This window comes from Desulfosarcina sp. (genome assembly GCF_033791525.1).
In the GTDB taxonomy this organism is placed as follows: Bacteria; Desulfobacterota; Desulfobacteria; order Desulfobacterales; family Desulfosarcinaceae; genus Desulfosarcina.
Window position 1 is genome coordinate 1 of record NZ_JASJGN010000121.1, and the last position, 42,839, is coordinate 42,839.

A 42,839-nucleotide genomic window follows, 5' to 3' on the forward strand; every position below is an offset into this window, starting at 1 on the left:
CAAGGGTATCCCTGTCAAGAAGGAATCAGAGGCAGAAAGCCTGGTGAACAAGTCCAATTGGTTGATTCATGATCCAATGGATGATTGCGGATCCATAATTTACTGAATTACTTTAGTCCGCAATCGACGGATCCTTGCCAACTTCTCAAATTATTACAATGGAGTCACCTGTCGATGGTCACGATACCCAGGTAGGCGTCCACGGTGAGCCGGTCGCCGCTGTGAATCAGGGCGCTGGCGTCGGCTACGCCGGTGATACACGGCAGGCCGTATTCACGGGCGATGATGGCCCTGTGCACCAGCATGCCGCCGCGTCGCTCCACGATGGCCGTGGCCAGGAGTACCACGAAGGTTATTTTGGGATCGATGGAATCGCAGACATCGGATTCCTACCAAACAGCTAAACCTCCAACGCGATGAGGTCCGCATAGGTTTCCCGCCGGCGGGCCAGCGTCGCCTGATCACCATCGACGATTACCTCGGCGGCCCGGGGTCGAGAGTTGTATTGGGAAGACATGGTGAATCCGTAGGCGCCGGCGGAGAAGACGGCCAGATATTCACCAGGTTCAATCGTGGGAAGCCGGCGGTCCTGGGCCAGGAAATCCGAGCTTTCGCAGATGGGGCCCACCACGTCCACGACGATCTCTTCACGATCCTTGGGGGCTACTTCTCCGATGCGGTGATAGGCGCCGTAAAGAGAGGGGCGCACCAGGTCGTTCATGGCGGCATCCACGATAACGAAGTTCTTGGCGCTGGTTTTTTTGGTATACAGGACGCGGGTGGCCAGAATTCCGGCATTGCCGGCGATGGCCCGGCCCGGTTCCAGGATGACGGTGAGCGTTCGGCCTGCGATGGTATCGGCAACGGCCCGGCCCAGTTCCGCAGGAAGGGGTGGCGCCTCTTCGTTGTATGTGATGCCCAGCCCCCCACCTAGATCGAGGTAGCGGATATCAACGCCCGACAACTTAAGCCGGTCCGCAAAAGAGAGCAGTTTCTTAAGGGCTTCCACAAAAGGACCAATCTGGGTGAGCTGGGACCCGATATGGCAATCCATGCCCACCGGTTCTACAAAAGGCGTCTCTTTTGCCAGCAGATAGGCACCGGCAGCCTCGAGCAAATCCAGACCGAACTTGTTTTTCTTGAGCCCGGTGGAGATGTATGGATGGGTCTTGGCATCCACATCGGGGTTGATGCGGATGCTGATCCGCGCCGGCGTGTTCACCGCTGCGGCGATGCGCCCGATGCGTTTGAGCTCCTGGGCGGACTCTACATTGAACATGAGAATGTCGGCCTTCAGGGCTTCTCGGATCTCGTGTTCCTGTTTGCCCACGCCGGAGAAGACGATCTTTTGGGGATCGATGCCGGCCGTCAGAGCCCGGTGTAATTCTCCCCCCGAGACGATATCCACGCCGGCCCCGAGGCCACCCAGCAGGCGAAGGAGACTGACATTGCTGTTGGCCTTGACCGAAAAGCAGATCAGGTGATCCAGTTCCTCCAGGGCCGTGTCGAAGGCGTTGTAATGGCGCGCGAGCGTTCTTTTTGAATATACATACAGCGGGGTACCGAAGCGCTCGGCCAATTCCTTGACGCGAACCCCTTCCGCCCAGAGTTCTCCGTCGCGGTACTCGAAATAATCCATGGCTTTCACCTTATGCTATGGGAGCCCATTGATTCGGGTGATGGCCCATATAATACCACAGCGTTCACCGGGAAAACAGAGGGAAACGGCCGGGAAGGTCAGTCCTGGGGTGAGACGGTTGTTTGAGGAATCGATATGATACCCTCTACGGTTACACCCGCGGCAGGTCGCAGCACCCTTTCTCCGGCAGGTCGGTCCGGCCCATGAGAAACATGTCTACGGCCCGGGCTGCCTCGCGGCCTTCGGAGATGGCCCAGACGATCAGAGACTGTCCACGGCGGGCGTCTCCGGCGGCAAAGACGCCAGGCCGTGAGGTCATGAAGTCGATGCCGGTACTGAGATTGCCCCGTGCGTCCAGGGCCAGCCCGAGCTGGGCAACAAGGGTGTCCGGATCCGGGCCGACAAATCCCATTGCCAGGAGCACCAGGTCCGCCGGCCAGGTTTTTTGCGATCCGGGAATCTCTTCGAAGCGATCCTGCCGGCCGGCCTCACCGGTCCATTGCACTCGTACCGTCTCCAGTGCCCGCACCCGGTTGGTGTCGCCGATGAATCGTTTGGTGAGTATATTCCAATTGCGGCTTCCGCCCTCCTCGTGGCTGCTGCTGGTGCGCAGGCGCATGGGCCAGTAAGGCCAGGGCTGGGATTCCGGACGGTCCTTCGACGGCTGGGGAAGCAGCTCGAAATTTAGCACCGACGCGGCACCCTGGCGGTGGCTGGTGCCGATACAGTCACTGCCCGTATCGCCTCCGCCGATAACGATTACCTGCTGGCCGCCGGCGTTCAGGGAAATCGTATCGGCTTCGCCGGAAACAACGTGGTTCTGGCCGGTGAGAAAATTCATGGCAAAGTGGATGCCGTCGAGCTCGCGGCCGGGGATAGGCAAGTCCCGGGGGCGGGTGGCTCCGCAGCAGACGACTATTGCATCGAAGTCGGTGCTGAGGGTCTCCCCAGTAATGTCTACACCGGCTTGTATGCCGGTCCTAAACACGATGCCTTCTCTTTCCATCAGGTCCAGTCGTCGATCCACCACCGGTTTTTCCAGCTTGAAGTCGGGAATGCCGTAGCGAAGGAGTCCGCCGGGCTTGGCGTCCCGTTCGAATACGACCACCGTGTGACCGGCTGTGTTGAGCTGCTGGGCGCAGGCCAGGCCGGCAGGACCGGAGCCGACCACCACCACCGTTTTGCCCGTGCGCCGCAAAGGTGGTTGCGGACGAACCCACCCCATTTCGAAGGCGTGTTCGATGATGGTCTTTTCAATCTGTTCGATGGTCACCGCCGGTGCGTTGATGGCCAGTACGCAGGCCTCCTCGCAGGGGGCCGGGCAGAGGCGACCGGTAAATTCAGGAAAGTTGTTGGTGGCCATGAGCTGTTTGAAGGCCGCTTCCCAGCGGCCCTGGTATACTTCGTCATTCCAGTCCGGGATGCGGTTTCCCAGGGGGCAGCCGGCGTGGCAGGTCGGCACCCCGCAGTCCATGCAGCGGGCGGCTTGGGCGTACAGTGTCGCTTCAGGAAAGGGCAGGTAGATTTCCTTAAAATCCCCCAGCCGCTCTTTCACCGGGCGCCTGTCGGGCAGCTGCCGGTCGTGTTCCATGAATCCCGTGGGCTTTCCCATGGCGTTAATTCTCCTCTTTGGTCAGCCGGATAATGGCCTGTTTGTACTCCCTGGGCATCACCTTGATGAATCGCCCCTTAATGCGCTCTCGAGATTCAAGTACCCGTGAAGCCACCACGCTGCCGGTGAAGGTGAAGTGGGCTTCGATGAGGCCGACCAACTCGGCTTCGTCATCCCCTGTCAAAGGCTCCAGGTCCACCGATTCACGGTTGCAGCGGTGTTTCCTGAAGCGCCCGTCTGCGTCGTCCAGGACATAGGCGACACCACCACTCATGCCGGCGGCGAAGTTGCGCCCCGTCGGGCCCAGCACCACCACCCGACCGCCGGTCATGTACTCGCAGCCGTGGTCGCCCACCCCCTCCACCACGGCCATGGCTCCGCTGTTTCTCACACAGAAACGTTCCCCGGCCCGGCCCCGGATATAGGCCCGACCAGCGGTAGCACCATAAAGGGCCACATTGCCGATGATGATGTTCTCCTCGGCGGCAAAAGCGGCTTTTTCCGGCGGCCGGATGGCCAGTACCGCACCGGAAAGGCCCTTACCGAAGTAGTCGTTGGCATCCCCTTCGACATGGACGGTGATGCCCGGGGCGCCGAAGGCGAAAAAGCTCTGGCCGGCGCTGCCGGCGGCGTTGATCACAATGGTGTCGTTTGGCAGTCCTTTTTCGCCGTATCGTTTGACAATGGCATGGCTGAGGCGGGTGCCTAACGTACGCTGGATGTTGGTAATGGGCATATCGATCTGCGTGGCCAATCCATCTTGCAGGGCCGGCAGGGCCCGCCGGATCAGGTCGTCATCCGGCGGTGTTTGCGTATCGTTTATCAGCTCTTTGGGGATGCACAACCGTAGGATGTGTTCCGGCGGCGCAGGCTGGTGCAGGATGGGGTTCAGATCCAGGCCGCGGGACTTCCAGTGGCCCAGGGCGGGGTTGATGTTCAGCCGGTCAACTTGACCGGACATCTGGTCGATGGTGCGAAAACCCAGCCGGGCCATTATGGCCCGCAGGTCTTCGGCGATAAAGCGCATCAGCCGGATCAGGTGCTCGGGTTTGCCGGTGAACTTTTTTCTCAGCGCCGGATCCTGGGTGGCGATACCCACCGGGCAGGTGTTCAGGTGGCATACTCGCATCATGACGCACCCCAGCGCCACCAGGGAAATGGTGCCGAAGCCGAACTCCTGGGCGCCCAGCAGGCAGGCCACGGCCACGTCATGGGCGGTTTTGAGCTGGCCGTCGCACTCCAGCACCACCCGGTCACGCAGGCCGTTTTGTATCAAGGTCTGCTGGGTTTCGCTCAGTCCCAGCTCCCAGGGCAGGCCGCCATAGCGGATGGATGTGAGCCCCGAGGCGCCGGTGCCGCCCACCTCACCGCTGATCAGGATGACGTCGGCACCGGCTTTGGCCACACCGGCGGCCACCGTGCCCACCCCCACCTCGGAGACCAGCTTGACATTGATGCGGGCATTGGGGTTGGCGCATTTCAAATCGTAGATCAACTGGGCCAGATCCTCGATGGAGTAAATGTCGTGGTGGGGCGGAGGCGAGATTAGCCCCACGTAAGGGGTGCTGTGGCGTGTGGCGGCGATCCAGGGGTATACTTTCTCACCGGGCAGCTGGCCGCCTTCGCCGGGTTTGGCTCCCTGGGCCATCTTGATCTGGAGTTCCACGGCGCTTGACAGGTATCCGATGGTCACGCCGAAGCGGCCCGAGGCGATCTGCTTGATGGCGCTGTTGCGCCAGTCGCCGTTGGCATCGGGTGAGAAGCGGTCGGCATCCTCACCGCCCTCGCCGCTGTTGCTTTTTCCGCCGATGCGGTTCATGGCAATGGCCTGGGTCTCGTGGGCCTCCTTGCTGATGGAACCGTATGACATGGCGCCTGTCTTGAAGCGTTTGACGATCTCGGTCCAGGGTTCCACCTCTTCTATGGGCACGGGTGTAACGGCGGGCTTTAATTCAAACCGGCCGCGGATCAGCCCTTCTTCCCGGTTAATCTCGTGCACCGCTTCCCGGTAGTTCCGCCACGCCTCTTCATCGTCCTGTCGCACGGCCTGCTGGAGCAGGGGGACCGTGGCGGGATTGTACTGGTGGGCTTCGCCGTCCCGTCGCCATTTGTATCGGCCGCCGGCGGGCAGGAGCGTGTCGGTGACTGCATGTCGATCCATCCCGGTGCAGCGCATCTTGATTTCCCGGGCGATTGTTTGCATGTCTGCTCCGCCGATGCGCGAGACCGTTCCGCTGAACCAGCGATCCGTGACCGATGGGTCCAGGCCCACACATTCAAATATCTGGGCTCCCCGGTAGCTTTGCAGGGTGGAAATGCCCATTTTGGACAGGACTTTGAGTATCCCCTTCTTAACGGCGCCGATATAGTTTGTGCGCGCCGCCTGCGGCTCGGTTTGGTCCAGCCGGCCCGTATCGGCCAGCCTGTCGATGGTGGCCAAGGCCAGCCAGGGAACGACGGCCCCGGCGCCGTAACCCAGCAGGCAGCAGAAGTGGTGAATCTCCCGCGCTTCGCCGGTCTCGACGATAAGGCCGCATTTGGCGCGCATGCCGGCGGCAATGAGACCGTGGTGCACGGCGGCGGTGGCCAACAGGGCAGGTATGGGGGCATGGCCGTCGGGGATGTCCCGGTCGGTCAGTATCAGCAGGTGGGCTCCCGCTTCCACCTGCCGAACGGCAAGGCGGCACAAGGCTTCCAGGGCGCGGGTCAATCCCGGCCCACCGTCGGCCTGGGGCCAGGAGATGGACAGGTCTGCCGACTTCAGAATATCGTGGTCCGATGCGCGGATGGCGGCCAGATCCGCCGGTGTGAGGATGGGATGCGGCAGGTGCAGCTGGCGGCAGTGCACGGGCGTTTCGGCAAAGAGGTTGTGTTCGCGCCCGATGGTTGTGGAAAGGGCCGTGACCAATTTCTCCCGGATGGCGTCAAGGGGTGGGTTGGTCACCTGGGCGAACAGCTGGCGGAAATAGTCGTAGAGCAGGCGGGGTCGTTTGGATAGAATGGCCAAGGGGATATCGTCGCCCATGGAGCCGGTGGGTTCCAGGCCTCTTTCGGCCATGGGGCCTATGATCAGCTTGAGGTCTTCGGCTGTGTAACCGAAGCGATGCTGTTCGACCCCCAGATTTTTACCGGCCGGTTCCGGCTCCGGCTGCCCCGGGGGCAGGTCCGCCAGACGTAGCTGGTTTTCTTTCAGCCATCGGCCGTAAGGCTGCCTTGCGGCCATACTCTCCTTGATTTCGTCGTCATGGATGATGCGGCCCTGCTCCAGATCCACCAGGAACATGCGGCCGGGCTCCAGGCGCCCCTTAGTGGCCACGTTGGCAGGATCTACCGGCAGCACGCCGGTTTCCGAGGCCATGATCACCCGGCCGTCCCGGGTGACCGTATAACGGCTGGGCCGCAGGCCGTTTCTATCCAGCACGGCGCCCACGCTGACGCCGTCGGTGAAGGGGATGGCTGCCGGGCCGTCCCAGGGTTCCATGAGACAGGCGTGGTAGGCGTAAAAATCCCGCTTTGTCCGGCTCATGGTGTCGTGGTGCTGCCAGGCCTCGGGAACCAGCATCATTATGCACTGGGCCAGGGGGCGTCCCGTGTGCAAGAGCAGCTCCAAGGCGTTGTCCAGGGTGGCCGAATCGCTGCCACCGGGGGTGGAGACCGGGATCAGGTCCGCGATGTCGTCACCGAAAATACCGGAGCCGAAGAGAGGCTCCCTGGCGCGCATCCAGTTTTTGTTGCCCTTCACGGTGTTGATCTCGCCGTTATGGCACAGGTAGCGGAAGGGCTGGGCCAGGTCCCAGGAGGGAAAGGTGTTGGTGCTGTATCGCTGGTGGACCAAGGCCAGGGCGCTGGCCATGGCCGGGTCGCAGAGGTCAGGGTAAAATGCAGTCATCTGGTCCGCCAGCAGCATGCCCTTGTAAACCAGTGTTCGCGAAGAGAGGCTGGCGATGTGAAACAGGGTCTCCCCCGGATCGAACATATTGCGGACTCGGTTTTCAGCGGCTTTGCGCGTGAGATAAAGCCTGCGTTCGAAGGTTAAGGCATCCCCGCCGGCGTCACCCCTGCCCACGAAAGCCATTTGGATCACCGGCATCACCCGTCGAGCCAGTTCGCCGGCCGCATCCGGATTGACCGGCACGCTTCGCCATCCTAAAAAGTTCAGTCCCTTCTCTTCAGCAGCAGCCGACAGCGCTGCTCGGGCTGCCTTGCGCAGACCCTTGTCCGACGGCAGAAACACCAGGCCGGCGGCATAATCCATTTCGGTCGGAAGGTGAATGGTCGCCTCCCGGGCCGCCTGCTGCAAAAAGAGGTGGGGCTTCTGGATGAGGATTCCGGCGCCGTCACCGGTGGTTTCGTCGCAGCCGCAGGCGCCCCGGTGGGTGAGGTTCTCCAGGATCTTCAGGGCGTCCTGGACCATTGCGTGGCTTTTACGGTTGCTCAGGTCGCAGATCATGCCCACACCGCAGGCGTCATGCTCGAATGATGAGCGGTAAAGGCCTTTATAAGGTGGATCATTCAACATTCCGGCTCCTGTGATCATCTCCGAAGGGCTATAGTACCCGGGACCATTGTTGCAATGCACATACCAAATATGTCCATGCGCGGGGTGCTTGGCAAGGCCCTTGATAGGCCTGGTGCGCATGCGGGTTGATCGGCTCACACAACGCGGCAACATACTACAAAAAAGTAATAAATTTCGATACCGAAGCGCATTTTTGTCGTAATTCTTGATGTCTATTCCATTCTAACCGGATTCAGACCTGATACTGGACCCGGTACAGGACATGCATTATATTATCCACTCAAACCGAACATTCCAGGAGATGAAAGGCCCGAGATGCCTATGAGCGGCAAACGGCAGGACCTGCTGAACATGCTCTGTGATCTGAGCGATCTGTCCGCGCTGGTCACCGGCAGTGCAAACATCGAAAATTTCCTCCAACGAACCGTGGCGCTGGTTTCCGGGCACCTGGGAACGCCGGTCTGCTCCATTTATCTATACGATGAGACGGCCGACGAGCTGGTGCTCAAGGCCACGGTTGGATTGAATCCGGAAGCGGTGGGCCGGGTGCGCATGGGCTCCGGCCATGGACTGGTGGGCACGGTGATGGCGACCCGCCAGGCGGTGTGTGAGGGGCACGCCAGCAACAACCCGCATTTTCGCTATTTTCCGGAAACCGATGAGCTGGCATACGAATCCTTTCTGGCCGTTCCCATTCAAAAGGGGGTGGTCAAGATCGGCGTGCTGGTGGTCCAACACACCGAATCGGACTATTTCGAGACCAGCGATGTGATGGCTCTGAAAGCCACCGGTGCCCAACTGGCCGCGGTCCTGGAAAATGCCCGACTGCTGATGGATCTGCAGCGCATGTGCAGCATTCCCGAGCGCCCGGTGTGTAACCTGGGATTCATCAAGGGGCAGTCTGCCTCCGGTGGTGTCGCTTTTGCCCGGGCGACCGTCTGGGGTAGGAGTCACGGTAGCCTGGTGGCCGAATCAGCTGTGGTCGACAGTGGAACGATGGCTGATTTTCGACGGGCGGTGAAAAATACCGGTGAACAATTGAGCGCCTTACAGCAGCGATGTGCCGAACGGTTGCCGGAGAGCGCAGCCTTGATTTTCGCCGCCCATTTCATGATGCTCAAGGATCCTAAATTCATCGACCGCATGGCTGAGCAGATCGAAAAGGGGGATCCGGCGAGCCGGGCGGTGCGCGAGGTGGCCCGCCATTACCTGGACCTGTTTGCCGACAGCCCCCATCCCTACATCCGTGAAAAGATCAGCGACATCGAAGACCTGGCCGGCCGGTTGCTGAACAATCTGGCGCCGCCATTACCGGATGGCAACGGGGACACCAGCAACAGGGTGGTCATCGCCCAGGCGCTTTACCCATCGGAGCTGCTTAAACTGGCCGCCGAATCGGTGGCGGGCATCGTGCTGGCCAACGGCGGGGTCACCTCCCATGTGGCTATCATCGCCCGTTCCCTGAAAATTCCCATGGTGGTGGTCCAGTGCCCGGAATTGATGCACCTGCCCGAGGTGACGCCGGTATTGGTGGACGGCGAGGTGGGCAATGTCTACGTGGATCCATCGGCGGACATCATTGCCCGTTTCGATGCCAGCCATCAGGCCATACAGAAGGTGACAGGGCTAAAGACCTCAGTTCGGGCGGGCACTGCCCACACCAGGGACGATACACGGGTCGATCTGCTGGCCAATATCAATCTACTGGGCGAGTTGCCCCTGGCCCGGGAGATGGGGGCGGCGGGCATCGGCCTCTACCGCACCGAATTTCCCTTTCTCATCCGGCCGTCGTTTCCCTCGGAAACCGAGCAGTACCTGGTCTATCGTCAGGTGGTGGCGGCCATGGACGGCAAACCGGTGGTGTTTCGCACCTTGGACATCGGCGGCGAAAAGACGCTGGCCTATACGGACTCGGTCAACGAACCGAATCCGGAGCTGGGCCTGCGGTCCATCCGTTTCACCCTGGCATACCGGGATATTTTCGAGCAGCAGGTTCGGGCGATCCTGCGAGCCGCCGCCGGAAGCGATTCGGTGGGGATCATGTTTCCCCTGATCTCTTCGGTGGACGATTTTCTGCTGGCCCGCCAGGTGGTGCGCGACTGCCAGGATCGGCTCAAGGCGGATGGGCTGGACCATAACGATCACCCGGCCATCGGCATGATGATCGAGTTGCCCTCGGTGGTGGAAACCATGGCGGAGTTTGCCGCTGAGGCCGATTTTTTTGCCATCGGCACCAATGACTTTGTGCAATACATGCTGGGTGTGGACCGTAGCAACAAACGGGTAGCCGACTACTACCGCCCCGAACACCCCTCGGTGCTGCGGGCGTTGGAGCGGGTGGTAAGGGTCGCAGGCGATCGTGAAAAACCGATCAGCATCTGTGGAGAAATGGCACACGACGAGTCGATGATTCCCTTTCTGCTTGGCATCGGCATCCGACGGCTGAGCATCGATCCGCAGTTCATGCCCGCCGTGCACCAGCGCATCGAAGGCCTGACCATCGGCCCATGTAGGGATCACGCACGGACACTGCTGTCCGCAGGCAGCATTGCCTCGGTTCACAAAGCCCTGGGTAATATTTGAGACCAGTTTAAATCAATCCCTGTTTCGGGCATTGATTCAATCTGGCTGGTTGGTATAGAATCCGATCATAAACGGAAAAAAGCACACTGTCCCGCTTCCTTGCCAAGGCCCTGGTGCCGGAAAGCGAATAGCCCATGACCCCAACCATCGACCTGCTCAAATCCCACCGCTCGATCCGCAAATTCAAGGACCGGAAGGTGGACGACCAGACCCTGACCGCAATCATCGCGGCAGCCCAGTGTGCGGCCACGTCTCATTTTGTCCAGGCATACACGGTTCTCCGGGTGCGGGATATGGCCAAGCGGCAGGCCATATCCGAGCTGGCAGGGCCCCAGGTCTGGGTGGCCCGGGCGCCAGTTTTCCTGGTTTTCTGCGCCGATCTCAACCGGCTGGAAGCCGCCTGCGGCATGCAGGATACGGCCATGGAAAAGGGCTGGGCCGAGCAGTTTGTCACCGCCACCGTCGATGCGGCGCTGCTGGCCCAGAATGTGCTGATTGCCGCCGAATCGCTGGGTATGGGAGGCGTCTACATCGGCGGCATCCGCAACGATCCCCAGACGGTGTGCGACCTGCTTGAAATCCCCGATCAGGCCTACCCGGTGTTTGGCATGTGTCTGGGCTGGCCGGCCCAGGATCCGCCACCCAAACCCCGGCTGCCGGTCGATGCCGTGCTGTTCACGGACCGTTATCCACAACAGCATGACACCGACATGCTCACGGCCTATGATCGGACCACCAACCACTACTTCCTCAACCGCAACAGCAACCTGAAGGACGAGACCTGGACCCACCAGATGGCCGACCTCATGGGCCGGGTGATCCGACCCCATATGAAGGCATTTTTAGAGAAGAAGGGATTCTTCTTAAAATAAGGCTGAAGGTTTTACAGAATAAGGAGAAAATACCACCATGATGAACCTCAAAGATAAAAATCTGTTCCGCCAACAGATCTGGATCAACGGTCAATGGGCCGCAGCCCGATCCGGCAAGACCATCCCGGTAACCAATCCAGCCAACGGCAGCACGCTAGGCAGTGTGCCTTCCGTTTCCGATGCGGAAGTCCGCGAGGCCATCGACGCGGCTGACGCTGCATTGCCGGCCTGGCGCCGTCGAACAGCCAAAGAACGTGCAGAAGTGCTCCAGCGCTGGTATCTTCTGATGATGGAACACCAGGATGACCTGGCGGTGATTCTCACCAGCGAGCAGGGCAAACCCCTGGCCGAAGCCAAAGGGGAGATCTCCTACGCCGCCTCTTTCGTCCAGTGGTTTGCCGAGGAGGCCAAACGGGTATACGGCGACACGATCCCTGCGGCCGGCTCCGGCCAGCGCATCATCGTAATCCGTCAGCCCGTGGGGGTGTGCGCGGCCATCACGCCATGGAATTTTCCGGCGGCCATGATTACCCGCAAGGCGGCGCCGGCCCTGGCCGCTGGCTGCACCATGGTGGTCAAGCCGGCCAGCCAAACCCCACTCACGGCCCTGGTCCTGGCCGAGCTGTCCGACCGGGCTGGTATTCCTGCCGGGGTTTTCAACGTGATCACCGGGTCAGCCGGCGTGATCGGCGGTGAAATTACCGCCAGCCCCGTAGTGAGAAAACTCAGCTTCACCGGTTCCACCGAGGTGGGGAAAACGCTCATGGCTCAGTGCTCCGGCACGGTTAAGAAGGTGTCCCTGGAGCTGGGCGGCAATGCCCCTTTTATCGTTTTCGACGATGCGGACGTGGATCAGGCGGTACAGGGGGCCATGATTTCCAAGTACCGCAATTCCGGGCAGACTTGTGTGTGCGCCAACCGGCTTTTCGTTCAGGCAGGCGTCTACGCGGAATTTTCAGAAAAATTGGTGGCGGCGGTGGAAACACTCAAGGTGGGCAGCGGTTTGGATCCTGATGTACAGCAAGGGCCGCTCATCGACGCGGCGGCCCTTGCCAAGGTGTCCCACCACATCGAGGACGCCATTTCCAAGGGTGCCAAACTGCTGGTTGGTGGAAAGCCCCACGCCCTGGGCGGCACCTATTTCCAGCCCACCGTGCTTGGAGACGTGGCTGCCGACATGACGGTGGCTGCCGACGAAACCTTCGGTCCGGTGGCGCCGCTGATCCGTTTTTCATCGGAAGCAGATGCCATCCGCATGGCCAACGACACAATCTACGGCCTGGCGGCCTACTTTTACGCCCGGGACGTGGGCCGGATCTTCCGGGTGTCCGAAGCCCTGGAGTTCGGCATGGTGGGTGTCAATACCGGATTGATCTCTACCGAGGTAGCACCGTTTGGCGGGGTGAAACAGTCGGGTATCGGCCGGGAGGGGTCGCGATACGGGATAGATGAATACCTGGAGATGAAATATATTTGCCTGGCCGGCATCGATGATTGACGATTCCCTATCCTGATTGAAAACCGATCAGAATTAGGCTATACCGATTCGTAATATTCGCAGGCGCTCATTAAAAAAGACCGCAACGAATGTCTCAAGACACAGATGCCGATCCAACTCGATCTTATCGATTTCGTCAAACGACAGCAGAGAACTGATCCCCCCGACGCAGAACCGCCGGCTGGGGCACCGTCTTCCGCGTCGATCACCGCTTCGGATCCCGGTTTCCAATCGGACGTGAACCGGGCGGTTTACTCCGCCTCCATCATGCGCCCCATCTTCGAGTTGGAGGCCCGTCGGCTCCGGCAGGGTGACACCGATGACACCAGCGCCATCTGGGATGGTGTGGACCTGTTTGGATTGTGGGTGGCCATCCGCAAAGGGGACAAAAAGATCGAGATCGACCACACGGCATACAACCTGCTGGAGATCGCCGAACTACACGTGGAGAAAACCGATGGGCCCGTCCTGGCGTGATGCCGTGCTGCCCGTGCTTGGCGCCAGCCGACGCCGGGGGGTGGCGGTGGAGAAGATCGCGGCAGCCGTCCGCCATCTGACCACCGGGCACCGGTTCGATTTGGAATTCCAGGATTGGCTGCTGGAAACCCTGAGGGTATTGGAAGGGGACGGACACCGGCGCCTGCCCAGGGCACGGCATATCTGGGATGGCCGGACCGGCTTGCCCCAATACGTCACGGCCGTGCGCGCCGACAAGAACGAGAAAAAGCAGGCCCACCGGCAGACCCTGGCCGACCGACCGGTACCCTACGCCCGCTCCCAAAAAAGCGATCACGACCCGACCCAGGCGCGCCAATGGCTCGGCAGGGACCTGGCAAGGATATATCTGGAAAGCGCCGACAGTGTGCGGTGGCCCCAGGAAGGTCTGACCACCGGGGACATTGTAGCTGTATTGGGAAAATTGAATACTCATGCGTAAGCCTTTTCGACTCCGCCCCTATCAAAAAAAGGCCGTTGCCGCCGTCGTCTCACGTTATAAGGAAAAGCACCAGCGACGCATGCTTCTCTATCTTCCCACCGGTGCCGGAAAAACCGTGATCGCGATCCACATCATTAAGGCGTTGAGAAACACGAAAGGGTTCGGCAAGGTGCTTTTTGTGGCCCATCGCCGGGAGATTCTCAACCAGACCGTCCGCACCATTCGGCGACTTCTGCCGGGGCTTAATGTGCAGATTGAGCAGGGCGCGCGCACCGCCCACGGAAATGGGGCAATCGTCTTGGCATCGGTCCAAACGCTGGTGCGGCGCAAGGAAAAATTCGATCCCAAGGCGTATGCCCTGATCATTTGCGATGAATGCCACCGAGCCCTGGCGCCGAGCTGGGGGGAGGTCATCGACTACTTTCACAGCCAAGCGGATCGGAATACCCTGCTGCTGGGGATGACGGCCACCCCTCAACGGACGGACGGCAAGTCCGCCCTGGAAGTCTTCGGCCGTACCGCATTCGAAATTTCCCGTCCCGATCTGGAGGATCTGGGCTATCTGGTGCCCATGCGATATTTCACCATAAGGGGGAAGCTGGACCTGAACAGGGTAAAACTGTCGGCCGGCGATTTCCAGGTGGGCGCGCTTTCCCGGGTGATGAACTCACCCGCCACCAGGGCGTTGACCCTCAAGGCGTGGATGGAGCAGGGCAGGGGTAAAAAGACCATCGCCTTTTGCGCCGGGGTCGACCACGCGTCAGATTTGGCAGCGGATTTTTCCTTATTGGGGGTCCGGGCGGAGAAAATCGACGGCAAGAGCAAGAATCGCAGCGAGATCTTGAAGCGCTTCGCCAATGGCGAAATCCAGGTGTTGACCAACTACGGTGTGCTCACCGAGGGGTTCGACGATCCCAGGGTGGCGTGCATCCTGATGGCCAGGCCCACCACCTCTCCGCTGGTGTACACCCAGTGTATCGGTCGAGGACTGCGGACGGCTCCCGGTAAAAACGCCTGCATCGTCATTGACATCGTCGACCGGAGCACCCATCAATTGCAATATGGGGCCACTCAGATGGCGGGTCTTCCCAAAAAGTGGCGCAGTCATGGTGCGGATCCGTTCCGCCAGGCTCAGTCGGTCTCCGGAATCAAGGTCACCCGCCCCGATGCGTTCCTGCGCCTGCGGGAGGCGACCTCCATGGAAGCGGTTCAGTCGATTTTAATGAGCCTTCCGCCGGAGGTGGTTACCGCCGGCCTGGACGGCGAGCCGGTGCTGCACTATGAGGCGCTGGAGGGAACGTGCGCCGTTGAAACGGCCCGGAAATCGGCCCGGGGGCTCTTGAATCAGGCCGGGGTTTTCGGCGCCAGGCTGCATATCGATGCAACGATAGTGAGAATTACCTTCCGCGAATCCGATACGGAAAACGAGCGCTATGCTTACCTGAAGTGGCACATGGAAAGGGTCACCGGTCGTACGGTGATCTATGAAATACCCAAACGCAAAAAACAAACGCTACGCCCCCGAACGCTGCTGCGCTCGATGCTACCTGACGGTTGCCGCATCCATAACCTGGCCGCAGACGCACAGGACCATACGATCACCGCCAGCGTGGCCGGCCTCACGCCCCGTGAGATCCAGGGGATACAAGCGGACTTTGAAGACGAATCCGGTATGACATTGGATTTGAAAGGACAGATGTCGCTTTTTTAAAAAAAACAAACTGCAAATGACGTTCAATCACCAGCAAAACGAAATGAAACGTAATGAGAATGCACCCCTGAAAGAATCGGCTGTGCTTTCTATTTTAATTCTCATTCAATTTGGCATATACTTTTTTCATCATCAATTCTTTTACTATCCCCCCGAAAGACTGGTCTTCCAATATTTTTTCAAATATCTTCTGATTTTGATCCATCCGCTCGATCAGTTTGTCGATAGACATCTCTTCAAATGCGTATTTAAAGGTATCAAGCTATTGACTTTGGCTTGTTGCCGCAAGGTTGCATCCTCCACCAATTCCGCTTCTATTTGTTCAAAAAACAACCTGTCGGCTTCCTCGAACTCCGTTCCGAAGCGTTCATTTAATACATCAATAATTTCCGATAAGGGGGCCTTTTCCTCTTTTGCCCGCTTTATACCCGCTTCCGACATGCCATTCAACTCACCGGCTTCGCCCGTTATCAGGTCAATGGAACCTTCCTTGATTTTTTGCAGGCGGTAATATTCCATGGCCACTTCGTCAACCAGTTTTAAGCTTTCCGAGATGTCTCGCTTGGGCAATTTGGTTAACAACAACTTGGCGTAGACATAGAACTTTTCGAATTCTGGTTCCTGGAACGGCATGATCTGGGCCAGAAATGAATACAGATTCGTCCAGGTGCGCAGGCTTTTTTTGAATTCCTCTTTTTCCTGTTCGGGCTCCTTCGCCTTATAGCGATCAACGGCAGGGTCGATGAAGCTGTATAGCCTGGATTGCGTCCTGGCGGTCATCCGGGTGGTTGGATTGAAATAAATTTTGGCCAGCCCGTCTATTTCCGATTTTAAATAAACCTGGCGCTCATCCAGTTTGGCCTTCAAATCGTAGAGGTGATTGGGTTCAGGTTCTTCGCTGACCGTTGTGAATTCATAGTAAGGCTGAAACGACTCCAATATGGCCTCCCGGTCATTCACGAAATCCAGGACAAACGTATCCTCCTTGCCCGGCGCGGTTCGATTCAGCCTGGAAAGTGTCTGGACGGCTTTTACGCCGGACAGGGGTTTATCCACATACAAAGTTTGCAATAAAGGCTGATCAAAACCGGTCTGGTATTTATCCGCGACAATCAGTATTTTGTACTCTTCTTGATTGAACACCCTGGGCAGTTCCCTTTATCCAATCCATTCAACCCGGCTGTCCTTATATTTTTCGTCCCGTTTCATTATCTGCCCTGCTCTATTTTATTTCCCAGCCGCTTCAGTTCTTCCATATCTTCTTTATCCGCCTGTCCGGCTTCGTAGATTTTTCGTTTATTATCGAACAACTGGTATATTTCCCTCACCTTCTCCTTCATTATCGCATTGCTGATTTTTCTTTTTCTCTTCAACAGAGGTTTCTCATTGAATTCCAGTATTCTGTCCACATTTTCACGCCAGAACTTCATCGTAATATCGATCCGGTTTTTTGCTCTTAATTCAGCTGTTTCCAAAAAGATAACAACCAAACGGTTCAACGTGTCGATTTCATCCTTACCCAGATAATTTTTGGCAATAAAAATATCCTGTTTTCTGACCACGCTGCCTTCCCAGGAAGTAAGCGCCATATTGGGCTTATCCGCATCGACACGGCTCAGTATGATTTCCGCGGCGGTTTGCCCGGTTACTGCAAAGAGCAGTTTGTTTTGGGTTTCGGCAAAAAACATCTGTGTAGCTTTGTCGGTTTTGTCATAGTCACTGCTTAGTGCAAACAGATCCCGCACTTTCTGATAAAAGCGTTTTTCAGACGCCCGAATTTCGCGGATACGTTCCAGTAATTCATCAAAATAATCGGGCCGGCCTTCGGGATTTTTAAGGCGCTCGTCATCCATGACAAACCCTTTGATCATATATTCTTTCAGATTGCGGTTTGCCCATATTCTGAACTGGGTTCCTCTTTTGCTGCGGACTCTGAAACCGACAGCCAGAATCATATCCAGTGCGTAAAAGGTCACATTATATTTTTTTCCATCGGGGGCAGTTGTAAAGTAATTCTTTACAACTGAATTTTTATCTAATTCGCCTTCTTTCAGTACGTTAGCAATATGCTGCCCGATATTTTGCTTGGAGGTGTCAAAAAGTTCAGCCAACTGACTCTGGTTCATCCAGATCATTCCATCCTGGGCGAAAAGGGATACGGAAGCCTTGCCATCTACTGTGTTATAAATGACAATATTTTGCTCGTCTTGATCCATTATCAATCCTCCAGCACCGTCCTTTCCAGTTCCTGGGAACTCTTTTCCAACGCCAGAATATCCGCCTTGATTTCCGTCAGGGGCCGCAGGGGTTTAAACTCGTAAAAATACTTGGTGAAGTTAATTTCGTACCCGGTTTTGGTCTTTTTATCATCAACCCAGGCATCGGGCAGGTGGGGTTTGACCTCGCGTTCGATATACTCCTCAATGGTCTGCGGGATCAGTTTCCCGTCATGATCGTTCGGATCTTTTCTCAGGAAGGGGATGTTTTCATAGTCCCGTAATGCGGTATCCGGTTTGGGTTTGTCCCCGCGGGCGGTGATCATATGGCCGTTTTCATCCTTTTGCGGCTGCTCCACGGTTACCCGCCAGTAACCAAAGAATTCATTGGGCATGATTTTGACAAATTCGTTCTCTTCAAAGTGGCCATAGTGTTTGGTGATAAATCCGATCCCCTTGGCTTCCCCATTTTCGGCAATTTGTTTGCGCTTGTTGCCCAAAGATCGGGGCATCTTTTCCCAGAATCGGTTAGCGTCAATCTTGCCATCTTTGATCAATTCCTCATCCTTGCCGCCGGTGGCGTTGATCAACTGAATTTTCCCCTTGCGCCGTTTACTCTTATTATTGTTCAGTATCCAGATATAGGTTGAAATACCGGTGTTGTAGAATAACTGACCCGGCAGGGCGATGATTGCTTCCAGCCAATCGTTTTCAATGATCCATTGGCGGATGTTGCTCTCACCGCTGCCTGCCTGGCCGGTAAATAACGGCGATCCGTTAAAGACAATACCGATACGGCTGCCTCCGTCTTCCGGCGGTTTCATCTTGGAAATCATGTGCTGCAAAAACAGGAGCGAGCCGTCATTGATCCGCGGTAGGCCCGCGCCGAAACGACCGGCAAATCCTAGTTTTTTATGTTCGTCCTTGATGGTTTTTGTCGCTTTTTTCCAATCCACGCCAAAGGGCGGGTTGGAAAGCATGTAATCAAATTTTTCTTCCCGCAATCCATCCACGGTAAAGGTGTTGCCGAACTTGATGTTCGTGGGGTTCTGCCCCTTGATGAGCATATCGGATTTTCAGATGGCGTAGGATTCAGGGTTAATTTCCTGCCCGAACAATTCCAACTTGGCGTCGGGATTCATGCCGCTATCCTTACCGCATAAATGCTGTTCCGCAATGGAGAGCATGCCGCCTGTGCCGCAGGCCGGATCATATAGTGCTTTGACAATCCCCGGCTGGGTCAGGGCTTGATTATCTTCATTGAACAGCACGTTAACCATCAGTTTGATTACTTCCCTGGGGGTAAAATGCTCTCTCGCGGTTTCATTGGATTGTTCTGCAAAACGACGGATCAGATCCTCGAACACTTAGCCCATTTGCATGGTGTCCATGTCGTAAAGATCGATCTCGGCAATCTTTTTAACTACTTGAAACAGAATATCCGCCTTGGGATCATCCATGCGCTCGATCTGATCATCAAAGTTGAAATACTCGATAATTTCCCGGGCGGAAGCGGAATATCCGTTGATATGATTGCGCAGGTTCGCGGGAATATGATTGGGATCGGCAATCAACTTGGCGAAATCGAATTTGCTGCGGTTATGAAAATTGGCCCCTGCAATTTTATTTAAGGTAAGATCCTTAGAACTGTCGGAAAGTTTTTCAACTTTTGGAAGACAGTCCAGCACCTTTTGTTTTTTGGGCGCCAAAACGCAATCTTGACGGCGCAGCACCGTCATTGGAAGGATGACCTTTCCATAGTCCGATTGTTTGTAATCACCCCGCAAAAGGTCTGCTACTCCCCAAATCAAATTGGCTTTGTCTTTGAAGTCCGTCATTTATTCTCCAATTAATCTATTGATCTGCTGGACATTTGCTTAAAAGCAGGATTAATTGCAAGATGTCAACGGGAAAAGCGCATTGATCGTTTATCCGGCAGCCAATTTCGTTGTTGGAAACGTCTTTTTACTCCTCGACATATTTCAAGTATGCACCCCAAGGGCACTTCCTTCGGGGCGCCTGCGGGTTAAAAGACGTTTCCGCCTTGAACTTGGAACAAAATCCTGTTTATGAGATCAACTTCTGGGAGGTATTCGTCTAAAAAAGCGGAATCTCTTGGCCCTCGGTGGATTCCTGCTCGGGACTTTCCGGGAGCCGAAATGTACCATTTCTATATGGACACGGGAAGGACGTCAAATGCATGATCGAGCGCACCATGGACTAGGGGGCCGAATCCATCCGGCAATTGTGCGAACTAGCCGCGGACCGCGGGCTGATGGTGGACATGCACTGTGACGAGAGCGACGATCCCTGGTACAGTTTCGGCTCCCATGACATGCTGGAGGTGGCCCACATGGGGCTGCATGTGGCCCAGATGACCGGCACCGGCCAGATCCGGCAGATGTTCGATGCGGGGACTGTCAACGGCGCCAAGGCGTTAGGGCTGAAGGATTACGGACTGGAACGCGGCTGCCGGGCCAACCTGGTGATCCCCCATGCCAAAGATGTCCACGAGGCCCTGCGTCTCAAGCCCGCACGGTTGGTTTGTGATCCTTGGGAGAAGGATCATCGCCAGCACGGCGCCGGTGGTCAGCCGGGTTGAACTGGAAGACGGCGTGGTTGAGGTGGATTTTCTGCACAAAGGCAGACCATGAATGCCAAAGGCCAAATGAAAAATGTCAAATGAAGGCATCTTGACGATTTTGCAATAGAATCGGGTTCTCTTCCTTCAAGGGAAATTCATTTGTTTTCCCGTTCTTCGGTCACGCAATAGATCCCCTTGCCGGTCATGCCGGGCCGAAAGCACAGGTTGTCCGACAGGCAGCGCGCCCGAGTTCGGTCGCCGGATTGCCAGCGTTTGATCAGGCCCGGTTCGCGGATTAGCGGACGGGACATGGAGAAGTAGTCGGCTGTTCCAGCGTCTATCAGCTTTTCAGCGACTTCAAGGGTGCGGATGCCGCCCACCAGGATCAATGGAACGTCCAGTGACCGTTTGAAGGCCTGGGCCGCCGCCTTGAAATAGGCTTCTTTCTCCTTTTTATTGATGTTGGGCCGGCTGGGAGATAGCTTGCCGCCGGTGAGCAGGCCGCCGCTCAACTCGACGGCGTCCAGACCCGCCGCCACCATCTGCCCCGCCGCCGAAATGCTATCTGCCACGTTCAGGCCACCCTCCGCGAAATCCTCGCAGTTCATTTTTACCAGCAGGGGCCAGTCACTGCCCACCGCTTTTCGAATTGCCCGGATGGTCTCCACATGAATGCGCACGCGGTTGTCGAGCGTTCCGCCGTAGTCGTCGGTTCGCCGGTTGAACCAGGGCGAAAGAAACTGGCTGAACAGGTAGCCATGGGCACTGTGCAGCTGGATGCCGTCGAAGCCGGCGGTTTGGGCCCGTCGGGCGGCCTCAGTATAGACATTTTTTAAACGCTGGATGTCGTCCACGGACAGTTCGGTCCGAGGCGTCTGGGCCAGTCCTTCGAAATTCGATGCGACCACGGGCGGTGTGCCGATGGCCTTTTCCAGGGCAAAGTGGCCGGCGTGGGCCAACTGGGCCACGATTTTGCCGCCAGCCGCATGGACGGCATCGGTCATGGATCGCAGGCCGTCGATTAGGCTGTCGTCATAGAGGCCCAACTGCCAGGGGCTGGCCTGGCCTGATTGGGTCACATAAGCATGGCCGGAGATGATCAGGCCAACGCCGCCGGTGGCCAGTTCCACCATGGTGTCAATCAGCCTGGGGGTCACGCGGCCGTCTTCGGTGGCCATGCCTTCCCAGGTGGCAGACCGGACGAATCGGTTGGCCAGGTTCATGCCGTTGATGGTGCTGGATTCAAACAAAAGGCTTGTGGTCATCTTGATCTCCTGAAAATATTTCCCCTCACCCTGTCCCTCTCCCCAAAGGGGCGAGGGGACGTTTACATCGCCTTGGTTCACCTAAGGGATGGTTCAACATTACACGTCTCCCTCTCCCATCGAGGGGAGAGGGCCGGGGTGAGGGGTGTTTACGGTTCAGTTGTCGTTGAAAAAACGGACATCCCTAATTGGATAGTGCAATGACAAGCGTTTCGCCATCCTGGACCACCGGATAGGCCTTGACTGGCTTTTTCGCCGCACCGCCCACCGGCTTCCCGTCGTAGGTGAAGGTTGATTTGGAGACGCTGCAGCACTCGATCGTGTTGCTGCCGGCGATGGTGTCGATGCGCCGGCCCATGTGGGTGCAGCGATTGGCGATGGCGTGGTATTTTCCGTCGTCGCCGTGTAAGACCAGCAGTCGTGGGTCGAGCCCCCGGCCCTCTAAACGCACGCCGCTGCCGGAGGTTTTTAGTTCCGGCATCCGGGTCAGGTCGATTCGAATGGATCCGTTCTGTACAGACCATGCCTGCGGGTTGCCGGGCAGCGGGGTTTCACAGATGCCGAAAATTCGTTTCAGAAATTTCATTTTTTGCCTCTTTATAGGTAATTCTTCTCAAAGTGAGCCTTTCATTTGAAACAGTGTCTGTTCAGAACGGGTATATTTGGGTTCCCCGCAATGCGGGGTCTACGTCACGCCAAGGCCCGAGTGAGGTTGAACCCGCAGGCGTAGCAGCGCTACGTCGAGGACTTCAGCAGAGCGAGAACGCCGGCCTGGGCCGAAAGATGCCTGTTCTGTACGGACACTAAGCGGTCTCCACCCGACATGGAACATACCGGTGAAGCGGCGTGCCAGCCAGCGGGTCCCGGTGAGTATTTTGGGTCAGCCGGTTAACATTGGCCCCGGTAACCATGCCCTGGTAGTCGAGCCCGAAACCATGGGGCATGACCACATGGCCGACCCTGGCCCTGGAAGAGACTTCCAATTCGATGGTTTCCCGGCCGGCGGCGGTGGTAACCGTCACCTGCTGGCCATCGGCAAGCTTTAACGCCGCTGCGTCATCGGCATGCATGGCCAGGGTGCAGGCACGGCGACCCCGGTTCCATTCGGGATTGCGCATCAGGGTGTTGGCGTTGGTGCGGACATGGCGACCGGCCATGAGAATCAGCGGAAAGTCGGGATCGGGGGTCAGTGCCGTTGCCTCCTTTTCGGGACTGAGGTCAGCCATCCAGGCGTCCATTTCAGGGATGAAAAGGTCAATCTTGCCGCTGGGTGTCCGGATGGCAGACATGTTGGCCGCTTCATCCGATTTGCCCAGCCACAAGCCCTCAGGGTGGTCCATGACGGCCTGGAACAGTTTTTCTCCGAATCCGGCGCGGGGATGCAGGCCGGCCAGGGGAACCAGGCTGCGGTTTCTGACCATGGACTTCACAATGGTCGGCAGTTTGCCCGGAGCCGTGCGTATCGATTCTCCCCAGCCGTCCACGGCGAACCCGGCCCGCAGGGCGTCTTTTCTCAACCTTTCCGGTGCGGTGAGAAGCAGTCCCCACAGGGCTGCCAGGTTGCCGGATCCCAGCGCCCTGCCGAGGGTTTTGGACAGGATAAACGGGATAGCCTTCATAAGGCCGGGATTGGATCGGGCCAGGGTCATCAATTCGACGGCAAAGGCGAAACGATCCTTGTGGGCAACCTGGTAAAGGGCCTCGGGACGCGTGGGAATCAACCCCATGGCGTCGGCGATGCGCGTGAAGATCTCTCCGCACTCAAGCGGTTCGCCTTCGGGTTCGATGAGCGGCTGACGCATCTGGAAGTAGACCTCCGGCCAGGTCCAGGTGAAGAAGGTGCCGTCCCAGGACTCGTAGCCGGAGCGTGCCGGCAATACGTAGTGAGAAAGCTGAGCTGTTTCGGTCATGGCCAGTTCGATGGTGACGAGCAGGTCCAGGCTGTTGAACGCCTTTTCATAGGCGGTTGTGTCCGCATAGGACCGTAGGGGGTTGCTGGCGCAGACGATCACCGAGCGGATGTGGTCCGGGTGGTCGCTTAAAATTTCCTCGGGCAGCACGTTGGGCGGGGAGTAGCCCATGAGGATGGGGAAATCGGTGCTCACCGTGCGCCAGTGTTTTGGGTCCCGCTCGTCGGTGTGGGATCCGATGGGTATGAACTTGCACGGGATGACATTGCCGCCGGGCACGCACAGGCGACCGCACACGGCCAGCAGTACGTTGTACAGACAGGATGTCAGGGTGCTGTGGCGGTTCATATAGATGCCCAGGTCGGTGTGCAGGCACCAGCAGCGCCGTCCCAGCTCACGGCACAGGTCGACCACCGGCTCGACCTCGAGGCCGCACACGGCCAGCGCGTCGTGCACCGAGACGTTTTCGAACCAGGGGCGGATCCGGTCGAAACCGGTGGTGTAGGTATCGATGTAAGCCCGGTCTTCCCAGCTGTTTTCGAATATGATGGCGATCATGGCCCGTACCATTAGGGCGTCGGTGCCCGGCCTGACAGGCAGGTGAATGTCGGCAAGGCGCGCTGTTTTGGACTGTCGGGGATCGATCACCACCAGCAGCTTTTCAGGGTTGTTGGAAAATTCCTTTAACACCAGGGGCGCTCGGGGCATCTGGTGGCTCTCCATGCCGTTCCAGCCCACGGCCAGCAGCATGTCGGCGTTTGCCTCATCGGGGATGTGAAAATCGCTCTGCCGGCCGGTGTGGCGGCCGCAGGCCCAAAACGCTCCGGTAAGCTCCTGAGCCACGGCGTTGTAGTGATACTGGGAACCCAGCAGCTTCATCAGTGTGCGGCCGAAAGCTGCTTCGAAGTGGCACCCCTGGCCGCCCCCGCCCATGTAGGCATAGGACCGCGGCCCGTGTTCTTCGACCACACGGCCGAGCTTCTCGGCAATCTCTGCAATGGCCTGATCCCAGGAGATTCGCTCGAACCCGGTGGCGGTGCGTTTCAGCGGGTGGGTCAGCCGGTCGGCGTGGTGCTGGTGGTGGGCCACGTTGAGCCCTTTGCGGCAGGCGTAGCCCCGGCTTCTGGGATTGGATTTGTCCGGCCGCACCTTGGCCATGCGGTTGTTCGCCACTTTGACTTCCAACCCGCAGTTCTGGGCACACAACACGCAGCCGGTTTTATGCCATTGGGCCATGATCGTCTCCCTACATCAGCCCGCGTTCCTGGGCGATGTTCATGTAGGTTTCGAAGACATTCTTCGGCGGCAGATAGCGGCTGTCTTCGGCTTTCTGCTCGAGGGTGATGGCCTCGGTGGGGCAGTCGGTGACGCACAGGCCGCAGCCGATGCAGCGGTCCAGGTCGACCAGAGCGGCTTCATCGATGGTGATGGCGTCCATCTGGCAGCGTTCCACGCAGGCTTCACAGGCCGTGCACAGATCCTCGTCCACCTGGGCGTAGTAGTTGGTATGGATCACCTCGGCCGGTTTGTCCAAGGTTTTCAGGTTCTTAAGAACACCGCAGCAACAGCCGCAGCACATGCAGATGTTCATTGATTTTTGTTGATTGCCCGGCTGGAGCACCAGGCCGGCGTCCACCCCGGCTTTGAGGATGTCTAACGCCTCCGCCTTGTCGATTTCGCGCCCCAGGCCGTTCTTCTCATAGTAGTAGGCACCGGCGCCAAAGATCAGGCATGCCTCCGAGGGCTTGTCACAGCCCTTGCCGATCATTTTCTGTTCTTTGCGGCAAATGCAGGGCGAGACAATGATCTTGGATTGTTTGTTAATGATTGCTTCGGCCGCTTCGAAGGGCATGACCGCCATCTCGGCCGATACGCTCTTGGCGACGGGCACCACCCGCAACTGCTGGGTCTTGGCGCTCAACAAGCCTTTTTTCATCAAGATGGGCATGTATTCGTTGACATCCCGGATCAGATCTTCGTCCAAGCTGTTGACGTGATATTCCCAGATGCCGATGATGAATTGAGCGGCGCTGTACAGGGTTTTGTCACCTTTGGATATCCTAAAAATCAGACCCTTTCGGGACATCTCCGCCAGCGTCTCGGCCAAGGCTGCCGGATCCCTGCCGGTGCGTTCAGCGATCCCCGCTACCGGTTCGGGCATCATGGTGAGGGTTGTGGCTATTTCCGCCTCTTCGGGGGTAAACAGGCGCTTTAAAATCCGCAGTTCAACACCGGAGTCGGTGCTGGGGTAGCCGGTCGGCAGGTTGTCCAGGTGCTCGGCCAATTTCTTGTAAACATCGGTCATGATCGTCTCCTTGAATCCATTTTTTTATCTTATACCGATTGGTATGTCCTGCCAACTACACGGTATGCCGCATGTCGGTGATTATCTTTTCTGCGGTGTCGATGGCGTTGAGTATGTATGATTCCTCGCCGGTGACTTTGGAAAGAACGCTGCCGCCCTCCATGATGGCGATGAGGATTTCCGCCATGTTTTTTGCATTGGTGGCCATATCGATGACCCCTTCGGTTTTTCCCTCTTCGACCAGGGAAATGATGCTTTTTTTCCATTTCGCCAGCACATCCACGGCCATTTTTCGCAGAACGGCGTGGGTGTCGTCGGCCTCCACGGCGGTGTTGAGGATGGGGCAGCCGCCGTAGGAGAGTATCATGCGGTAGATCTTGCGAAAACCACGGGGATAGGCCAGCAGCTTGTCCATGGTCGGCCCTGCTGCCTTGAGTTCCTTGGAGAAGAAATCGAAGATCAGATCGATGTTGTGCTGAAAGGCATGCACGGCCACGTCATCCTTGTCCTTGAAGTTGCCGTAAATGCTGCCCTTGGTCAGACCCGTGGCCGTGGTCAGGTCGGACATGGAGGTGCCGGCATAGCCCTTTTTGTTGAAGATGGGCGCAGCGGATTCGATGATCAATTGCCGGGTGCGTCCGGATCTGGGGAGAGTTGTTGATTTCATGGAACGGCTAATATACCAATCGGTATATCAAGTCAACCGTGATTTTGCAGTGGGTTGAAAGCCTCTCTTTCTGGATGGTGCTATGTATAACTGCTGCCGTCCCAGCAATGCGTGCACAGCCGGTCTTTGGGCAGGCCGATGGCAGCCACCATGTCGTCCATGCGCTGGTATTTCAAGGTGGTCAGATGCAGCTGCTCCCGTATGCGGTTGATCATGGCCAGATTTTTCTCCGATCCGTAGTGGGCGTATTCGCCCAGATGCCGGTCCTCGGCACCTTCTAACTTTTTGATCGCCGTGCGGCCCGCCAGGTCAAGGGTGGAGCGCGAAGTGGAGAAGTTGAGAAACTCGCAGGGGTGGATCAGGCAGGGACAGGCCGGCCGCATGTGCACTTCCCTGGCGCCGTATTCGAACAGCACCTGCACATTGTCGCGCAACTGGGTGCCCCGTACAATTGAATCTTCACAAAAGAGAATGCGCTGACCATCGATGAGCTGGCGAACGGGGATCAGCTTCATCCGGGCCACCAAATCGCGCATCTTCTGGTTTTGGGGCATGAAGCTGCGCGGCCAGGTGGGGGTGTATTTGACGAAGGGTCGCCGGTAGGGCAGACCGCGTTGGTTGGCGTAACCGATGCCGTGGCCGATGCCCGAATCCGGGATGCCGCCCACGAAATCAACGGGCGTGTCGTCATTGTTGGCCAGGGCCGCGCCGCAGCGGTTGCGCACCTCCTCCACGTTGATGCCCTCGTATTCCGACGCCGGATAGCCGTAGTAGATCCACAGGAAAGCGCAAACCTGCATGGATTCCCCGGGGGGTGCCTGCTGCTCCCAGCCGTCCGGGCTCATCTGGATCACTTCGCCGGGGCCCAGGCAGTGATCCACGTCGTAGCCCAGGTTGGGAAAGGCGCAGGTCTCGGAGCTGACGGCAAAGGCGCCGTCGCGGCATCCGATGGTCAGCGGCGTGCGACCCAGTCGATCGCGGGCGGCAAAAATGCCCTGATCGGTGAGCAGCAGCATCGAGCAGGAACCTTGGATGGCGTCCTGGGCATTTTTAATGCCCTCCACGTAGCTGTCGGCCTCGCAAATCAGCATGGCTACCACTTCGGTGGGATGTACCTCCCCGGCCGTGGTGTCGGAAAAGTAGCTCCTGCGCTTAAAGGCCCGCTGGACCAGCGCTTCCTGGTTGTTGATCTTGCCCACGGTCACGATGCCGAAGGTGCCCATGTGGGAACTGACGATCAGGGGCTGGGGGTCGGTGTCGCTGATCACACCGATGCCGAAATGGCCGTGAAAACGGTTCAGCTCTTCTTCGAACTTGGTGCGAAAATAGCTGTTTTCGATATTGTGGATGGCCCGTTGGATGCTCGTTTGATTGCACACGGCCATGCCACCGCGGCGGGTGCCCAGGTGTGAATGGTAGTCGGTTCCGTAGTAAAGATCGGCAACGCAGTCCGAGGTTGAAACAACGCCAAACAATCCGCCCATGTGGCTCTCCCTTCCGGTGGCTTTGGTTAATACGAAACAGTGGTTTTTCGAACGCAGAAACAACAAACGGCCGAAATCAAGAAATGAATGGTTGGAGGTAAATTAAGCAGGACTGAAAATCAAGGTAAATATGCCCTGAAGAAAAAGTAGTGCCATCGGTTTAACTGGTGGATGTGGTCCGTTTCTGCATGGCAACTGCCGCAGCAAAAGCGATCAGGCCCAATCCATCGGCCCAGTACTGGGGCCAGAAAAGGCCGGCGGCGGCGATCCAGAACAATAGTGTCTCCGGCCAGGTGGCCCGGCGGATGAAATAGCGCTCGATGGCCGAGGCGAAGGAGATGAGCCCTATCATGGTGGTGGCCATGGTCAGCCCCACCTGCCAGTGAAGCAGTTCATAGTCGGTACCCATACCCAGCAGGGGGCGATAGGCCATGATGATGGGAATGATGTAAAGCCCCTTGGCCAGCTTCCACGAGGTGAAGGCCGTGCGCATGGGATTGGCGCCGGCTATCCCGGCACCGGCAAAGCTGGCCAGGCTCACCGGAGGGGTCACGTTGGCGTCCTGGGAATACCAGAAAACGATCATGTGGCTGACCATGATGGGAACGCCCATGTCCAGCAGGGCCGGTCCGGCCAAGGTGGCCAGAACGATGTAGCTGGCGGTGACCGGCAGCCCCATACCCAGCACCAGGGACGCCGCGCCGATGAGCAGAATGGCCAGGGCCTTGATCCCGTAGCTCAGATCCAGCACCAGGCTGGAAAATTTCAATCCCATGCCGGTCAGTGTGACCATTCCCACGATAATGCCGGCGGCGGCGCAGGCCACCGACACCATGATGGCGTTTTTGGCCCCCTTTTCAAGCGCCTTCACAATGCTCTTCAATTCATCCAGGCAAAAGGCCACGGCCGTGGGGCGTTTTTTTCCCATGTCGATCATTTGCGGTGCTACCGCCCAGCGAACGGCATTGGCGGTAAGACTGGCGGCCGCGGTGCTGACGACAGCCACGAAACCGGCCATCATGGGCGAGTAATTGTTCACCAGCACGTAGACCAGAATCAATACGGGAATGATGAAATGCAACCCTTCTTTGACAACTTTGCCCACCCGCGGCAGACTCTCTTTGGGTTGGCCGACGAGCCCATATTTTTTAGCCTCATAGTGAACGAAGAAAAGCACGGTCACGTAGTACATGATCGCAGGAACCAGGGCCACCTTGATAATGGTCAGGTAGCTGGTGTTGGTGAATTCGGCCATGAGAAACGCGCCGGCACCCATGATCGGGGGCATGAGTTGTCCGCCAGTGGAGGCGGCTGCCTCGATGGCCCCGGCCACATGGGGCCGGTAGCCGACTTTTTTCATCATCGGAATGGTAAAGGACCCCGTGGCCACCACGTTGCCGACGGCAGACCCGGACACCGATCCCATGAAGCCGGAGGCCACCACCGAGGTCTTGGCTGGGCCGCCGGAAAAGCGGCCGGTAAGGGCGTAGGCCAGTTCGATGAAAAAATTGCCGCCGCCGGTGGATTCCAGAAAAGCGCCGAAGAGGACGAATACGAATACAAAGGTGGCGGCCACGCCGATGGGCAGGCCGAATATGCCCTCGGTGGTCAGCCACAGGGTGGTGGTGATTCGTTCGATGGAGTAGCCTTTGTGGATGATCAGCTCAGGCATCCAGGGTCCGAAATAGGCATACAGCATGGCGGTCACGCAGATGCCGGTCATGATTCCACCGATGACCCGCCGGCAGGCTTCGAGTACCAGCAGGGTGCCGACGATGCCCACCATCAGGTCTGCCGGCAGCCAGTCCCCCTGGCGTTCGAAAATTTCGGTCAGGTTGATGCAGATATAGGCCGTGCAGTAAATCGATGCGGCCACCAGCAGCCAATCGATCATCACCCAACCATTCAACCGGTCTTTGCGGGCAGATGCAAAGGCGGGTTTTAGCAGAAAGGTCAGCACCAGAATGGCTCCCAGGTGAATGGATCGCTGGACCAGAGCCGTCAAGGCAGCGATGCCTGCGGTGTACAGCTGGTAGAGGCTCAGGCTGACTGCCACAACCAGGACGATCTGCGCAGTTGTGGTGACGAGCAACGGGATGCCAGTGCTGGTGGGGGCTGGATCGGTGGCTGCCATGGATACCTGTACTTTCTTTGGTGGCTTGGTAGGAAGCCCGATATCGGCGTTGGTCGTTACGAACGTTTGGTTTATTCAGACTATTGGTGAACCGTGAACGGTTAATCGGTTTTTCCAGTTCACTGTTTTTCTGCCTGCGGCGTAGCACGGTGGGGAAACAACCGCCGCCAGGCACGATAAAGCCAGGAGACAGGCACTGCCGAGAATTGAACCGCCACATGAGGTGCAATTGAACTCAGGTTCGTGCGGGAACCGCGCCAGATGACGGTGTGGTCCACGCCGGGGCTGCCGATTCGCAACACGAAATCGCCGGCAAGCATGTGCATCTCTTTGATGACCTCGTAGGGGCCGCGTTTGACCATGCGACCGACACCGGGCATTTTGCCCATACCGGCACCGAATTTCAGGTATTGTTCCTCTTCAATGAAAATACGCCCCGACGGGTCCAGGCTGTGTACTTCCCAGATCGGGGCGTTTTCCACCGAATGATAGTAATGAATCGTAAAGGGCTCACCGGCCTCCAGGGGCAGCACCAGTAACGGTGCACCTCCCTGGACCGGCGTGATTGTCAATTCCAGCCCTCCGGGAAACTGCAGGGTGCAGGTGACGACCGCCAGGGTCAGCAATATACCGGCAGCGGTGCTGCGTCCAAACCGGGCGACAGTCATTCGGGCCTACGGACGCAGCTTGTCCGGCACGGCGATGTTCTTTTCCTCCAAGTACTTGATCGTTCCCGGATGCAGGGGGATTGGTGAGTATTTCACGGCATTTTCCGGCGTGGTGTAGCCTGCTACTGAATGAATCTTCTGCAGGTAGTCGTTGTTCTCGAAAAGGGCCTTGGCCAGTTTGTAGACCATGTCGGTATCCAGGGATGCCTGGCAGATCATCACGTTCCAGACCCCGATGGTGGGGACCGGCTGATCGATGCCGCGATAGAAACCGTCGGCCAGGTCGACGGCCGAATAGGTTTTGTTGGCTGCCAGGACCTTCTCGGTCTGCTCGGGTGTAAAGCCTATAATATGGATCTCGTGGGTCGTGGCCAGGTCCAGAATGGAACTGGTGCCGGGTCCCACCGACCAGAATCCGACATCGATGGTGCCGTCGCGCAGGGCGTTGGCACTTTCGGTGAAGGAAAGCCGACTGTCCTTGTAGCTGGATTTTTCGATACCCACGGCATTTAATACCACTTCAGCCATGAAGTTGGTACCGCTTCCCGGACTGCCCGTGCTAATGTTGCGACCCTTTAACTGTGTGATGTCGGTGATCCCGCTGCTTTTCAAGGTCACCACCTGAAGCAGGTTGGGGTACATGATGGCCATGGAGAGGATGTCATGCTTTTTTCCATTGAACTTACTCAAGCCATTGAAGCCGGCCACGGCCACATCACCCATGACCTCGCCGATAACCGTTTCGCCCTTGTGGGCCAGCTTGACGTTCTCCACGCTGGCGCCAGTGACCTCGGCCACGGCCTTGACCCCTTTGACATGCTTGGACCAGATTTCAGCCACACCGCCGCCATAGGGGTAATAAACCCCGCCGGTTCCCCCGGTGCCGATGCTGATGAAAGTGGTTTTGGCCAGGGCCGGTGAAGCCATCAGGCCGACAACGAAAATGAACAATACTGCGATGCTGATGCGTTTCATATCAGAGACCTCCTGGTTTTGTTCAGATTTACTGGCTCATGGTTTTGACCTTTACCATGACTGACTTAGGTCCGCCGTCCATATCTTTGACCGGATAGACAAAGGCGGCTGTCTCCCCGGGCTTCACCAGACCCTCTTTGGTTTTGCGGGGAATCAGCCCTCCCACGGCCTTGCCGTTGTCCAAGAAAATGTTGACCCGGTATCGTTGAGGCGTGTCGCTGATATTTTTTACGGCTACGTTGAAATGCAGCGTATCGCTGCCGCTCCATTTTTTTAAGACACAAGAAAAGTCGGCCAACTCGGCTTCGGGGGCAATCTCTTTTTCTATCTTGCTGTCCGCCGCGCAGGGGAAGACTTCTCCGGGTTTGGGTTTGGGACCGGCGCAGCCCGCAAAAACCAGGCATGCCAGGACTGCAATGATCCCTAAGATGCTTACAAGATGTTGAAATCGCTTCATGGTTCAATCCTCCTTAGCAGGTTGTCAGGTGAAAACCAAAAGCCTATTTTCAATGCCTGTGCCGGCATGTTTACGGTATTTCTCAAAAAGCGTTGGGTGACGTGCGAAGGCAGATCATGCCGGGTGTGGTGAAGAGAGATAAATCCCTGCCGATCGATAATCAAAAGACCACAGGTGTTCATTTTTGTCAACTGGCAGCGTGGATTGGGCGGACGGTTGCCGGGGGTCACCTCAACAATGCATGTAGGCGTTGAACGTCATACAATATAATGGCGATTGAACCGCGAAATAATGGCGATTGAACCGCGAAAGCGAGCGCACTGAAAATCGGTTTTTATCCCTACGGTGATGTGAAGTGCTGCCGTTACAGACAGAACCTCCCCCGCGGTTTGCCGTGGGGCGATTCCAAAAATGATTCTGTTTGGTGATACTGAGTTAAAATGAGACGAGCCATGCAGGTTTACGAACAGTCGAAGAGCAGCCTTCCAGTCGCCACTATGGCCATTCCGACAATCATGGCCAGCAGGAGGTTTCTGGTTTTCCAGGCGCACAGGGCGGTGGCCAGGGCAGCCCCGCCCCCAAGCATACCGGCGGAAAAAATCCCCGGCGCCACCAGGGCGAGCAGGATGGTTCCGGGCAGGGTTTCCATAAAGCGCTTGAACCCGCCGTTTTTGGGCAGGCGTTCCGCCAGCAAAAGGCCCCCCAGGCGCAGGCTGTAGGTGGCCAGGGCGGCCCCGCCGATGGCCATGACGATGGACAGGTCGGTGGATAAGGCAAGGGTCATTTTGTTTTCTCCCCAATCGACTCTTGCAGGGCTTTGTCCGGCAATTGTGGGAGGTCTTCTTTTTTCGATTCGAAGATGGATTGAAGGGCAGGGAGCAATGCCCCGCCGATGCCGCCGATGACGATGTACCATTTGCCGGGCAGCCATCGCTCTGCGACCACCGCCAACAGGGCGGCCGTTACCCACGGTGCGATATCTGACTTTCCCCGCCACATACTGACGGTAAGGGCGGTAAAGACCGCGACGAAGGCGAAGTCCAGGGCAAAGCGCTCCGGATGGACCACCAGGGCGCCCAGTTGATGGCCCAGCAGGGTGCCCATGGACCAGACGCTGCACAGGCAGATGCCGCCGCCCAGCAGAAAGCCGGTCGTGGCGCCGCCATTGCGATAGGCCGCCATGGTGACCGCCCAGTTTTCATCGGCGACCAGATGCATGATCCCGGCCTTTTGGACCAGGGATTTCCCCTGGAACAGCGGGTTCAGAGAAGCACCGATGAGCAGGTAGCGCATGTTGATGATCAGTACGGCCAGGATCATCTCCACCACGGGCAGGGGCGGGGCCCACATCTCCACCATGACAAACTGGGCGGAGCCGGCAAAAACGGTTAGGTTCATCGCCAGCAGCTGCGCCCAGGTGAGACCTTTTTGCGCAGCCAGCATGCCCAGGACACTGCCGTATGCGGCCACGCTTGCGCCGACCGGCAGGTTGGCCAGTGCACCCCTTCGCATCTCATCGATCATTTAGAATCGCTTCCGTTGTTCACAATTGCCCGACCAGTAGGGCTGCCAGCACGCTGAAAACGAGCCAGAGCAAGGATTTGGCCCGGGCCCAAAGGGTGACACCGCGTGGTGGGGCATTCCAGGAAGGCATGGTAGACGAATCTTCGGGTGCGATCAGAAAACGCAGCCCCATCATTGTCGGGCGGGTCTTTACCATCAGGTTTTTCATTCTTCACCTTCAGCGTTATAAATCAAGTATTGTTTTAGCCTAACAGATCCGTTAAGCAATAACAGACACAGAATTCTAAAAATAAATCCATAACAGATGTGAGCTTGCCACCATGATGAACAGCACGGTTTCAGGTTTCAGATATGCCCGGTTGGCCGATGAGCTGGAAGTAAATATCAGAGAGGGTATCTATCGATCCGGTGAAAAGATGCCTTCCTTGAGAAAATTGCATGGCCAGACCGGCCTGAGCATTACCACCGTTTACCAGGCATACATCGAGCTGGAAAAGAGGGGGGTCGTGATCCCGCGGCAAAAATCAGGCTACTACGTCAAACCGCTTTTGGGACAGATTCTGCCGCCTCCGGAAGTGGAAAAAATGCGGCCTGTGCCCAAAAAGGTCACCATGAACACCCTGGCCTATTCCATTGTGGAGGATATGAGCAATCCGGATTTTCTCCAACTGGGAGGATCGGTGGTGATGCCGGAACTGCTGCCCTTCAAGCAGTTGACCCGCTGCATGCGTGCGGAAAGCATGGATGCGATGAAGCGCAGTTTGATGCGCTATGAAAACCCACATGGAAACGCCGAGCTAAAGCGTCAGATCGCCAAGCGCATGCACGGTCAGGCCCGGCAGGCCATCACTGATGAGATGGTCATTACCAGCGGGTGCATCGAGGCGGTGAGCCTTTGCCTGCAGGCTGTTGGGAATGCCGGGGACACGGTGGTGGTGGAATCTCCCACTTACCCCTGGTTCCTGCAGATCATCGAAGACCAGAACAAGTTTGCCCTGGAGATACCCACGGATCCCCGGACAGGCATCGACCTGGATCAACTGGAACGGGCGGTGCAGAAGAATGCGGTGGCGGCATGCCTGCTGGTGCCAAACTTTCACAATCCCCTGGGCTTCGAGATGCCGGAGGAGCAGAAAAAGGCGCTGGTGAAGATGATGGGCGAGATGACGATCCCTATCATCGAGGACAACATCCACGGCGAACTCTATTTTGGCAAGGCACGCCCCACGACATTGAAGTCCATAGACCGTAAAGGACTCGTGCTCCACTGCGCGTCGTTTTCCAAGACCCTCTCACCTGGGCTTCGGGTGGGGTGGGCCCTGCCGGGCCGTTTTGCCGACCGGGTCAAGCGCTTGAAAATGAACAGCACCATCGCATCGCCGACGCTGAACCAGCAGGTGGTGGCCCAATTTTTAAAAACCGGCGCCTTCGACCGCCACCTGCGCCGCCTGCGCTCGGCCCTGAAAAACCAGATTACTAACATGGCCCTGGCCATTGCCAGAACCTTTCCGGATGGCACACGGATCACCGCTCCCCAGGGGGGGCTCACGTTGTGGGTCGAGCTGGATAAAAAGGTGGATGGGCTGAAGGTCTATCAGGAGGCGCGAAAGAAAAAGATATCCATCTTCCCCGGTATCATCTGCTCTGCCACGGGCCGTTATCGCAACTATATCCGAATCAGCTGCGGCTACCCCTGGAGCGAGACGATCGAAAAGGGTATCCGGTCCCTGGCGGATATTATCAAGAAGCTGATCTAAGCTCAGGAGGCCAGGGCCCGCTCCACCATGCCCACGAATCGATCGAACAGCGACCTGCGGCTGATGCCGAAGGCCGCCTCGAAGTTTTTTTCGCGCATTCTCAGTATTTTCATGACCCCGATGATCTGGCCCCAGAGAATCAGCATGAGCTGGTGAGCGGTCAGATCGCTCCTCACCCCGCCGCCGGCCATTCCCGTTTCGATGGCTGCGGTCACCAGGCGGGCCATGTCGTCCGACACCTGCTGGCACCGTTCCAGGTGGCTGTCCGGGTCCGCGGAAGCGGTTCGGTGGTGGTAAACGAAGTAGCGGCTTTCGTAAGCCATGATCAGGTCCAGGTATTGCGGGTGTTCAATGGAGAAATCGAAAAAAGCGGCGGCCAGTTCTCGCAGGCCGCTGCTTTTAGGTCCAGTCCCCGCTACCGACTGTTTGAGTGCTCCGCGCAGGCCTTCCAGTCCTCTGAGCACCACCGCCAGAAATATATCTTCCTTGTCTTTGAAATAGAGATAGAGGGTGCGCTTGTTGTACCCGGCGGCATCGGCGATGGCCGGCAGGGTCGCCCCGTCGTATCCACTTTGGAAGAAGACGGTCTCGGCCATATCCACAATGCGCTGTTTGCGCTGTTCCTGTTCCCAGGCTTTTCGGTCCGCACTAACCATCGCCCATCTTCCCTTGTACAAAAAATCCCGGAGATCAGGGACATTTGATTGACAATACTTGATGGTGAATGATATTTCACCATGGTGTAATATATGGCACCTTATTGAATAGCAACTTCACTGGTTTGCCGTCAAGGCCCAAAATGAACGACCCAAACTGAACAAATCGATAGCGCTGATGCTCTTTTTTTCCGCCACGGTGCTGGTGGCCGGCTATGTGCGAGGATACGGTGGATTCGGATTTTCCATGATCACGGTAGCCGCCCTGTCGCTTTTTTGCGCACCGGCTCAGGTGGTGCCGGTGGTGCTGATTCTGGAGGTGTCCGCCAGTCTCTACCTGCTGCCGGGCATCTGGCGACTGGTGAACTGGCCGATACTGTCCTGGCTGCTAGCAGGGGTGGCTGTGGGGACGCCCGTGGGGGTCTGGATGCTCGGAAACGTGTCCCCTGCACCCATGAAAATGGCGGTGGCGGTGATCATTTTTTCGCTGGCACTGATGCTGCGTCAGGGTTTCGTGGTCAAACGGCGATTGAAACGGCCGGAGACGATGGCCGCCGGACTGGCCTCCGGTGTCCTCAACGGTGCGGCGGCAATCGGCGGGCCCCCGGCCATTCTTTTTTTCTTCTCATCGCCTGTGGGTGCCGCCATTTCCAGGGCCTCGCTGATCGCCTTTTTTCTGGTGACGGACATCCTGGCAGCCGGATTCTGTATCGCCGCCAGCCTCATGACCGTCGGCCATGCCAGGCAGGCAGCCATCCTGGCCCTTCCCATGGCTGCGGGTCTGTTTTTGGGCAAGCGGGCCTTTTTCCGGACGCCTGAGACCGTGTTCAAGAGAAGGGTGCTGCTATACCTGATGATGTTGTCCCTGCTGATCCTAATCCGGTCGGCCAAACTGTTTTTAACCTGATAAGAAAACCGAATTGGTTGATATTTCAATTGGATTGGAGTGATGCAATGCAGATTGCAAAAAAGGGGATGACAAGAGAGGCCATATTCGAACGATTGACCGAGTTTCGCAAGAATGACATCAAGTGGCAGGAGGGCCGCACGTACGGTTATATTTTTGATCCGGGAAAAGCGACCATGGATGTGGGCAAAGCCGCCTACAACGAATTCCTGTCGGAAAATGGCCTGGACTTCACGGTATTTCGAAGTTTGCTGCGGCTGGAGCGGGAACTGGCCGCCTTCGGCGCCAGCCACCTTCGGGGGGATAGCCAGGTAGTTGGGAATTTCACTTCCGGCGGGACCGAAAGCATCATCCTGGTGGTGAAGGCGGCCCGTGATTGCTACCGGGAAAAGCGCCCGGATATTACCGCACCGGAAATGATTTTGCCGGCCACGGCCCACGCGGCGTTTCATAAGGCTGCCCATTACCTCGGCGTGAAGACGGTGACCGTGTCGGTCGATCCGGAAACTTTCCGGGCAGATGTGGAAATGACGAAATCCGCCATTACTGGCCGGTCTATCATGATTGTGGGGTCGGCACCGTCGTACGCCCACGGTGTGGTCGATCCTATTGCGGATCTGGCCGCCCTGGCACAGGAGAACGACCTGTGGATGCACACCGATGCCTGCATGGGCGGTTTTTTGCTCCCCTATTTCCGACGCCTTGGCCAACGCGTGCCGGACTTCGATTTCACCGTACCCGGCGTCACCTCCATCTCCGTGGATCTTCACAAGTACGCCTACACGCCCAAGGGGGCGTCGCTGATCCTTTATCGGAACAAGGCGCTGCGCAGGCACCAGATCTATGCCTGCTCCCGCTGGATCGGGTATACCATCGTCAACAATGCCGTGCAGAGCAGCAAATCGGGCGGGCCCATGGCGGCGGCCTGGGCGGTACTCAACTATATGGGCGACGAGGGTTACCTGGAAATCGCCAGAAAAAAACTGGCGGCTGTCAAGAAAATCACCGACGGTATCGACCGGATCGACGGCCTGCGCCTGCTCACCCGCCCGGACATGTGCCTGATCTCTTTTACCTCGGATGAGGTGAACGTTTTTCACATTATCGATGAAATGAACCAGCGGGGGTGGTATATTCAACCGTCGCTCTCCTTCGACAATTCGCCGGCGCACATCCACCTGTCCGTCAGCGCATCCAATGTGGGCTGGGAGGAGGAATTGCTGAAAAACCTGGCCGAGTGCGTTGAAATCGCGCGAAGCCTGCCGGACGGGGAGTTGACCGGGTTGATCAAAGGCAGCCTGGAAGGGATGGATCTGTCGGCCATTTCCGATGAGGAGATCATGGGAATGATGGCTGCGGCCGGGGTCACCGACGGTGCCCTTCCCAGCCGCATGGCCGACATCAACGGCGCTCTGGACGCCCTGCCGGCTCAAGTCCGGGAACGGATGCTCACCGCCTTTGTCAACGACATGTTTTCTCAACCTTGACGGTTGCGTAAAACGGTCCATATCTGAACCAACAAGGAACCCACCATGAATACACCTTTTTCCTTTGACGGTATGCTGGCATTCGCTTTCCTGTCGGTGCTCCTGCTAATGGGCGTCGGCCTGCGGGCCAGGGTGGGATTCTTTCAGCGTTTTCTGGTGCCCAGTTGCCTCATCGGTGGTGTGTTGGGGCTGGTGCTTATGCATACGGGGGTGTTGGGAATTGAAAGTGCCACCATCGAGGCCGTTGCCTACCATTTTTTTAATATCTCTTTTATTTCTGTTGGATTGACTCGGAACGACAATGGCAGTGAACACCAAGTGAAAAAGCAGATGATAAAGGGGCCGGCCTGGATGGCGCTGATGCAGGGACTGACCTTTCCCATGCAGGCAGTTCTGGGTGGATTGCTGGTGATCCTGTTGGGGTGGTTTGGCGTTCAGCTTTTTCCCACCTTCGGATTCCTGGTGCCCCTGGGGTTCAACGAGGGGCCGGGGCAGGCCCTGTCCATCGGCAAAGTCTGGGAGGGCGTTGGATTTGCCGATGCCGCCACGATTGGATTGACGTTTGCTGCGGTGGGTTATTTTTTTGCTTTTTTCGTTGGCGTTCCTCTGGTGAACCAGGGCATCCGCCGCGGGCGCGCCACCTTTGGACCACGGCAGCTTCCCAGGGAATTCCTCACCGGCATTCTAAACCGCCAGGGGACTGCGGAATCGGCCGGCCGGCTGACCATTCATTCGGGAAATGCGGACACCCTGGCTTTTCAATCGGCCCTGGTGGGTGGGGTATACGGAATCACCTACGGGATCATCCAGTTTCTCGGCGGTTTTTTGCCTGTGGACGTGGCCAGTATGCTCTGGGGGTTCTTCTTTTTTTTCGGACTGGGCGTTGCCCTTGTGGTCAAATGGGCCATGCAACGGCTGAATATTCAAGGTCTGACCGATGCCGGTGTGCAGCGCCGGATTACCGGTTTTTCGGTCGATTTTTTAATTGTGGCCACGGTGGCGGCCATTGAATTAAAAATTGTCTGGGAATATCTGCTGCCCATCAGCCTCATCGCCCTGGTCAACGGTGTCATGACCACGGCGCTGGTGGTTTATTTTGGCCGGCGCCTCTCCGCTTACAGTCTGGAGCGCACCGCCGCCATTTACGGTGTCGTCACCGGCACGGTGTCCTGCGGACTGCTGCTGCTGCGCATCGTGGACCCGGATTTTAAAACCCCGGTGGCCTACGAGCTTGCGGTGATGAACGTGTTTTCCCTGCCGGTGGTCGGGGGGTGCACGGTTCTGGTCAACGGTCCCCTGTGGTGGGGGTGGCCCCTGTGGGTGGCCTTACTGGTTTTTGCCGGTATCATGGCCGTCGTCCTGACCCTGATGAAGCTGATGGGGCTGCTCAACGGTGCATCCCCGCATGGCTCCCCCGGATCACCGCATCAATGATGGCAACCGTTTTGTGGGCCGGTCAAGCACCTGAACTATAGCGAAACGCGCTAACAGCCTGCTAAATGGGATTCTCCTGGATGTCGTTCACAAAGCGGTCCAAAAGGTCGTAAAGTCGGGAAAGGCTCTGGATCTCGACGTGCTCCTCCGTGGAATGCTGGCTGCTGTTGCCGTCCGCGCCCCACACGATACCCGGAATGTTGAACTGGGACAAAAAGCGGGCGTCGCTGGCGCCGTGGGCGATGCCGGTACGGGTATCCGTGGCCAGGGCCAGCAGCCGCTCCAGGTAGGTTGATTCGGGACTGATGAACAGGGGTTCAGGCTCCTGGGCAATCACCTGGCTGGTTACGGCTGCCTGGATTTGTTGGACCAGGTCGTCCACATCGTCATGTTCCGTGTAGCGGATATCGAAAATGGCTTCCGCTTCGTCCGGCACCTGATTGACCGAGCCGCCGGCGTGGATCACCGACAGATTCATGGTGCGATGCCAGTGTTCCGGCGCCGTGAGCCCCTCGAAAAAGCCTTTAACGACCAGGCAATCCGCCATCAGCCGTTCGATGGCATTTTCTCCCTTCCAGGGCCTGGCCCCGTGGGCCGTTTTCCCACGGGCAACCACCTTGAGACGTAAGATCCCCTTTTCCTTGACCACGATCTTATCTACGCGGCCACCGTCCAGGGCAATGCAGAAATCGCAGTTGATTCCGCTAAGCGCGCTGCGGGCGCCGTCATAGCCGCCAACCTCTTCGTCGCCGGTGATCAGCACGCCAAGGGGCAGGATGCCATCGTCCAGGCCCCGTTGGTGATTGGATTGGATCCGGTTCTTGAGCAGCACCATGGAGAGAGCCGCGGCGTATTTGTCATCGATGGCGCCGCGGCCGTATAGCCGGCCGTCCTTTTCGATGGGTTCGAACAGCGGGTCGGCAGCGTTGACCACGTCGATATGCGCCATCAGCAAAACAGGGGTCTGATGGCGGGCCGGAAGCGCACGAATCGATGGAACGGCGTTGCTCTCCATGAATGTGCAGGCGATATCATGGTCCTTGAGCCATGTTTCGATGAACCGGGCGCACTTTTGGATCTCTTCCGATCGGGTGTGGGTGGATTTAAAGCGGATCAGATCCTTGGTCAGGTCGACGATCTCCCGCACGATTGCAGATGATGTTTCGGCAGCGGTTTCGATTGCTATTCTCCTTGATTGGAAGCAGCCGTTATGGTTTACGCCTCCCCGCGGCAAGCCGCTGAGAGGCTGCCGGCTGCCGGGGTTCCTGTCAATCTCGACCCGTACATTTTAGCGCATAACCGATTTGAATGTAAACGGTTGCTTTAGACTGATGTTGCCGACACTTTCCGGCAGCTGGTGGCGCCTAAATAGATGGCAGAAAGGGCAAGGATGACACCGGCCCATGCCATGGTCGACGTGGCCCGGTTGAAAAACAGGACATCCCAGACAAAAGAGAGTGACGGTTGAAGCAACAGGATCAGCCCTGCAATGGCGGCGGGAATCCGGGGCAGGGAGCGGGTGATGAGCAGCCATCCCAAAGTCTGGCACATCAGACCCAGCGCCACCAGCGAGAGCCCGCTTTGAACATCGGGGATGGCAAAAGATTCATCGGTCCGGATCATTTCCAGGGCAAGATAGAATGCCGTGGAAAAGGAAACCACCATCAGGCTCAGGGCCGCCGACGGCTTTGACGCATGGGATTGAAGCTTTCGCAGGACGATCAAAAATCCGGTGTAAAAAAGGGCCGTGGAAAGGCCGTAATAAATGCCGGTACGATAGTCCGGACTCAGCTGCTCCCAGTGAATGCCCACGATCATGAACAATCCCGCTACCGCCAGGGGAACGGCCAGGACAAACCGCAGGTTCAGCCGTTCTCCAAACAGGAGCACACCAACCAGCGGTACAAGAAACACCTCGAAGTTGCCTAATATGGTGGCCAGTCCCGGTCCCACATAGGCAATGCTGCGGTGCCATGTATACAAGTCCAGGGCAAAGAAGATGGCGGCGAGCAACGATAACTTCAGGCAATGCCATCCCCGCCAGAGCTTTTCACGGCGGGCAATCAGGATGGCCATCAAAAAAACACCACCGAAAAAAACCCGGTAAAACGCGGAGACCGTGGGCGTGACATGGGCCAGTTTTACCCAAACCGCGGAAAAACTGATCATCATGGCGCCGATTGTGGTTCCCATCATGGCAGGGTTCAATGGCCGGCCGTTGTCAACGCGCATGATGCCTTTTCTTTCAATTTTGGGGTGACGTGAACCGCGACAGCGAGCGCATTCCCCGTCGCTTGTCGGAGTGAAGCAGAGATCCCGAGCATCGGGGCGGCGGGGTTAGCGAGCGAACTGGAAATCGATTTTTTATCCCTACGGTGCTGCGCAGCACTGCCGTTATAGGCAGAACATTCCCCGCGGCAAGCCGCGGGGAGGGTTCAATTTTGGCTTTTAGCAAGAATCCCCACCGATTCGCAACAGTTAAGCCGCTGATGAAACGATGACGGTTCCCTTGGTGGCCAATGGTCGCCCCGTAGCCCTTTTTTTGTAAGAAAAAGTATTACGCGATAATCAGAAATACCCCAATTGACCATTTTCATATGCCTTGTTAGCCTGAAGAACACCCGATAGTTTTCTAACGCTCTGTGGCGCGAATTATAATGGCCGCTGCGGATAAACCCACTCAAGACGCAGGAGGAACGAATGAGGAACAAACTTTTTACCGTTGCAATAGCTGTTTGCGCAGTTTTGATGATGACCATGACCTTTTCGGCTGATGTCAATGCCAGAGACATTTATAAGTTCGGCGGTGGTCCTGCCGGTGGTACCTTCCAGTTCATGGCCGGTGGCATCTCCACCTATCCGCCCGTAAAAGATATTAAAGAATTCAGGGTTCTGGCGGGCGCTTCGGGCGGAAGCGTGGAGAACATGCGAAAAGTCGATTCCGGTTCTTACGCCATGGGCGTTGTCTACTCCGGTCATGTATTCCTGGGCCGCAACGGCCGTATGAAAAACGATACCAAGAAATATGAAAATGTAAT

At 57.4% G+C, this 42,839-nt stretch carries 34 protein-coding genes and 2 pseudogenes; 12 read left to right on the forward strand and 24 right to left on the reverse strand.

Annotation, left to right across the window (positions count from 1 at the left end; genetic code table 11):
• Positions 1 to 164: 164 nt before the first annotated feature.
• From QNK41_RS05655 to gltB, 4 genes are all read right to left on the reverse strand, one after another.
• Complete coding sequence (locus tag QNK41_RS05655; RefSeq protein ID WP_319254705.1) at positions 165 to 368, reverse strand: PEP-utilizing enzyme; 204 nt, start codon at positions 366 to 368, stop codon at positions 165 to 167.
• Between the two features lie 32 nt (positions 369 to 400).
• On the reverse strand, positions 401 to 1,639 hold the full coding sequence (gene lysA / locus QNK41_RS05660; protein ID WP_319254640.1) for a diaminopimelate decarboxylase: 1,239 nt from the start codon (positions 1,637 to 1,639) through the stop codon (positions 401 to 403).
• A gap of 151 nt (positions 1,640 to 1,790) precedes the next feature.
• Entirely contained in the window at positions 1,791 to 3,251 is a 1,461-nt protein-coding gene (locus QNK41_RS05665; protein WP_319254641.1) for a glutamate synthase subunit beta, read from the reverse strand.
• 4 nt (positions 3,252 to 3,255) lie between these two features.
• Positions 3,256 to 7,770, reverse strand: a complete 4,515-nt coding sequence (gene gltB / locus QNK41_RS05670) for a glutamate synthase large subunit (RefSeq protein WP_319254642.1) — start codon at positions 7,768 to 7,770, stop codon at positions 3,256 to 3,258.
• Positions 7,771 to 8,085: 315 nt separating this feature from the next.
• On the opposite strand from gltB, the gene ptsP reads away from it, so the two are divergent.
• The 6 genes from ptsP to QNK41_RS05700 all read left to right on the forward strand — a co-directional run bounded on the left by ptsP (position 8,086) and on the right by QNK41_RS05700 (position 15,371).
• Positions 8,086 to 10,353, forward strand: a complete 2,268-nt coding sequence (gene ptsP, locus QNK41_RS05675; RefSeq protein ID WP_319254644.1) for a phosphoenolpyruvate--protein phosphotransferase — start codon at positions 8,086 to 8,088, stop codon at positions 10,351 to 10,353.
• Positions 10,354 to 10,487: 134 nt separating this feature from the next.
• Positions 10,488 to 11,225, forward strand: a complete 738-nt coding sequence (gene nfsA / locus QNK41_RS05680) for an oxygen-insensitive NADPH nitroreductase (protein ID WP_319254646.1) — start codon at positions 10,488 to 10,490, stop codon at positions 11,223 to 11,225.
• 37 nt (positions 11,226 to 11,262) lie between these two features.
• A complete protein-coding gene (gene gabD, locus QNK41_RS05685) occupies positions 11,263 to 12,723 on the forward strand; it encodes an NADP-dependent succinate-semialdehyde dehydrogenase (protein WP_319254648.1) in 1,461 nt (486 codons plus the stop codon).
• Between the two features lie 105 nt (positions 12,724 to 12,828).
• A complete protein-coding gene (locus tag QNK41_RS05690; protein ID WP_319254650.1) occupies positions 12,829 to 13,200 on the forward strand; it encodes a hypothetical protein in 372 nt (123 codons plus the stop codon).
• Positions 13,181 to 13,660, forward strand: a complete 480-nt coding sequence (locus QNK41_RS05695) for a hypothetical protein (protein ID WP_319254652.1) — start codon at positions 13,181 to 13,183, stop codon at positions 13,658 to 13,660. The genes QNK41_RS05690 and QNK41_RS05695 overlap by 20 nt, the downstream gene beginning before the upstream one ends.
• Positions 13,653 to 15,371, forward strand: a complete 1,719-nt coding sequence (locus tag QNK41_RS05700) for a DEAD/DEAH box helicase (protein WP_319254654.1) — start codon at positions 13,653 to 13,655, stop codon at positions 15,369 to 15,371. The genes QNK41_RS05695 and QNK41_RS05700 overlap by 8 nt, the downstream gene beginning before the upstream one ends.
• A 213-nt stretch (positions 15,372 to 15,584) precedes the next feature.
• On the opposite strand, the gene QNK41_RS05705 is transcribed toward QNK41_RS05700, so the two are convergent.
• The 4 genes and pseudogenes from QNK41_RS05705 to QNK41_RS05720 all read right to left on the reverse strand — a co-directional run bounded on the left by QNK41_RS05705 (position 15,585) and on the right by QNK41_RS05720 (position 19,425).
• Positions 15,585 to 16,514: a UvrB domain 3-containing protein gene (locus QNK41_RS05705; RefSeq protein ID WP_319254656.1), complete on the reverse strand. Its 930-nt coding sequence runs from the start codon at positions 16,512 to 16,514 to the stop codon at positions 15,585 to 15,587.
• 65 nt (positions 16,515 to 16,579) lie between these two features.
• A complete protein-coding gene (locus tag QNK41_RS05710; protein WP_319254658.1) occupies positions 16,580 to 17,587 on the reverse strand; it encodes a virulence RhuM family protein in 1,008 nt (335 codons plus the stop codon).
• A 2-nt stretch (positions 17,588 to 17,589) separates the two neighbouring features.
• Positions 17,590 to 18,954, reverse strand: a pseudogene (locus tag QNK41_RS05715) (class I SAM-dependent DNA methyltransferase).
• The gene (locus QNK41_RS05720; RefSeq protein WP_319254660.1) at positions 18,955 to 19,425 is read right to left on the reverse strand and encodes a type I restriction-modification system subunit M N-terminal domain-containing protein; all 471 of its coding nucleotides are present in this window, start codon (positions 19,423 to 19,425) and stop codon (positions 18,955 to 18,957) included.
• Positions 19,426 to 19,832: 407 nt separating this feature from the next.
• On the opposite strand from QNK41_RS05720, the gene QNK41_RS05725 reads away from it, so the two are divergent.
• Entirely contained in the window at positions 19,833 to 20,189 is a 357-nt protein-coding gene (locus QNK41_RS05725; protein WP_319254662.1) for an amidohydrolase family protein, read from the forward strand.
• Positions 20,190 to 20,326: 137 nt separating this feature from the next.
• On the opposite strand, the gene QNK41_RS05730 is transcribed toward QNK41_RS05725, so the two are convergent.
• From QNK41_RS05730 to QNK41_RS05790, 13 genes are all read right to left on the reverse strand, one after another.
• Positions 20,327 to 21,436: an NADH:flavin oxidoreductase gene (locus tag QNK41_RS05730; RefSeq protein WP_319254664.1), complete on the reverse strand. Its 1,110-nt coding sequence runs from the start codon at positions 21,434 to 21,436 to the stop codon at positions 20,327 to 20,329.
• Between the two features lie 184 nt (positions 21,437 to 21,620).
• A complete protein-coding gene (locus QNK41_RS05735; protein ID WP_319254666.1) occupies positions 21,621 to 22,022 on the reverse strand; it encodes a ubiquinol-cytochrome c reductase iron-sulfur subunit in 402 nt (133 codons plus the stop codon).
• A 217-nt stretch (positions 22,023 to 22,239) separates the two neighbouring features.
• Positions 22,240 to 24,582: a molybdopterin-dependent oxidoreductase gene (locus QNK41_RS05740; RefSeq protein WP_319254668.1), complete on the reverse strand. Its 2,343-nt coding sequence runs from the start codon at positions 24,580 to 24,582 to the stop codon at positions 22,240 to 22,242.
• A 10-nt stretch (positions 24,583 to 24,592) separates the two neighbouring features.
• Positions 24,593 to 25,651 (reverse strand): 4Fe-4S binding protein, encoded by a 1,059-nt coding sequence (locus QNK41_RS05745; RefSeq protein WP_319254670.1) that lies wholly within the window; start codon positions 25,649 to 25,651, stop codon positions 24,593 to 24,595.
• Positions 25,652 to 25,706: 55 nt separating this feature from the next.
• Complete coding sequence (locus tag QNK41_RS05750) at positions 25,707 to 26,318, reverse strand: TetR/AcrR family transcriptional regulator (protein ID WP_319254672.1); 612 nt, start codon at positions 26,316 to 26,318, stop codon at positions 25,707 to 25,709.
• An 80-nt stretch (positions 26,319 to 26,398) separates the two neighbouring features.
• A complete protein-coding gene (locus QNK41_RS05755) occupies positions 26,399 to 27,802 on the reverse strand; it encodes an amidophosphoribosyltransferase (RefSeq protein WP_319254674.1) in 1,404 nt (467 codons plus the stop codon).
• A gap of 160 nt (positions 27,803 to 27,962) precedes the next feature.
• The gene (locus tag QNK41_RS05760) at positions 27,963 to 29,936 is read right to left on the reverse strand and encodes a TRAP transporter permease (RefSeq protein ID WP_319254676.1); all 1,974 of its coding nucleotides are present in this window, start codon (positions 29,934 to 29,936) and stop codon (positions 27,963 to 27,965) included.
• A gap of 119 nt (positions 29,937 to 30,055) precedes the next feature.
• Complete coding sequence (locus tag QNK41_RS05765; RefSeq protein WP_319254678.1) at positions 30,056 to 30,604, reverse strand: DUF1850 domain-containing protein; 549 nt, start codon at positions 30,602 to 30,604, stop codon at positions 30,056 to 30,058.
• 6 nt (positions 30,605 to 30,610) lie between these two features.
• A complete protein-coding gene (locus QNK41_RS05770) occupies positions 30,611 to 31,579 on the reverse strand; it encodes a TAXI family TRAP transporter solute-binding subunit (RefSeq protein ID WP_319254680.1) in 969 nt (322 codons plus the stop codon).
• Positions 31,580 to 31,607: 28 nt separating this feature from the next.
• Entirely contained in the window at positions 31,608 to 32,036 is a 429-nt protein-coding gene (locus QNK41_RS05775; RefSeq protein WP_319254682.1) for a hypothetical protein, read from the reverse strand.
• A 460-nt stretch (positions 32,037 to 32,496) separates the two neighbouring features.
• Positions 32,497 to 32,820: an AzlD domain-containing protein gene (locus tag QNK41_RS05780; protein ID WP_319254684.1), complete on the reverse strand. Its 324-nt coding sequence runs from the start codon at positions 32,818 to 32,820 to the stop codon at positions 32,497 to 32,499.
• The gene (locus tag QNK41_RS05785) at positions 32,817 to 33,560 is read right to left on the reverse strand and encodes an AzlC family ABC transporter permease (RefSeq protein WP_319254686.1); all 744 of its coding nucleotides are present in this window, start codon (positions 33,558 to 33,560) and stop codon (positions 32,817 to 32,819) included. The genes QNK41_RS05780 and QNK41_RS05785 overlap by 4 nt, the downstream gene beginning before the upstream one ends.
• Before the next feature lie 19 nt (positions 33,561 to 33,579).
• Positions 33,580 to 33,768 (reverse strand): hypothetical protein, encoded by a 189-nt coding sequence (locus QNK41_RS05790; protein WP_319254688.1) that lies wholly within the window; start codon positions 33,766 to 33,768, stop codon positions 33,580 to 33,582.
• A gap of 112 nt (positions 33,769 to 33,880) precedes the next feature.
• Between QNK41_RS05790 and QNK41_RS05795 the strand changes: the two genes are divergently transcribed.
• The gene (locus QNK41_RS05795; protein ID WP_319254690.1) at positions 33,881 to 35,317 is read left to right on the forward strand and encodes a PLP-dependent aminotransferase family protein; all 1,437 of its coding nucleotides are present in this window, start codon (positions 33,881 to 33,883) and stop codon (positions 35,315 to 35,317) included.
• A gap of 2 nt (positions 35,318 to 35,319) precedes the next feature.
• Here QNK41_RS05795 and QNK41_RS05800 read toward each other — a convergent pair whose 3' ends face one another.
• Positions 35,320 to 35,973, reverse strand: coding sequence for a TetR/AcrR family transcriptional regulator (locus tag QNK41_RS05800; protein WP_319254693.1), 654 nt, complete (start codon positions 35,971 to 35,973; stop codon positions 35,320 to 35,322).
• A gap of 178 nt (positions 35,974 to 36,151) precedes the next feature.
• Between QNK41_RS05800 and QNK41_RS05805 the strand changes: the two genes are divergently transcribed.
• The 3 genes from QNK41_RS05805 to QNK41_RS05815 are packed head-to-tail and all read left to right on the forward strand — an operon-like array spanning position 36,152 to position 39,801.
• On the forward strand, positions 36,152 to 36,880 hold the full coding sequence (locus tag QNK41_RS05805) for a sulfite exporter TauE/SafE family protein (RefSeq protein ID WP_319254694.1): 729 nt from the start codon (positions 36,152 to 36,154) through the stop codon (positions 36,878 to 36,880).
• A gap of 47 nt (positions 36,881 to 36,927) precedes the next feature.
• On the forward strand, positions 36,928 to 38,367 hold the full coding sequence (locus tag QNK41_RS05810; protein WP_319254697.1) for a pyridoxal phosphate-dependent decarboxylase family protein: 1,440 nt from the start codon (positions 36,928 to 36,930) through the stop codon (positions 38,365 to 38,367).
• A gap of 45 nt (positions 38,368 to 38,412) precedes the next feature.
• On the forward strand, positions 38,413 to 39,801 hold the full coding sequence (locus QNK41_RS05815; protein ID WP_319254699.1) for a hypothetical protein: 1,389 nt from the start codon (positions 38,413 to 38,415) through the stop codon (positions 39,799 to 39,801).
• A 61-nt stretch (positions 39,802 to 39,862) separates the two neighbouring features.
• On the opposite strand, the gene QNK41_RS05820 is transcribed toward QNK41_RS05815, so the two are convergent.
• Complete coding sequence (locus QNK41_RS05820) at positions 39,863 to 40,948, reverse strand: M20 family metallopeptidase (protein ID WP_319254701.1); 1,086 nt, start codon at positions 40,946 to 40,948, stop codon at positions 39,863 to 39,865.
• A gap of 176 nt (positions 40,949 to 41,124) precedes the next feature.
• Positions 41,125 to 42,033 carry a DMT family transporter gene (locus tag QNK41_RS05825; RefSeq protein WP_319254703.1) on the reverse strand — a complete coding sequence of 303 codons (909 nt, stop codon included), beginning with the start codon at positions 42,031 to 42,033 and terminating at the stop codon, positions 41,125 to 41,127.
• Positions 42,034 to 42,501: 468 nt separating this feature from the next.
• Between QNK41_RS05825 and QNK41_RS05830 the strand changes: the two are divergent.
• Positions 42,502 to 42,839 (forward strand): annotated as a pseudogene (locus tag QNK41_RS05830) (C4-dicarboxylate ABC transporter substrate-binding protein); the annotation flags it as partial.

What these genes read in the sequence shown, in the direction of transcription:
- QNK41_RS05780 (WP_319254684.1), bottom strand. Translation starts at nt 32,820, where the DNA reads ATGACCCTTGCCTTATCCACCGACCTGTCCATCGTCATGGCCATCGGC.
- QNK41_RS05795 (WP_319254690.1), top strand. Translation starts at nt 33,881, where the DNA reads ATGATGAACAGCACGGTTTCAGGTTTCAGATATGCCCGGTTGGCCGAT.
- QNK41_RS05755 (WP_319254674.1), bottom strand. Translation starts at nt 27,802, where the DNA reads ATGGGCGGATTGTTTGGCGTTGTTTCAACCTCGGACTGCGTTGCCGAT.
- QNK41_RS05700 (WP_319254654.1), top strand. Translation starts at nt 13,653, where the DNA reads ATGCGTAAGCCTTTTCGACTCCGCCCCTATCAAAAAAAGGCCGTTGCC.
- gltB (WP_319254642.1), bottom strand. Translation starts at nt 7,770, where the DNA reads ATGTTGAATGATCCACCTTATAAAGGCCTTTACCGCTCATCATTCGAG.
- QNK41_RS05690 (WP_319254650.1), top strand. Translation starts at nt 12,829, where the DNA reads ATGCCGATCCAACTCGATCTTATCGATTTCGTCAAACGACAGCAGAGA.
- QNK41_RS05815 (WP_319254699.1), top strand. Translation starts at nt 38,413, where the DNA reads ATGAATACACCTTTTTCCTTTGACGGTATGCTGGCATTCGCTTTCCTG.
- QNK41_RS05825 (WP_319254703.1), bottom strand. Translation starts at nt 42,033, where the DNA reads ATGCGCGTTGACAACGGCCGGCCATTGAACCCTGCCATGATGGGAACC.
- QNK41_RS05710 (WP_319254658.1), bottom strand. Translation starts at nt 17,587, where the DNA reads ATGGATCAAGACGAGCAAAATATTGTCATTTATAACACAGTAGATGGC.
- QNK41_RS05765 (WP_319254678.1), bottom strand. Translation starts at nt 30,604, where the DNA reads ATGACTGTCGCCCGGTTTGGACGCAGCACCGCTGCCGGTATATTGCTG.
- QNK41_RS05730 (WP_319254664.1), bottom strand. Translation starts at nt 21,436, where the DNA reads ATGACCACAAGCCTTTTGTTTGAATCCAGCACCATCAACGGCATGAAC.
- QNK41_RS05735 (WP_319254666.1), bottom strand. Translation starts at nt 22,022, where the DNA reads ATGAAATTTCTGAAACGAATTTTCGGCATCTGTGAAACCCCGCTGCCC.
- QNK41_RS05775 (WP_319254682.1), bottom strand. Translation starts at nt 32,036, where the DNA reads ATGAAGCGATTTCAACATCTTGTAAGCATCTTAGGGATCATTGCAGTC.
- QNK41_RS05695 (WP_319254652.1), top strand. Translation starts at nt 13,181, where the DNA reads ATGGGCCCGTCCTGGCGTGATGCCGTGCTGCCCGTGCTTGGCGCCAGC.
- QNK41_RS05785 (WP_319254686.1), bottom strand. Translation starts at nt 33,560, where the DNA reads ATGATCGATGAGATGCGAAGGGGTGCACTGGCCAACCTGCCGGTCGGC.
- QNK41_RS05805 (WP_319254694.1), top strand. Translation starts at nt 36,152, where the DNA reads ATGCTCTTTTTTTCCGCCACGGTGCTGGTGGCCGGCTATGTGCGAGGA.
- QNK41_RS05790 (WP_319254688.1), bottom strand. Translation starts at nt 33,768, where the DNA reads ATGAAAAACCTGATGGTAAAGACCCGCCCGACAATGATGGGGCTGCGT.
- ptsP (WP_319254644.1), top strand. Translation starts at nt 8,086, where the DNA reads ATGCCTATGAGCGGCAAACGGCAGGACCTGCTGAACATGCTCTGTGAT.
- QNK41_RS05760 (WP_319254676.1), bottom strand. Translation starts at nt 29,936, where the DNA reads ATGGCAGCCACCGATCCAGCCCCCACCAGCACTGGCATCCCGTTGCTC.
- QNK41_RS05810 (WP_319254697.1), top strand. Translation starts at nt 36,928, where the DNA reads ATGCAGATTGCAAAAAAGGGGATGACAAGAGAGGCCATATTCGAACGA.
- gabD (WP_319254648.1), top strand. Translation starts at nt 11,263, where the DNA reads ATGATGAACCTCAAAGATAAAAATCTGTTCCGCCAACAGATCTGGATC.
- QNK41_RS05665 (WP_319254641.1), bottom strand. Translation starts at nt 3,251, where the DNA reads ATGGGAAAGCCCACGGGATTCATGGAACACGACCGGCAGCTGCCCGAC.
- QNK41_RS05720 (WP_319254660.1), bottom strand. Translation starts at nt 19,425, where the DNA reads ATGACGGACTTCAAAGACAAAGCCAATTTGATTTGGGGAGTAGCAGAC.
- QNK41_RS05740 (WP_319254668.1), bottom strand. Translation starts at nt 24,582, where the DNA reads ATGGCCCAATGGCATAAAACCGGCTGCGTGTTGTGTGCCCAGAACTGC.
- QNK41_RS05745 (WP_319254670.1), bottom strand. Translation starts at nt 25,651, where the DNA reads ATGACCGATGTTTACAAGAAATTGGCCGAGCACCTGGACAACCTGCCG.
- nfsA (WP_319254646.1), top strand. Translation starts at nt 10,488, where the DNA reads ATGACCCCAACCATCGACCTGCTCAAATCCCACCGCTCGATCCGCAAA.
- QNK41_RS05750 (WP_319254672.1), bottom strand. Translation starts at nt 26,318, where the DNA reads ATGAAATCAACAACTCTCCCCAGATCCGGACGCACCCGGCAATTGATC.
- QNK41_RS05800 (WP_319254693.1), bottom strand. Translation starts at nt 35,973, where the DNA reads ATGGTTAGTGCGGACCGAAAAGCCTGGGAACAGGAACAGCGCAAACAG.
- QNK41_RS05770 (WP_319254680.1), bottom strand. Translation starts at nt 31,579, where the DNA reads ATGAAACGCATCAGCATCGCAGTATTGTTCATTTTCGTTGTCGGCCTG.
- lysA (WP_319254640.1), bottom strand. Translation starts at nt 1,639, where the DNA reads ATGGATTATTTCGAGTACCGCGACGGAGAACTCTGGGCGGAAGGGGTT.